At 71.9% G+C, this 55514-nt stretch carries 55 protein-coding genes and 1 pseudogene (1 of these 56 running past the window's edge); 17 read left to right on the top strand and 39 right to left on the bottom strand.

Going from position 1 to position 55514, the window contains the following annotated elements; translation table 11 throughout:
* Nucleotides 1–97 carry the 3' end of a PTS transporter subunit EIIC gene (locus ABZ659_RS03405; RefSeq protein ID WP_360212929.1) on the top strand. 1151 nt of this gene lie to the left of the window's left edge, so only the last 97 of its 1248 coding nucleotides appear in the window; its start codon lies beyond the left edge, outside the window; its stop codon occupies nucleotides 95–97.
* A 65-nt stretch (nucleotides 98–162) separates the two neighbouring features.
* Here the strand turns inward: ABZ659_RS03405 and ABZ659_RS03400 are convergent, their stop codons facing one another.
* A complete protein-coding gene (locus tag ABZ659_RS03400; protein ID WP_360212927.1) occupies nucleotides 163–915 on the bottom strand; it encodes an MBL fold metallo-hydrolase in 753 nt (250 codons plus the stop codon).
* A gap of 205 nt (nucleotides 916–1120) precedes the next feature.
* On the opposite strand from ABZ659_RS03400, the gene ABZ659_RS03395 reads away from it, so the two are divergent.
* Complete coding sequence (locus ABZ659_RS03395; protein ID WP_360212925.1) at nucleotides 1121–1621, top strand: type II toxin-antitoxin system PemK/MazF family toxin; 501 nt, start codon at nucleotides 1121–1123, stop codon at nucleotides 1619–1621.
* A gap of 15 nt (nucleotides 1622–1636) precedes the next feature.
* Here ABZ659_RS03395 and ABZ659_RS03390 read toward each other — a convergent pair whose 3' ends face one another.
* The 7 genes from ABZ659_RS03390 to clpS form a co-directional block, all read right to left on the bottom strand.
* Nucleotides 1637–2587, bottom strand: coding sequence for a cysteine synthase (locus ABZ659_RS03390; RefSeq protein ID WP_360212923.1), 951 nt, complete (start codon nucleotides 2585–2587; stop codon nucleotides 1637–1639).
* A gap of 6 nt (nucleotides 2588–2593) precedes the next feature.
* Nucleotides 2594–2872 carry a MoaD/ThiS family protein gene (locus tag ABZ659_RS03385; RefSeq protein ID WP_360212921.1) on the bottom strand — a complete coding sequence of 93 codons (279 nt, stop codon included), beginning with the start codon at nucleotides 2870–2872 and terminating at the stop codon, nucleotides 2594–2596.
* Nucleotides 2873–2969: 97 nt separating this feature from the next.
* Nucleotides 2970–3068, bottom strand: coding sequence for a putative leader peptide (locus ABZ659_RS03380; RefSeq protein ID WP_360212919.1), 99 nt, complete (start codon nucleotides 3066–3068; stop codon nucleotides 2970–2972).
* An 88-nt stretch (nucleotides 3069–3156) separates the two neighbouring features.
* A complete protein-coding gene (locus tag ABZ659_RS03375) occupies nucleotides 3157–3579 on the bottom strand; it encodes a M67 family metallopeptidase (RefSeq protein ID WP_360212917.1) in 423 nt (140 codons plus the stop codon).
* Nucleotides 3580–3660: 81 nt separating this feature from the next.
* Entirely contained in the window at nucleotides 3661–5199 is a 1539-nt protein-coding gene (locus ABZ659_RS03370; protein WP_360212915.1) for an alanine/glycine:cation symporter family protein, read from the bottom strand.
* Nucleotides 5200–5591: 392 nt separating this feature from the next.
* Entirely contained in the window at nucleotides 5592–6197 is a 606-nt protein-coding gene (locus ABZ659_RS03365) for a DUF2017 domain-containing protein (RefSeq protein ID WP_360212913.1), read from the bottom strand.
* A 31-nt stretch (nucleotides 6198–6228) separates the two neighbouring features.
* The gene (clpS, locus tag ABZ659_RS03360; RefSeq protein ID WP_360212911.1) at nucleotides 6229–6594 is read right to left on the bottom strand and encodes an ATP-dependent Clp protease adapter ClpS; all 366 of its coding nucleotides are present in this window, start codon (nucleotides 6592–6594) and stop codon (nucleotides 6229–6231) included.
* 8 nt (nucleotides 6595–6602) lie between these two features.
* On the opposite strand from clpS, the gene ABZ659_RS03355 reads away from it, so the two are divergent.
* Both ABZ659_RS03355 and ABZ659_RS03350 read left to right on the top strand, forming a co-directional pair.
* Nucleotides 6603–7949 carry a nicotinate phosphoribosyltransferase gene (locus ABZ659_RS03355; protein WP_360212909.1) on the top strand — a complete coding sequence of 449 codons (1347 nt, stop codon included), beginning with the start codon at nucleotides 6603–6605 and terminating at the stop codon, nucleotides 7947–7949.
* 165 nt (nucleotides 7950–8114) lie between these two features.
* Nucleotides 8115–8702: an isochorismatase family protein gene (locus tag ABZ659_RS03350; protein WP_360212907.1), complete on the top strand. Its 588-nt coding sequence runs from the start codon at nucleotides 8115–8117 to the stop codon at nucleotides 8700–8702.
* 12 nt (nucleotides 8703–8714) lie between these two features.
* Here the strand turns inward: ABZ659_RS03350 and ABZ659_RS03345 are convergent, their stop codons facing one another.
* Together ABZ659_RS03345 and ABZ659_RS03340 are read right to left on the bottom strand one after the other, a co-directional pair.
* Complete coding sequence (locus ABZ659_RS03345; RefSeq protein ID WP_360212905.1) at nucleotides 8715–9056, bottom strand: hypothetical protein; 342 nt, start codon at nucleotides 9054–9056, stop codon at nucleotides 8715–8717.
* Between the two features lie 121 nt (nucleotides 9057–9177).
* Nucleotides 9178–11520, bottom strand: a complete 2343-nt coding sequence (locus ABZ659_RS03340; protein ID WP_360212903.1) for an immune inhibitor A domain-containing protein — start codon at nucleotides 11518–11520, stop codon at nucleotides 9178–9180.
* 412 nt (nucleotides 11521–11932) lie between these two features.
* Between ABZ659_RS03340 and ABZ659_RS03335 the strand changes: the two genes are divergently transcribed.
* Entirely contained in the window at nucleotides 11933–12211 is a 279-nt protein-coding gene (locus ABZ659_RS03335; protein WP_360212901.1) for a hypothetical protein, read from the top strand.
* Between the two features lie 31 nt (nucleotides 12212–12242).
* Here the strand turns inward: ABZ659_RS03335 and ABZ659_RS03330 are convergent, their stop codons facing one another.
* Together ABZ659_RS03330 and ABZ659_RS03325 are read right to left on the bottom strand one after the other, a co-directional pair.
* Nucleotides 12243–12941, bottom strand: coding sequence for an RDD family protein (locus ABZ659_RS03330; protein ID WP_360212899.1), 699 nt, complete (start codon nucleotides 12939–12941; stop codon nucleotides 12243–12245).
* A gap of 89 nt (nucleotides 12942–13030) precedes the next feature.
* Complete coding sequence (locus ABZ659_RS03325; RefSeq protein WP_360212897.1) at nucleotides 13031–14428, bottom strand: RDD family protein; 1398 nt, start codon at nucleotides 14426–14428, stop codon at nucleotides 13031–13033.
* A 239-nt stretch (nucleotides 14429–14667) separates the two neighbouring features.
* Between ABZ659_RS03325 and ABZ659_RS03320 the strand changes: the two genes are divergently transcribed.
* Entirely contained in the window at nucleotides 14668–15078 is a 411-nt protein-coding gene (locus tag ABZ659_RS03320) for an SsgA family sporulation/cell division regulator (RefSeq protein ID WP_360212895.1), read from the top strand.
* 23 nt (nucleotides 15079–15101) lie between these two features.
* On the opposite strand, the gene ABZ659_RS03315 is transcribed toward ABZ659_RS03320, so the two are convergent.
* Nucleotides 15102–16508 (bottom strand): FAD-linked oxidase C-terminal domain-containing protein, encoded by a 1407-nt coding sequence (locus tag ABZ659_RS03315; protein ID WP_360212893.1) that lies wholly within the window; start codon nucleotides 16506–16508, stop codon nucleotides 15102–15104.
* Nucleotides 16509–16599: 91 nt separating this feature from the next.
* On the opposite strand from ABZ659_RS03315, the gene ABZ659_RS03310 reads away from it, so the two are divergent.
* Nucleotides 16600–18018 carry a tetratricopeptide repeat protein gene (locus ABZ659_RS03310; RefSeq protein ID WP_360212891.1) on the top strand — a complete coding sequence of 473 codons (1419 nt, stop codon included), beginning with the start codon at nucleotides 16600–16602 and terminating at the stop codon, nucleotides 18016–18018.
* A gap of 39 nt (nucleotides 18019–18057) precedes the next feature.
* Here the strand turns inward: ABZ659_RS03310 and hppD are convergent, their stop codons facing one another.
* Nucleotides 18058–19203 (bottom strand): 4-hydroxyphenylpyruvate dioxygenase, encoded by a 1146-nt coding sequence (gene hppD, locus ABZ659_RS03305; RefSeq protein ID WP_360212889.1) that lies wholly within the window; start codon nucleotides 19201–19203, stop codon nucleotides 18058–18060.
* Nucleotides 19204–19340: 137 nt separating this feature from the next.
* Here hppD and ABZ659_RS03300 point away from each other — a divergent pair, with 137 nt between their 5' ends.
* From ABZ659_RS03300 to ABZ659_RS03280, 5 genes are all read left to right on the top strand, one after another.
* Nucleotides 19341–19820: an Lrp/AsnC family transcriptional regulator gene (locus ABZ659_RS03300; protein WP_360212887.1), complete on the top strand. Its 480-nt coding sequence runs from the start codon at nucleotides 19341–19343 to the stop codon at nucleotides 19818–19820.
* 20 nt (nucleotides 19821–19840) lie between these two features.
* Nucleotides 19841–20488 (top strand): ABC transporter permease, encoded by a 648-nt coding sequence (locus ABZ659_RS03295; RefSeq protein WP_360212885.1) that lies wholly within the window; start codon nucleotides 19841–19843, stop codon nucleotides 20486–20488.
* Nucleotides 20481–21734 carry a betaine/proline/choline family ABC transporter ATP-binding protein gene (locus tag ABZ659_RS03290; protein WP_360212883.1) on the top strand — a complete coding sequence of 418 codons (1254 nt, stop codon included), beginning with the start codon at nucleotides 20481–20483 and terminating at the stop codon, nucleotides 21732–21734. Before ABZ659_RS03295 ends, ABZ659_RS03290 begins: the two co-directional genes overlap by 8 nt.
* A 29-nt stretch (nucleotides 21735–21763) precedes the next feature.
* Nucleotides 21764–22540 (top strand): ABC transporter permease, encoded by a 777-nt coding sequence (locus ABZ659_RS03285; RefSeq protein ID WP_360213370.1) that lies wholly within the window; start codon nucleotides 21764–21766, stop codon nucleotides 22538–22540.
* Nucleotides 22541–22629: 89 nt separating this feature from the next.
* Nucleotides 22630–23517 carry a glycine betaine ABC transporter substrate-binding protein gene (locus ABZ659_RS03280; protein WP_360213368.1) on the top strand — a complete coding sequence of 296 codons (888 nt, stop codon included), beginning with the start codon at nucleotides 22630–22632 and terminating at the stop codon, nucleotides 23515–23517.
* Between the two features lie 14 nt (nucleotides 23518–23531).
* On the opposite strand, the gene ABZ659_RS03275 is transcribed toward ABZ659_RS03280, so the two are convergent.
* The 16 genes and pseudogenes from ABZ659_RS03275 to ABZ659_RS03200 form a co-directional block, all read right to left on the bottom strand.
* Nucleotides 23532–24323 carry a S16 family serine protease gene (locus ABZ659_RS03275; RefSeq protein ID WP_360212881.1) on the bottom strand — a complete coding sequence of 264 codons (792 nt, stop codon included), beginning with the start codon at nucleotides 24321–24323 and terminating at the stop codon, nucleotides 23532–23534.
* Between the two features lie 148 nt (nucleotides 24324–24471).
* Entirely contained in the window at nucleotides 24472–25113 is a 642-nt protein-coding gene (locus ABZ659_RS03270) for a helix-turn-helix domain-containing protein (protein ID WP_360212879.1), read from the bottom strand.
* Between the two features lie 307 nt (nucleotides 25114–25420).
* A complete protein-coding gene (locus ABZ659_RS03265) occupies nucleotides 25421–27223 on the bottom strand; it encodes a DEAD/DEAH box helicase (protein ID WP_360212877.1) in 1803 nt (600 codons plus the stop codon).
* Nucleotides 27224–27339: 116 nt separating this feature from the next.
* Nucleotides 27340–27729, bottom strand: a complete 390-nt coding sequence (locus ABZ659_RS03260; protein WP_360212875.1) for a type II toxin-antitoxin system death-on-curing family toxin — start codon at nucleotides 27727–27729, stop codon at nucleotides 27340–27342.
* Complete coding sequence (locus ABZ659_RS03255; protein WP_360212873.1) at nucleotides 27726–27926, bottom strand: CopG family transcriptional regulator; 201 nt, start codon at nucleotides 27924–27926, stop codon at nucleotides 27726–27728. The genes ABZ659_RS03260 and ABZ659_RS03255 overlap by 4 nt, the downstream gene beginning before the upstream one ends.
* Nucleotides 27927–27968: 42 nt before the next feature.
* Entirely contained in the window at nucleotides 27969–29432 is a 1464-nt protein-coding gene (locus tag ABZ659_RS03250; protein ID WP_360212871.1) for an MFS transporter, read from the bottom strand.
* Nucleotides 29433–29532: 100 nt separating this feature from the next.
* Nucleotides 29533–30843 (bottom strand): SUKH-4 family immunity protein, encoded by a 1311-nt coding sequence (locus tag ABZ659_RS03245; protein WP_360212869.1) that lies wholly within the window; start codon nucleotides 30841–30843, stop codon nucleotides 29533–29535.
* Between the two features lie 129 nt (nucleotides 30844–30972).
* Nucleotides 30973–33282 (bottom strand): molybdopterin cofactor-binding domain-containing protein, encoded by a 2310-nt coding sequence (locus ABZ659_RS03240; RefSeq protein ID WP_360212867.1) that lies wholly within the window; start codon nucleotides 33280–33282, stop codon nucleotides 30973–30975.
* Complete coding sequence (locus ABZ659_RS03235) at nucleotides 33279–34907, bottom strand: 2Fe-2S iron-sulfur cluster-binding protein (protein WP_360213366.1); 1629 nt, start codon at nucleotides 34905–34907, stop codon at nucleotides 33279–33281. The genes ABZ659_RS03240 and ABZ659_RS03235 overlap by 4 nt, the downstream gene beginning before the upstream one ends.
* A 143-nt stretch (nucleotides 34908–35050) precedes the next feature.
* Nucleotides 35051–35944, bottom strand: coding sequence for an FAD binding domain-containing protein (locus tag ABZ659_RS03230; RefSeq protein ID WP_360212865.1), 894 nt, complete (start codon nucleotides 35942–35944; stop codon nucleotides 35051–35053).
* 283 nt (nucleotides 35945–36227) lie between these two features.
* A complete protein-coding gene (locus ABZ659_RS03225) occupies nucleotides 36228–37832 on the bottom strand; it encodes a beta-N-acetylhexosaminidase (protein WP_360213364.1) in 1605 nt (534 codons plus the stop codon).
* A 28-nt stretch (nucleotides 37833–37860) separates the two neighbouring features.
* Complete coding sequence (locus ABZ659_RS03220) at nucleotides 37861–38694, bottom strand: carbohydrate ABC transporter permease (protein ID WP_360212863.1); 834 nt, start codon at nucleotides 38692–38694, stop codon at nucleotides 37861–37863.
* A pseudogene (locus tag ABZ659_RS03215) lies at nucleotides 38691–39173 on the bottom strand (sugar ABC transporter permease); the annotation flags it as partial. The pseudogene ABZ659_RS03215 and the gene ABZ659_RS03220, both read right to left, overlap by 4 nt.
* Complete coding sequence (locus ABZ659_RS03210) at nucleotides 39059–40201, bottom strand: extracellular solute-binding protein (protein WP_360212861.1); 1143 nt, start codon at nucleotides 40199–40201, stop codon at nucleotides 39059–39061. The pseudogene ABZ659_RS03215 and the gene ABZ659_RS03210, both read right to left, overlap by 115 nt.
* 218 nt (nucleotides 40202–40419) lie before the next feature.
* Nucleotides 40420–40701 carry a DUF3039 domain-containing protein gene (locus ABZ659_RS03205; protein ID WP_360212859.1) on the bottom strand — a complete coding sequence of 94 codons (282 nt, stop codon included), beginning with the start codon at nucleotides 40699–40701 and terminating at the stop codon, nucleotides 40420–40422.
* Nucleotides 40702–40731: 30 nt separating this feature from the next.
* Nucleotides 40732–41304, bottom strand: a complete 573-nt coding sequence (locus ABZ659_RS03200) for a YqgE/AlgH family protein (RefSeq protein ID WP_360213362.1) — start codon at nucleotides 41302–41304, stop codon at nucleotides 40732–40734.
* 265 nt (nucleotides 41305–41569) lie between these two features.
* Here ABZ659_RS03200 and murA point away from each other — a divergent pair, with 265 nt between their 5' ends.
* Entirely contained in the window at nucleotides 41570–42916 is a 1347-nt protein-coding gene (murA, locus tag ABZ659_RS03195) for a UDP-N-acetylglucosamine 1-carboxyvinyltransferase (protein WP_360212857.1), read from the top strand.
* A gap of 88 nt (nucleotides 42917–43004) precedes the next feature.
* Here murA and ABZ659_RS03190 read toward each other — a convergent pair whose 3' ends face one another.
* The 9 genes from ABZ659_RS03190 to ABZ659_RS03150 all read right to left on the bottom strand — a co-directional run bounded on the left by ABZ659_RS03190 (nucleotide 43005) and on the right by ABZ659_RS03150 (nucleotide 53636).
* The gene (locus tag ABZ659_RS03190; RefSeq protein WP_360212855.1) at nucleotides 43005–43286 is read right to left on the bottom strand and encodes an HU family DNA-binding protein; all 282 of its coding nucleotides are present in this window, start codon (nucleotides 43284–43286) and stop codon (nucleotides 43005–43007) included.
* Between the two features lie 355 nt (nucleotides 43287–43641).
* Entirely contained in the window at nucleotides 43642–45066 is a 1425-nt protein-coding gene (locus tag ABZ659_RS03185) for an NAD-dependent malic enzyme (protein WP_360212853.1), read from the bottom strand.
* 357 nt (nucleotides 45067–45423) lie between these two features.
* Nucleotides 45424–47655 carry a UvrD-helicase domain-containing protein gene (locus tag ABZ659_RS03180; protein WP_360213360.1) on the bottom strand — a complete coding sequence of 744 codons (2232 nt, stop codon included), beginning with the start codon at nucleotides 47653–47655 and terminating at the stop codon, nucleotides 45424–45426.
* 201 nt (nucleotides 47656–47856) lie between these two features.
* A complete protein-coding gene (locus tag ABZ659_RS03175; RefSeq protein ID WP_360212851.1) occupies nucleotides 47857–48660 on the bottom strand; it encodes a zf-HC2 domain-containing protein in 804 nt (267 codons plus the stop codon).
* 59 nt (nucleotides 48661–48719) lie between these two features.
* Complete coding sequence (locus ABZ659_RS03170; RefSeq protein ID WP_360212849.1) at nucleotides 48720–49244, bottom strand: sigma-70 family RNA polymerase sigma factor; 525 nt, start codon at nucleotides 49242–49244, stop codon at nucleotides 48720–48722.
* Nucleotides 49245–49503: 259 nt separating this feature from the next.
* Complete coding sequence (locus tag ABZ659_RS03165) at nucleotides 49504–50085, bottom strand: CGNR zinc finger domain-containing protein (RefSeq protein WP_360213358.1); 582 nt, start codon at nucleotides 50083–50085, stop codon at nucleotides 49504–49506.
* A 183-nt stretch (nucleotides 50086–50268) separates the two neighbouring features.
* On the bottom strand, nucleotides 50269–51477 hold the full coding sequence (locus ABZ659_RS03160; RefSeq protein ID WP_360212847.1) for a uroporphyrinogen-III synthase: 1209 nt from the start codon (nucleotides 51475–51477) through the stop codon (nucleotides 50269–50271).
* A 161-nt stretch (nucleotides 51478–51638) separates the two neighbouring features.
* Nucleotides 51639–53027, bottom strand: coding sequence for a nitrate/nitrite transporter (locus tag ABZ659_RS03155; RefSeq protein WP_360212845.1), 1389 nt, complete (start codon nucleotides 53025–53027; stop codon nucleotides 51639–51641).
* A gap of 258 nt (nucleotides 53028–53285) precedes the next feature.
* A complete protein-coding gene (locus tag ABZ659_RS03150; RefSeq protein ID WP_360212843.1) occupies nucleotides 53286–53636 on the bottom strand; it encodes an ATP-binding protein in 351 nt (116 codons plus the stop codon).
* Between the two features lie 264 nt (nucleotides 53637–53900).
* On the opposite strand from ABZ659_RS03150, the gene ABZ659_RS03145 reads away from it, so the two are divergent.
* Genes ABZ659_RS03145 through ABZ659_RS03130 form a run of 4 tightly spaced genes read left to right on the top strand, consistent with a single transcriptional unit; the run spans nucleotide 53901 to nucleotide 55384 of the window.
* On the top strand, nucleotides 53901–54755 hold the full coding sequence (locus tag ABZ659_RS03145; protein WP_360212841.1) for a helix-turn-helix transcriptional regulator: 855 nt from the start codon (nucleotides 53901–53903) through the stop codon (nucleotides 54753–54755).
* 10 nt (nucleotides 54756–54765) lie between these two features.
* Nucleotides 54766–55020 (top strand): DUF397 domain-containing protein, encoded by a 255-nt coding sequence (locus tag ABZ659_RS03140; protein ID WP_360212839.1) that lies wholly within the window; start codon nucleotides 54766–54768, stop codon nucleotides 55018–55020.
* Complete coding sequence (locus ABZ659_RS03135; RefSeq protein WP_360212837.1) at nucleotides 54963–55253, top strand: DUF397 domain-containing protein; 291 nt, start codon at nucleotides 54963–54965, stop codon at nucleotides 55251–55253. The genes ABZ659_RS03140 and ABZ659_RS03135 overlap by 58 nt, the downstream gene beginning before the upstream one ends.
* A complete protein-coding gene (locus ABZ659_RS03130) occupies nucleotides 55190–55384 on the top strand; it encodes a DUF397 domain-containing protein (protein WP_360212835.1) in 195 nt (64 codons plus the stop codon). The genes ABZ659_RS03135 and ABZ659_RS03130 overlap by 64 nt, the downstream gene beginning before the upstream one ends.
* The last annotated feature ends 130 nt before the right edge of the window (nucleotides 55385–55514 follow it).

Raw genomic sequence — 55514 nt, 5'->3', positions numbered from 1 at the left:
CTACTACGCGGTCTTCCGCTTCGCCATCGTCAAGTTCAACCTCCCCACCCCGGGCCGCGAGCCCGAGGAGGAGGTCGAGGACCTCACCAAGGCGTGAGCCTCAGCCGTACGGCATGGCAGTCGAAGGCCCCGGTACCGACCAGGTACCGGGGCCTTCGCGTGTCAGATCTCGTACGACGTCCCCGCCACCGCCAGCTCCACCGGACCGTCGTACACCGCGCGGGCGTCGGTCAGGTTGATCCGGGGGTCCGTCCACGGGGGGATGTGGGTGAGGAGCAGGCGGCGGGCGCCCGCGCGGGTCGCCGTCTCGCCCGCCTCACGGCCGTTGAGGTGGAGGTCGGGGATGTCCTCCTTGCCGTGGGTGAAGGCGGCCTCGCAGAGGAACAGGTCGGTGTCCCGGGCCAGGTCGTCCAGGGCCGGGGTGACGCCCGTGTCGCCGGAGTACGTCAGGGACCTGCCAGCGTGCTCGACCCGGATGCCGTACGCCTCGACGGGGTGGGCGACGCGCTCGGTGTGCACGGTGAAGGGGCCGATGTCGAAGGTGGAGGGCTTGACCGTGTGGAAGTCGAAGACCTCGCTCATCGACGAGGCGGTGGGGGTGTCGGCGTAGGCCGTGGTCAGGCGGTGCTCCGTGCCCTCGGGGCCGTAGACCGGGATCGGAGCGCAGCGTCCGCCGTCGTGCCGGTAGTAACGCGCCACGAAGTAGGCGCACATGTCGATGCAGTGGTCGGCGTGCAGATGGCTCAGGAAGATCGCGTCGAGGTCGTAGAGACCGCAGTGGCGCTGCAACTCGCCCAGGGCACCGTTGCCCATGTCGAGAAGCAGCCGGAAGCCGTCGGCCTCGACGAGGTAGCTCGAACAGGCCGATTCCGCGGACGGGAACGACCCCGAGCAGCCGACGACGGTGAGCTTCATGAAGCAGAAACCTCCGCTGGCGGATGGAGAGAAACGGGGGTCGTGCGGTCCGTCGAGCGTAAGGCGCGAAACGTCCGGTCGCTCCTCCGCCAAGGGCTGTTGTGGGCGAACTCACCTGTGGTGTCACCGGTTCGGCTGGACGCGGGGCGCATGGGACGGAGCAAGGGGCGCGCGGGGAGAGTCGTACGCCGGTACCGTCTGCGGTATGGACACGTCCTGGTGGCTGGCGCTCGCGGCGGTGGTGCTGCTCGCGCTGGTCGCCACGCTCGTCGACGGGTGGGGGCGGGGGCACGCGCCGCGGACGGCCCGGCGGGAGCGGGTCCGGCCCACGGCGGCGGGACCCGGGCCGCGGCCCGCGGAGATCTGGTGGGCGAACGTGCCCTACGAGGACGGGCCGGAGTCAGAAGGGGCCGCGCACAGCGCGTCAGGTAGGGCGGGGGTGGGAGACGGGCGGGCCAAGGACCGGCCCTGTCTGGTGCTGAGCGTGCGCGGGCGGCACGCCACCGTCGCCAAGATCACCAGCCGGTACCACGACGACCGGGCCGGGGTGATCCCGCTGCCGCCGGGCACCGTCGGGGACGCCCGGGGGCGGCCGAGCTTCCTGGAGACGGACGAGCTGCGGAGGGTGCCGGTGGGTGACTTCCGGCGCCGGGCGGGGGTCGTGGACCCGGTCCTGTGGGACCAGGTCCGTCACCTCGCCTCGTGACCCCGTCAGGCGGCGCTACGCCCAGAGCTGGCCCTGGAGCGTCTCGATGGCCTCCTCCGTGGTGGCCGCCGTGTAGACGCCGGTGGAGAGGTACTTCCAGCCGCCGTCGGCCACGACGAAGACGATGTCGGCGCTCTCGCCCGCCTTCAGCGCCTTCCTGCCCACGCCGATCGCGGCGTGCAGCGCGGCACCCGTGGAGACGCCCGCGAAGATGCCCTCCTGCTGGAGGAGCTCCCGGGTGCGGGTGACCGCGTCGGCGGAGCCGACCGAGAAGCGGGTGGTGAGGACGGAGGCGTCGTACAGCTCGGGGACGAAGCCCTCGTCGAGGTTGCGCAGGCCGTACACCAGGTCGTCGTAGCGCGGTTCGGCGGCGACGACCTTCACGTCCGGCTTGTGCTCGCGCAGGTAGCGGCCGACGCCCATCAGGGTGCCGGTGGTGCCGAGGCCCGCGACGAAGTGGGTGATGGAGGGCAGGTCCGCGAGGATCTCGGGGCCCGTGCCGGCGTAGTGGGCGCCCGCGTTGTCGGGGTTGCCGTACTGGTAGAGCATCACCCAGTCGGGGTGCTCGGCGGACAGCTCCTTGGCCATGCGGACGGCGGTGTTGGAGCCGCCCGCCGCCGGGGAGGAGATGATCTCGGCGCCCCACATGGCGAGCAGGTCACGGCGCTCCTGCGAGGTGTTCTCCGGCATCACGCACACGATGCGGTAGCCCTTGAGCCGGGCCGCCATGGCGAGCGAGATGCCGGTGTTGCCGCTCGTCGGTTCGAGGATGGTGCAGCCCTCGGTCAGGCGGCCGTCCTTCTCCGCCTGTTCGATCATGTGCAGGGCGGGGCGGTCCTTGACCGAGCCGGTGGGGTTGCGGTCCTCCAGCTTGGCCCAGATCCGGACGTCGGCGGACGGCGACAGCCGCGGCAGGCGCACCAGGGGGGTGTTGCCGACCGCGGCCAGCGGGGAGTCGTAGCGCATCCGGGATCAGACCATGCCGCCGGCCACCGCCGGCAGGATCGTGACGTTGTCGCCGTCGGCGAGCTTGGTGTTGATGCCGTCGAGGAAGCGGACGTCCTCGTCGTTCAGGTAGACGTTGACGAAGCGGCGCAGCTCCCCGGCGTCCACGAGGCGGGCGTGGATGCCCGTGTGCCGGGACTCCAGGTCGGTGAACAGGTCGGCGAGGGTGTTTCCGGACCCCTCCACCGCCTTCTGGCCGTCGGTGTACGGGCGGAGGATGGTCGGGATGCGGACCTCGATGGCCATGTCAAAGGGCTCCTGTCGAAGGAAGGGGGTCTGGTGGGGGGCGCACGCACACACCGGCGCGCGCCGCGGCACACGGCCGTACGGCGGAAGCGCAGTTTCAACAGATGGCGCTGGCGAGCCTGCACAGATCGACGTGCAGCCGCGCCACGAGCAGCGGGGTGCCCGGCGTCTTGTCGCTCACGTCGAAGAGAACCATGGGCTCATCGTATCGATTCCCGGTCCGGGTTCTGGAATGTGATCTCGCATCGTGGATGGTTTCTGCCCGCATCGCGGGCATCCCGCCGTCAGTAAGCGTCCACGATCTTCACTTCCTCCTCCGTGACCTCTCCCTCCACGATCCGGAACGAGCGGAACTGGAAGTCGCCGAGGCCGTCGGTGTCGGCGGTGGAGACGAGGACGTAGTGCGCGCCGGGCTCGTTGGCGTAGGAGATGTCCGTGCGGGAGGGGTACGCCTCGGTCGCGGTGTGGGAGTGGTAGATGACCACCGGCTCCTCGTCGCGGTCGTCCAGCTCGCGGTAGAGCCTGAGCAGGTCCTGGGAGTCGAACTCGTAGAACGTCGGCGAGCGGGCGGCGTTCAGCATCGGGACGAAGCGCTCGGGGCGGCCCTCGCCCACCGGTCCGGCGACCACGCCGCACGCCTCGTCGGGGTGGTCCTCGCGGGCGTGGGCGACGATCCTGTCGTGCAGGTCCTGGGTGATGGTCAGCATGGTGGCCAGGATAAGCAGGAGGGCCGCCCCGTACCGAAGAGTGGTACGGGGCGGCCCGTATGCCGGACAGGGTGCCCGGGATCAGACGGTCTTGGCGGACTCCAGGTCCTCGTCGCCGCGGTCGGCGCTGACCGCGCCGGCCTTGCGGTCGCGGACCCAGTCCAGGAAGGACTTCAGCTCGCGCTTGACGACCGGGGCCAGCAGGTAGAGGCCGATGATGTTGAACACCGACAGCAGGAAGAGCGCCGAGTCGGCGAGGCTGATCAGCGAGTCCAGGGTGAGCAGCGAACCGGCGATGACGAAGACGCTCCAGGTGGCCTTGAAGACGGTCTCGCTGGTCTTGCTCTTGCCGAACAGGTACGACCACGCCTTGAGGCCGTAGTAGCCCCAGGTCAGGATCGTGGAGAAGGCGAACAGCAGCACCGCGACGGTCAGCAGGTTCGGGAACCAGGGCAGCACGGTCTCGAAGGCGTCGGAGGTGATGGTGACACCGCCGATGCTCTCACCCGCGCGGGCCTCGGCCCAGCTGGCCGGGTTGGCGATGACGATGGTCAGCGCGGTCATGGTGCAGATGAGGACCGTGTCGATGAACGGCTCCAGCAGCGCGACCAGGCCCTCGGAGGCGGGGTGCTTGGTCTTGACCGCGGAGTGCGCGATCGGCGCGGAGCCGAGACCGGCCTCGTTGGAGAACGCGGCGCGCTGGAAACCGACGATCAGGGCACCGATGACACCGCCCGCGACACCGTCCGCCTCGAAGGCGCCGGAGAGGATGGTCTGGAAGGCGTCCGGCACGGCGGTGACGTTGGTCAGGATGACGACCAGGCAGGCCACGACGTAGAGGGCGGCCATGGCGGGGACCAGGCGGCTGGTGACGGAGGCGATGGAGCGGATGCCGCCGAGCAGCACCAGGCCGACCAGCGCGGCGATGACCAGGCCGAACAGCACGGCACCGGCGGAGGAGGCCAGGAAGCCGTCCTCGCCGCCGAACTGGGAGGAGAGCTGCGCGTAGGACTGGTTGGCCTGGAGCAGGTTGCCGCCGAAGAGGCCGAAGAACAGGATCATGACCGAGGCGAGCACGGCGAGCACCTTGCCGAGCTGGGCGCCGTTCTTGCCGAACCGCTCGGCGAGGCCCTTGGGCAGGTAGTGCATCGGGCCGCCGGAGACGGTGCCGTCGGCGTGCTCCTCGCGGTACTTCACACCGAGCGTGACCTCGACGAACTTGGTGGCCATGCCGAGCAGGCCGCACAGGATCATCCAGAAGGTGGCCCCGGCGCCGCCGATGGAGACGGCGACGGCGACACCGGCGATGTTGCCGAGGCCGACGGTGCCGGAGACGGCGGCGGTGAGCGCCTGGAAGTGGCTGACCTCGCCGACGGCGCCCTCCTCGTCGTACTTGCCGCGCACGGTGTCGAAGGCGAGCTTGAACTTGCGGAACTGCAGGAGGCCGAACCAGGTGGTGAAGACCAGACCGGCGATCACCAGCCAGGCGACGATCAGCGGGAGGTCGGTGCCGTTGACGTCGACGGCGTAGAAGACGACGTCCGCGACATGGTCGGCGACGGGTTCGAAGAAGTCGCTGACGGCGTCGTCGATGGACGTGGTGACGGAATCGAGAGACATCGAGTTACCTCGGTGGCGCAGGGGACGTGCTGACGGGGTGTACGCACAGCAGCGGCGGTGTGAGCGGTCTGTGAAGCGAACGCCGTTGTCCGTTCGGCGACGGTGGAGTGTGTCCGGGCCCGCGGACCCGGGCCGGTACTCGCTCCTGTCGTGCGCGCCGGTGTGGTGACCGGCCCTCCATGACGGCGAGGGGTGGAGCCGAAAAGGAGTTGCGAATTCTTACCACGTCGTTAACTCGCGCTTACGTGGCGCAGATCACACAAAACCGCCCCCGGGGCACAAAACCCCAGGAGCGGTGACACGATCGTTATGCGGATTTGAGCGTCCGCTGAGCGAACACTTCCTGGTACAAACGGGACGTAAGGGCGTGGCTACGGCTTGGATCGCAGGACCTACGGCATGAGGGTGTTCACCAGGGTCTCCTGGAGACCGCCGAGCCACAGGTACGCCATCACCATCGGCTTGCGCGGGTCCTCGTCCGGCAGCCGGTAGAGGAGGTCGGTGTCCTCCTCGTCGGCGATGTCGAGCCGGGAGCCGATCGCCAGGCGCAGGTCGTTCAGCGCGCCGAGCCACTGCCGGGAGTCGTCGGCGGAGAGCTTGAGCACCGCCCCGCCCTCCCCGGCGGCGGCCAGCCCGTCCAGGGAGCGGATGACCGCCAGGGCGTTGTCGCGCTTGCCCGCCCTGAGGTCGTTCTCGGTGTAGCGGCGGAACTCCGAGGAGTACGACCGCAGCTCCTCCGTCCGCTCCGCCGACCCCGGGGCGCCCTCGGGGTCGTCGTAGGCGTCCGGGAAGAGCCGCCGGAGCACGGGGTCGGAGGGCGGCTCGCTCGGCCCCTCGGCGAACAGCTCGGCGAGCGGGTCGGCGGAGGCGTCCTCGGCGGGGCCCGGGCCGATGAGCTCCAGCAACTGCACGGCGAGCGAGCGGATGATGGAGATCTCGACGTCGTCGAGCGCGACGGCCGCGCCGCCGCCGGGAAGCGGTTCGAAGTGTCCGGGCATGGGTCTCTTCGTCGGTGGCGGTGGGCGCTGGCTAGGTGCGGTCGTGCTGGAGCGTGGCCCACAGGCCGTAGCCGTGCATGGCCTGGACGTCGCGCTCCATCTCCTCGCGGGTGCCGCTGGAGACGACCGCGCGGCCCTTGTGGTGCACGTCCAGCATGAGCTTGGTGGCCTTGTCCTTGGAGTAGCCGAAGTACGTCTGGAAGACGTACGTCACATAGCTCATGAGGTTGACCGGGTCGTTGTGCACGAGGGTGACCCAGGGGACGTCCGGCTCGGGCACGGCGGAGACCTCCTCCGCCGACTCGGTGCGTTCGATCTCGATGGGAGCGGCTGACGTCACATGACCATGCTGCCACGCCCTCCATAAATCGTCACACTGACGAAATGGGGGTAGCATCGCTTGCCATGAACACAGCGGACCTTGGTTTGCCGGTGGAGGTGCCCTCGACGGCCCTGTTCACCGACCAGTACGAGCTGACGATGCTCCAGGCCGCCATGAAGGCGGGCACCGCCGGACGGCGCTCCGTCTTCGAGGTCTTCACCCGCCGACTGCCCGGCGGGCGCCGCTACGGCGTCGTCGCGGGCACCGGCCGGGTGCTGGACGCCATCGAGAACTTCCGCTTCGACGCGGACGTGCTGGCCTTCCTGCGGGAGCGCGGCGTCGTCGACCCGGAGACGTGCGCGTACCTCGCCGACTACCGCTTCTCCGGTGACGTCTGGGGCTACCCCGAGGGCGAGGTGTACTTCCCGGGCTCGCCGGTCCTGCGGGTGGAGGGCAGCTTCGCCGAGTGCGTGCTGCTGGAGACGGTGATCCTGTCCATCCTCAACCACGACTCGGCGATCGCCGCCGCGGCCTCCCGGATGGCGTCCGCCGCCGGGGACCGGCCGCTGATCGAGATGGGCGCCCGGCGCACCCACGAGCTGGCCGCCGTCGCCGCCGCCCGCGCCGCCTACGTCGGCGGCTTCACCTCCACCTCCGACCTCGCCGCGGGCTTCCGCTACGGCATCCCCACCGTCGGCACCTCCGCGCACGCCTTCACCCTGCTGCACGACCACGAGCGGGACGCCTTCCGCGCCCAGGTGGAGTCCATGGGCCGGGACACCACGCTCCTGGTCGACACCTACGACGTCGCCGAGGCGGTCCGTACGGCGGTGGAGGTCGCCGGACCCGGCCTGGGCGCGGTGCGCATCGACTCCGGCGACCTGCTGCTGGTCGCGCACCGGGTACGGCAGCAGCTGGACGAGCTGGGCGCCACCGGTACGAGGATCATCGTCACCTCCGACCTCGACGAGTACGCCATCGCCTCGCTGGCCGCGGCGCCGGTGGACGCGTACGGCGTCGGCACCCAGCTGGTGACCGGCTCCGGGCACCCCACCTGCTCGATGGTCTACAAGCTGGTCGCCCGCGCCGAGTCCGCCGACCCGGCGGCGCCGCTGGTGCCGGTCGCGAAGAAGGCCACCGGCGGCAAGACGTCCATCGGCGGCCGCAAGTGGGCCGCGCGGCGGCTGGACGCCGACGGCGTCGCGGAGGCCGAGGTCATCGGAACCGGGCCGGTGCCGGACGGGCTGGCCGACCGGTCGCTGCTGGTGGAGCTGGTCAAGGGCGGCGAGGTGGTCGCCCGGGAGCCCCTGGACGCCCCCCGGGAGCGCCACGTCGCCGCCCGCGCGGGCCTGCCGCTGTCCGCCACCCAGCTCTCGCGCGGCGAACCGGTCATTCCGACGGAGTACGTCCCCGGGCCCACGGGGGGATGACCGGCGAGAACGCGGGCAGCCGGGTACCCGGGGCGCACAGCGGAGTGCGCCCTGCCGCACCCCCTCCCGCCGCCCCCCGGAAGTCTCTAGGCTCGGAGGTTCACCACCGGCCCGCACCCCACCGCCCCAGCCCCCAACCGACCCCCTGACCGAAGGACACCGACCATGCGCCGCGCCTTGATCGTCGTCGATGTGCAGAACGACTTCTGCGAGGGGGGCAGCCTCCCGGTGGCCGGGGGTGCCGACGTCGCCGCCGCGATCACCGAGCTGATCGGGCAGGCCCCCGCCGGGTACCGGCACGTCGTGGCCACCCGGGACCACCATGTCGCGCCCGGCGGCCACTTCGCCGACCGCCCCGACTTCGTCCACTCCTGGCCCGCGCACTGCGTCGCCGGGACCGAGGGGGTGGGCTTCCACCCGAACTTCGCCCCGGCGGTCGCCTCCGGCGCGGTCGACGCCGTCTTCGACAAGGGCGCCTACGCCGCCGCGTACAGCGGCTTCGAGGGCGTCGACGAGAACGGCGTGCCGCTCGCCGACTGGCTGCGGGCCCGCGGGATCGACGAGGTCGACGTGGTCGGCATCGCCACCGACCACTGCGTCCGCGCCACCGCGTTGGACGCCGCCCGCGAGGGCTTCCGCACCCACGTCCTGCTCGACCTCACCGCGGGCGTGGCCGAGGAGACCACCGACCGCGCCCTGGAGGAGCTGCGGGGAGCGGGCGTGGAACTCTCCGGCAAGCCGGTCGTCTCCTGACCCGGCGGCGCCCTACGCCGGTGCCGCCGGGCGGCGCAGCAGCGCGCGGATCGGGTGCCACAGCTCCATCGGGCCGAGGCCGCTGACACCGGGTGCCGTCCGCCATATCAGGCCGTCGGGGTGGTGCAGGACGGCGGTGATCTCGTCCGGCGTCGGCGGGGCGGCGTTGCCGCGCAGGTAGACGGCGCGGAGCCCCAGGTTGCGCAGCCTGGTCAGGGCGCGCGCCCTGTTCTGGGCGTGTACGAGGACCCGTACGCCACCCGGGGCGGTCGGGCCGTCGGCGGTGGGGCTGGGCAGGTTCAGTGCCACCACCACCGTGCCGTTCGGCAGCTTGCAGAAACCTCCTGCGGCCATGCAGTCACACCCCCGTGCGAGCCGGTGTCAATAAGTCAGTCACAGGACGCACCTAAACACGATCGGCGGCAACCCGCCAAGGGGCTGCCGCCGATACGCGTCTGACCTGCGGAAACGCTGACTACTTGGTAGCCGCTCCGACCTTGACCGTGATCGTCGAGCCGCTCAGCGGCTGGTTGACGATGACGATCTTGGTGTTGGTGTCAGTGATCTGGACACCCGCGCGCGGGTTGGACTCGTCGTAGTAGGTGTGCTTGTGGTCGTTGAAGACCGGCACGCCGCGCGACGACGGGACCCTGGTCTCCACGTCCGCCTTGTGCAGGGTCAAACCGTCCGTGCGGTACCAGCTGAACGGCGAGTCGTACGTCTGGATGCGGTTGCGCATCAGCGTGCCGTCGGACCACTTCAGCGCGGTCGGGTGCGAGTCGACCGGCAGGACCAGACCGGTGCCGGGGTGCTGGCTGGTGTTGTTGTCCTGCTGCGAGGTGTCCCACTTCCAGATCAGCAGACCGTTCTGGTAGGGGAAGTGCTCCACCCAGTCCGGACGGGTGGTCGAGAAGCCGAAGTTGTACGGGCCGACCGCGAGGGTCTTGTCGTACGACCTGTACTGGCGGTTCTCGGCGATGTAGTACTGCGCGTAGTCCTTGGTGAAGGAACCGCCCACCCGCGAGAAGCCGTTGGCGGTCCAGGCCGCGTCCGCGCTCTCCGCGTCGTCGGTGAACAGGGTCGCGCCGTCCGCGGTGAGCGTGATGCGGTCGGCGGTGAAGCCCTTCAGGGACACGCCGCCGTCGGTGGCGTAGCGGAACCGGATGTCGATCTGCTGACCGGCGTACGCGTCCAGCGGGTACGACAGCGCCTTGTGGGTGCCGGAGACACCGCTGAGGGCGGGCTGGTCGCTGCCGTCACGGTCGATCGGCTGACCGTCCGCGGTGCCGTCGATCGGCGTCCAGTTGGTGCCGCCGTCCGTCGAGACCTCGGTGTAGAGGTAGTCGTAGTCCTTCTCGATCTCCCACCAGCCGTCGAGCGTCAGCGCGGCCGACGCCTTGCCGGTCAGGTCGACGGAGCGGGCGAGCGTGGCGCGGCGGTCGTTGCTGCTGCCGCTCCACCACTGGTTGGCGCCCTCGGCCGGGGCGACGATCTCGGTGGTGACGGCCTTCTGCGGCAGCTCCACCACCAGGGCCTGCGGGTTCCTGGTGTTGTACTCGGCCACACCCAGCTTGTGCTTCGAGGCCGTCGCGGCCTTCGCCACGTCGTAGTCGAGCCAGCCCAGCTGGAGCTTGTCCCAGGCGGTCATGTCGCCGGGCATGTCACCGATGGTGTCCTGGCCGGTGCCCAGCCAGGAGCCGGACGACATCAGCGTCCAGAAGCCGGTGGAGTTCTCGCCGCCGCTGGTGTCGTAGTGGTCCGGCAGACCGAGGTCGTGGCCGTACTCGTGGGCGAAGACGCCGAGTCCGCCGTTCTCCGGCTGGATGGTGTAGTCGCCGACCCAGATGCCGCTGTCGCCGATCTGGGTGCCGCCGAGCTTGTTGCCCTCGGGGCCGGTGGCGCCGGCGTCGGTGCCGAACGCGTACCAGCGGTGCGCCCAGATGGCGTCCTCGCCCTGCGCGCCGCCGCCCGCGGACTCGTCCTCGCCGGCGTGCACGATCTGGAAGTGGTCGATGTAGCCGTCGGCCTCGTTGAAGTCGCCGTCGCCGTCGTGGTCGTAGCGGTCCCACTGGTCGTACTCGGCGAGCGCGGCGCTGATCTCGGCGGTGGTCTTCCCGGCCGCCTTCTGGTCGTCGACCCAGGCGTTGACGCCGTCCTGCACCGCGAACCAGGCGCAGTTGTCCGGGTCGCAGGCGTTGGAGCCGTAGCGGGCCTCGTTGTAAGGCACCTTGACCCAGTCGGCGACCTCGCCGTCGACGGAGTAGCGGCCCGAGGACTGCCTCTCGTAGTACGACTTCATCGAGCCGACGCCGTCACCGAAGTACAGGTCCTGGAAGTGCTCGCGGTTGTAGTCCGCCTGCCAGGCCGTGCTGTTGTCCTTGGTGCGGTCCGGCTCGGCTATCTGGTTGTGCAGCGGGCCGGGCGTGCCGCCGTAGCGCGGGTCGGTCTGGTCGCCGAACTCGACGAGGATCGTGAAGATCTTGTCGGTCTTCTCGCGGCCCAGCTCGACGTACTTGCTGTCGCCGTGGCGGCTGCGGAGTTTGACGACCTTCGAGCCGTCGCGCTCCTTGACGTCGGCCTTGCCGGATATGACCTGCTTGAGCGCCTCCTCGCGCTGGGCCTCCTGGGTCTTGGTGAGCGGCCCGTCGAAGTCGTGTTCCTTCACGGCCTTACCCGACGCCGGGTCCTGCCGGTCGACGGCGGCGGGGCTGCCCGCCGGATCCGCGTGGGCCACGGTGGCGGCCGAGAAGGTCGCGGTCGCCGCCGCGAAGGCCACCGCGGTCGCGGTCGCTCTGAACGTCCAGGGTCTACTGGTCACTTGAGATCCTCCCCCGCGTCCGCGGCGCGGTCGGGGGTCCTGGAGAGTCGAGGAAGTCCGCGCGCGCGTGGTTGACGCGTGTAGTCAAGTGACGACATTGGACTAGAGGTTGCGCGGAAAAGACAGACCTTGACTTGAACAGGTCAATGGCACTATGCGGAGTGCCCTCCTCGCTCAGCGGACGCCGTGCGGACGGGATGACTCGATGCGCCCCCCGTGCACCGGCACTGTTGGTCAGGTCACGCTTACTCTTCGTTCCACTCGGGCACACAGCCGATTAGAGTCGCGTGGCGGAACGCCCGGAAGCCGGCGGAAAGCCAGGCCGACATCCCTGTCCCACCCCCCAACCGCATCCGCACCTCCCCCACAGCGAGAGGCACGGGGGGAGGCCCACCCCGAGGACTCGATTGCCATGCCTCGTCCGACCGCCGCACAGCTCGCCTACGGTTCGTCCACCGTGCTCCTGTCGACGCTCGCCATGCTGCTGCTGTCCCAGACGAGTTCGACCGTGGTGATCGCGATCATCGCCGTGGCGGCCCTCGCGCTCGGGCTGCTGGTCGCCCTGACCCTTCCGACGCCGAAGCGGACGGTGGCGGTTCCCGCCGCCACGCCCCGCCGCGCCGTCATACGGCAACGGGTGACCGCGTCAGCGACCACCAACGAGCCGGTGCGGGAGCCCTCGGCGCCCTGAACCGGCCCCGCCCACGACCGGACCGTGGTGGTCAGCGGGTGCTGACCACCACGGTCTTCGCCGCCTTGTCGTGCAGGCCCTGCTTGTAGGGCCGGTCGAAGAAGCTCCAGCCGCCCGCGACCGCCGTCCAGAGGCAGGCGCAGCAGAACGCGAACGGGATCCACAGCACGGCCGCCCGCAGCAGGGAGGTCTGGGTGGAGGGCGTGTTGCCGTTGTCGAGGTTGGCCGTGCGGAGTTTCAGCCATTTCTTGCCGAGTGTCTGGCCCGTCCTGGCGGTCATGAAGGTGTCGTAGGCCATGTAGAGGACGGCGGCGACGATCGACTGCCCGACGGTGCTCGCGCTCTCGAACTCGTCCGTGTCCACGTTGTACTCGCCGATGCCGAGCGGCCAGGTGACCAGCCAGACGACGAGGCCGACGAGGATCATGTCGATGAGCCGGGCGAGGACGCGCCTGCCGCTGTCGGCGAGCGGCGGCATCCCGGCGAGCGGATCGGCCGGGTAGGGGCCGCCTCCGTAGGGCGGGGGCTGACCGCCGCCGTAGGGCGGGGGCTGACCGCCGCCGGGGGGCGGTTGGCTCCAGGGGCCGCCGGGGGGCGGCTGGCCGCCGGGGCCGCCGCCCGCGGGGGCGTCGTACGGCGAACCCGACCCCCGGCCGGGCGGCGGGGGCTGCTTCCTGAACGGGTCGTCGTCCGGCGGCTCTCCGGGGCCGGGAGGCGGTTCGGTACTCATGGCCCGAGTGCATCGCGAACCCCGGCGCCCCGCATCCGGCGCGCGGCCGTCCGGGGTACCGGATCATCCGGGCCGGACGACGTACCCGCTCATCCCGCCACGAACGTATGCGCGGCCTTGTCGTGCCAGCACTGCCGCCACGGCCGGTCGAACAGCCCCCATACGACGCCGATCAGCCCGAAGGCGAGCAGACCGGGCACGCTGTAGACGAGCCAGCGGCGCAGCGCCGCCCCGAACGACGGGGGTTCGTGCGCCTCGATGTCCCGCACCTCGATGCCGAGCAGCCGCTTGCCGAGCGTGCGGCCCCACCTGGCGGTGGGCAGCGCCTCGTACAGGACGCCCGCGACGAGCAGCACGCCGAGCACGATGCCCAGGTAGACCGAGGTCGTGCCGTCCAGGAGCCAGACCGTGACGGTCTCCCCGGAGAGCTTGGCCTCGTCGATCTTGTCCTGAATGTGGTCGGCGGCGCGGGCGCCGAGCGGTACGGCGGCCACGGCGGTGAGGCCGCCGACGGCCAGGGTGTCGATCAGCCGCGCGGCCAGCCGCCTGCCCACCGCGGCGGGGCGCGCCGCGGCCTGGCGCCGGGCCGCCGCCTGGAAGACGTCGTCCACCGGCGGCTTCCAGGGCGCCACCGGCGGCTCCTCGGCCGGTACGCCCGCCAGCCGGTGCACCTGCTGGGCCCAGGAGGCCTGGCCGCCCCCGGCGCCGGAGGTGACCGGCGCGGGCGCGGACGCCTGCTGCGGAACGCTCGCGGCGACACCGGGCTGCCGCTGCGGACCGGCGGGGGCGGAGGGAGCGGAAGGAGCGGAGGAGGTCGCGGGAGGTGTGGGGGTCGCCGGGGGCTGGGCCGGGGCGCGGTCGGCAGCGGCCTTGCCCGCGCCGAAGCCCGGGGACGCCTGCGCGGGACCGGCGTGCGCGGGCCCCCGCGCCGTGCCGGACGGCGGCGGGCCGAAGCCCGGGGGTACCTGGCCGGAGTCCGGAGCGGCGGGCGGTGCCGCTGCCGGCCGCTCGCCCGGCCGGGGCTTCACCGCGCGGAACGTCATCGTCCCCTCGTCGGGGCCCGGTTCCCGGGCCGCGCCCGGCGTGGGGCGGCGGAACACGAACGTGCCGTCGGGCCGCTCACCGTCGTCCGCGTTCGCGGGCGGGATCGTCGCCGTGCCGTCCGTGCGGCTGGAGGCGCCGTCCGGCGGGGTGGGGGCGTGCGGCACGCGCGGGTCGGGGCGCTGCTGCGGGGCGGCGCCCCGGGAAGCGTCGGACGGCGCCGGGTCCTCGTCGAAGAAGTGCGGGCCGGTCTCCTCGACGGACGGCGGCGCGGGCTGCGCGCCGGGCGGCGGGGCGAGCGGCTCGCCGTCGGCGGGGGCCGGGCGGCTGGTGCCCGGTACCCAGGCGGCGCCGTTCCAGTACCGGACGTAGCCGGGGATGGAGGGGTCCGGGTAATAGCCTTCGCGGGGCCTGTCGTCGCCGGGTGCCGGGGTTGGGGCGCTCATGTCCGTCGTCCCGTATCTGCTCGGGGGTGGGAGGGGGGCCTCCACATCTATCAGAACGGCAGGGAACATACCGCGCGTCCCGCCGCACCCGCCCCTTTCGGGCAGGGTTGTGACCCTCCCTGACCACGGTTGGAGAAATTCTCCCGAACCCGCGTAATGCCCGGCGCCCGGGCCCCTCTCCCCTCGTACGGGTGCGCATCAGGCGCATACGAAAGCCGCGGGGAAGAGGAACATCGGACATGCACACCGTCGTGGAACGCGAACTGGAACTGAAGCTCATCCTGTCGCCGGAGCAGAGCATCCCGGTCCCCGCCCTGCTGGGCTACCGCACGGACGACCCCTACGCCGTCCACATCACCTTCCACATCAACTCGGACCTGCCCGTGCACTGGACGTTCGCCCGGGAGCTGCTGGTGGAGGGCGTGTTCCGGCCGTGCGGCAGCGGGGACGTACGGGTGTGGCCGACGAAGGCGGAGGGGCGCGGCGTGGTGCTGATGGCGCTGAGTTCACCGGACGGGGAGGCCCTGCTGGAGGCGCCCACGGCGCAGGTGTCGGCGTGGCTGGAGCGGACGTTGCGGGTGGTGCCCCCGGGGACCGAGGGCGGGCAGCTCGGCATCGACGCCGCGCTCGACGAGCTGCTCGCCCGGTGAGCCCCCGGCCTGGTGCGGACGGGTCAGAACAGCTTGCCCGGGTTGAGGATGCCCAGCGGGTCGAAGACCTGCTTCACGGCCCGCTGCATCTCCAGGCCCACCGGGCCGATCTCGCGGGCCAGCCACTCCTTCTTCAGGACGCCGACGCCGTGTTCGCCGGTGATCGTGCCGCCGAGCTCCAGGCCGAGGGCCATGATCTCGTCGAACGACTCCCGGGCGCGCCGCGACTCCCCGGGGTCGGCGGCGTCGAAGCAGACGGTGGGGTGGGTGTTGCCGTCCCCCGCGTGGGCGACGACGCCGATGGTGAGCTGGTACTTCTCGGCGATCCCGGCCACCCCGTCGATCAGGTCGCCGAGCCGGGAGCGCGGCACGCACACGTCGTCGATCATCGTCGCGCCCCGCACGGCCTCCAGGGCGGTCAGCGAGAGCCGCCGCGCCTTGAGGAGTAGTTCGGACTCGGCGGCGTCGTCGGCGGGGACCACCTCGGTGGCGCCCGCGGCCTCACAGAGCGCGCCGAGCGCGGCGAGGTCGGCGGCCGGGTCGGGGGTGTCGAAGGCGGCGAGCAGCAGCGCCTCGGTGGTCTCCGGCAGCCCCATGTGCGCCAGGTCGTTGACGGCCCTGACGGTCGTACGGTCCATCAGCTCCAGCAGGGACGGCACGTGGCCGCCCGCCATGATCCGGCACACGGCGTCGCAGGCGGCGGCGCCGGAGGCGAACTCGGCGGCCAGCACGAGCTGCCGCGGCGGCTTGGGGCGCAGCCCGAGGACGGCCCGGACGACGACGCCGAGGGAGCCCTCGGAGCCGACGAACAGCCGGGTCAGGTCGTACCCGGCGACGCCCTTGGCGGTGCGGCGGCCGGTGGACATCAGCCGTCCGTCGGCGAGGACGACGTCGAGTCCGAGGACGTACTCGGCGGTGACGCCGTACTTGACGCAGCACAGCCCGCCGGAGGCGGTGCCGATGTTGCCGCCGATGGTGCACGTCTCCCAGCTGGACGGGTCCGGCGGGTAATAGAGGCCGTGTTCGGCGACGGCACGCGCGAGGTCGGCGTTGACGACGCCCGGTTCGACGACGGCGATCCGGTCGACGGGGCTGATCTCCAGGACGCGGTCCATCTTCGTCAGGGACAGCACCACGCAGCCGTCGGAGGCGTTGGCCGCGCCGGACAGGCCGGTGCGGGCGCCCTGCGGGACGACGGGCACGCGCAGTGCGGAGGCGGTGCGCAGGACGTGCTGGACCTGTTCGACGGTACGGGGCAGCACGACCACGGCCGGGGTGCCCGCCGGGCAGAAGCTGGCCATGTCGTGGGCGTAGGAGGCGGTGACGTCGGGGTCGGTCAGGACGGCCTCGGCGGGCAGGCCGCCAAGCAGCCGGTCGACGAGGAGGCCGGTGGTCTCGTCGTGGGAGGCTTCCATACGGCTCATGATCACAGCGTGTCACCCGGGGCCATCGGTGTGAACCCGTCTGCGGTACCCGGCCGCCGCCGGGACCTGATCGTCGTACTGACGCACAGTGATCGGCATGAGTGGCGTGAGCGGCACGGAGAACAGAGCACGGCGGGGCTGGCTGCTGGGCGGCTCGCTCGTGGGGTGCCTGGCCCTCGGCGGGACGCTGATGCTGCTGCCGCCCGAGCGGCCCGAGGGCCCGCGGCCCGCGTCGGGGCCGGCGGCGGCGCACGCGCGGGCGGCGGTCACCGGGGGCGTCCCGGCCGCGCTGGGCGACCTGGCGGCGCTGATCGACGACCGGCAGGCGTCTCTGCGCCAGCACCCCCGGGACGCCCGGGCGTGGGCGGTGCTCGGGGCGGCCTACGTCGAACAGGGCCGCCGTACCGGGGACGCCGCCGCGCACTTCCCGAAGGCCGAGGAGGCGCTGCGGACGTCGCTTGAGGTGCGGCCCCGGGGCAACGTGGCGGCGCTGGAGGGCCTGGCGGCGCTGGCGAACGCCCGCCATGACTTCCGGGCGGGGCGCAGGTGGGCGCGGGCGGCGGCCAGCGCGGCGGACGACGACCGCTGGACGTCGTACGCGCTGCTCGTCGACGCCTGTTCCGGGCTCGGGGACCACGCGGGGGCCGGGCGTGCCCTGGAGCGGATGCTGGAGCTGGACGCCTCCCCCGCCGCGCGGGCCCGGGCGGCGGGCGTGTACCGGGACCAGGGGCGCCGGGAGGACGCGGCGGCGGCGCTGGCGGACGCGGCGGCCGGGGCGCGGGCGCCCGCCGAGCGCGCGGCGTGGCTGGAGCGGGCCGGGCGGCTCGCCTGGGAGCGCGGTGACCGGGAGGGCGCGCTGCGGTACTTCCGGGAGGCGGTGCGCGTCGATCCGGACCAGCGGGCCGCGCAGGCGGGGCAGGGCAGGGCGCTGGCGGCGCTGGGGCGGACCTCGGAGGCGCTGAGCGTGTACCGGATCGCGCTGGCCAAGCAGCCGCTGCCGCGGTACGCCCTCGAACTGGGCGAGCTGTACGAGTCGCTGGGGCTGGACCACGCCGCGCGGGTCCAGTACGACCTGCTGCGCGAGCGGGTGCGGAACGCGGCGGCGGGCGGGGTGCGCGAGGACCTGGTGCTCGGGCGGTTCGAGGCGGACCACGGCGGCCGTCAGGGCGCGCGGGCCGCGGTGCGCCGGTTGCGGGGCGAGTGGCGGCGGCGGCCGAGCCCGGCGGTGGCCGACGCGCTCGGCTGGGCGCTGCACCGGACGGGGGCCCACCGGGAGGCGCTGCGGTTCGCGGCGCGGGCGACGGACCCGGAGCACGGGGGCGGGGTGCGCCCCGCGGCGTACGCCTACCACCGGGGGATGATCGAGAAGGCGCTGGGGCGGCAGGCGCCCGCGCGGCGGCACCTGCGGGAGGCGCTCAGGACCAACCCGTACTTCTCCCCGCTCGCCGTGCCGCTGGCGCGGAAGGCGCTGGCGGAGCTGGGCGAGGTGCCGGTGGACGAGGACGTGCCGGAGTGACCCGGGGGCGTGCTGCCCCGGGTCGCTCCGTGCCGGGCGTCAGAGGTTGCCGCGCTTCTCCTGCTCGCGCTCGATCGCCTCGAACAGGGCCTTGAAGTTGCCCTTGCCGAAGCCCATCGAGCCGTGGCGTTCGATGATCTCGAAGAAGACGGTCGGGCGGTCCTGGACCGGCTTGGTGAAGATCTGCAGCAGGTAGCCGTCCTCGTCGCGGTCGGCGAGGATCTTCAGCTCGCGCAGGGTGTCCACGGGGACCCGGGTGTCGCCGACCCACTCGCCGAGGGTGTCGTAGTAGGAGTCCGGGGTGTCGAGGAACTGGACCCCGGCCGCGCGCATCGTGCGGACCGTGGCGACGATGTCGTTGGTGTTGAGGGCGATGTGCTGGACGCCCGCGCCGCCGTAGAACTCCAGGTACTCGTCGATCTGGGACTTCTTCTTGGCGACGGCGGGCTCGTTGATCGGGAACTTGACCTTGAGGGTGCCGTCCGCGACCACCTTCGACATCAGCGCGCTGTACTCGGTGGCGATGTCGTCGCCCACGAACTCCTTCATGTTCGTGAAGCCCATGACCTTGTTGTAGAAGCCGACCCACTCGTTCATCCGGCCGAGTTCGACGTTGCCGACGCAGTGGTCGATCGCCTGGAAGGTGCGCTGCGCGGGCGGCTCGACGATCGGGGCGGCGGCGGTGTAGCCGGGCAGGTAGGGGCCGTCGTAGCCGGAGCGCTCGACGAGGGTGTGGCGGGTCTCGCCGTAGGTGGCGATCGCGGCGAGGACGACGGTGCCGTGCTCGTCCTTCACCTCGTACGGCTCGGCCACCGGGCGGGCGCCGTGCTCGACGGCGTAGGCGTACGCGGCGCGGGCGTCCGGGACCTCGATGGCGAGGTCGACGACGCCGTCCCCGTGCTCGGCCACGTGCTGGGCGAGGAAGTGGCCCCAGGGGGTGGCGGGCTTGATCACCGAGGTGAACACGAACCGCGCGGAGCCGTTCTCCAGCACGTAGCTCGCGGTCTCGCGGCTGCCGTTCTCCGGTCCGGAGTACGCGACGAGCCTCATGCCGAAGGCGGTGGAGTAGTAGTGCGCCGCCTGCTTGGCGTTGCCCACGGCGAAGACGACCGCGTCCATTCCCTTGACCGGGAAGGGGTCGGCCTGCCGGGCGGTGTCGGGAGTGTGATGTGTGGTCTGCGTCATACGCGCAGCGTCTCCTTCACCCGGCAAGGTGCGCAATAGTTTGCGTTTCCACTGGGCAATCTGGCCAGTGAATGACCCGTAATGGCGGAGCTTCTGTACAGGATGACCACAGGACCGCCCCCTCGGAGGTGTGCGTCATGGCGATCGACCAGCTCGACGGACGGATCATCGCGCTGCTCGCGCGGGAGCCGCGGATCGGGGTGCTGGAGATGTCCCGGCGGCTCGGGGTGGCGCGCGGGACGGCACAGGCGCGGCTCGACCGGCTTCAGTCGAACGGAGTCATCCGCGGCTTCGGTCCCGAGGTCGACCCGGCGGCCCTCGGCTACCCGGTCACCGCGTTCGCCACGCTCCAGATCAGACAGGGCCAAGGGCCCGACGTACGGGCGCACTTGGCGGGTGTGCCGGAGGTGCTGGAACTGCACACGACGACCGGCACCGGGGACATGCTGTGCCGTCTGGTGGCCCGCTCCAACGCCGATCTCCAGCGGGTGATCGACCGGGTTGTCGGTTTTGATGGCATCGTCCGGGCCGCCACCGCCATCGTGATGGAGAACCCCGTTCCGCTGCGGATCATCCCGCTCGTGGAACAGGCCGCGGAGGACCCGGAGAAGACCTGACCGTCAGGGGGTGCCCGCGCGTGAACTTCTGGGAGTACCTGGGCAGCCGCCACCAGCAACTGCTCACGGACGCCTACCAACACGCCAGCGCCGTCTTCCAGTGCATGGTCGTGGCGACGCTGATCGGCGTGCTCGTCGGTGTCGCCACCTACCGCTCGGAGTGGGCGGGGAACCTCGCCACCCTGGCGACCTCGACCATCCTGACCATCCCGTCGCTGGCCATGATCGGCCTGCTGATCCCGGTCGTCGGGCTCGGCGTGCCGCCGACGGTGATCGCGCTGACGCTGTACGGGCTGCTGCCGATCGTGCGCAACGCCATCGTCGGGCTGCGCGGCGTCGACCCGGCGCTGGTGGACGCCGCCACCGGCATCGGCATGTCCCGGGTGTCCCGGCTGCTGCGGGTGGAGCTGCCGCTGGCCTGGCCGCCGATCCTCACCGGCATCCGGGTCTCCACCCAGATGCTGATGGGCATCGCCGCCATCGCCGCCTACGCCTCCGGGCCCGGCCTCGGCAACCTGATCTTCCGCGGGATCGCCTCGCTGGGCAGCAGCAACGCGCTGAACCAGGTGCTCGCGGGGACGCTCGGCATCATCGTGCTCGCCCTGCTGTTCGACGCCGCGTACGTCCTGATCGGACGGCTCACCATTCCCAGGGGGATCCGTGTCTGAGACAGCCGCCCAGGGGTCCGGGACCGGCGCGACCATCGAGCTGGAGAACCTGAGCAAGCACTACCCGGGCACCCCGCAGCCCGCCGTCGACAACGTCTCCATGGAGATCAAGGCGGGCGAGACCGTCATCTTCGTCGGCCCGTCCGGCTGCGGCAAGTCGACGACCCTGAAGATGATCAACCGGTTGATCGAGCCGTCCGGTGGGCGGATCCGGATCAACGGCGAGGACGTCACCGACATGGACCCGGTCAAGCTGCGCCGCAAGGTCGGCTACGCCATCCAGTCGGCCGGACTGTTCCCGCACATGACCGTCGCCCAGAACATCGGCCTCGTGCCGGGGATGGTCGGCTGGTCCAGGGCCCGCGTCAAGGCGCGCGTCGAGGAACTGCTCGACCTGGTCGGCCTGGACCCCGGCGAGTTCCTGGGCCGCTACCCGCGCCAGCTGTCCGGCGGGCAGCAGCAGCGCGTCGGCGTGGCGCGGGCGCTGGCCGCCGACCCGCCGGTGCTGCTGATGGACGAGCCGTTCGGCGCCGTCGACCCGATCACCCGCGACCACCTCCAGGACGAGCTGATCCGGCTCCAGCGCGAGCTGCACAAGACCATCGTGTTCGTCACCCACGACTTCGACGAGGCGATCAAGCTGGGCGACCGCATCGCCGTGCTGCGGGAGCGCTCGCACATCGCCCAGTTCGACACCCCGGAGGCGATCCTCACCAACCCCGCCGACGACTTCGTCTCCGGGTTCGTCGGCGCCGGGGCGGCCCTCAAGCGGCTGAACCTGACGCGGGTGCGGGACGTGGAGATCACCGACTACCCGACGGTGACCGTCGACGACCCCCCGCAGGAGATCCTCAACCGGCTGCGGTCCAGCGGCACCAACGAGATCCTCCTCCTCGACAAGCGGGGCCGTCCCTACAAGTGGCTGCGCCGTGGCGACCTCATGCGGGCCCGCGGCTCCCTCGCCCGCGCGGGCACGCTGGTCAGCGACACGGTGACCCGGGACGCCACCCTGCGGGACGCGCTGGAGGCGGTCCTCACCGACAACGCGGGCCGGGTCGCGGTCACCGGCGGGCGGGGCGCGTACGAGGGCGTCGTCGACATGGAGACGCTGATGAACTCCGTCCACGAGCTGCTGGAGGCCGACCGGCTGGACGCCCTGGAAGACCAGCACGACCTGGCGGAGACCCAGTCCGTGCTGACCCACGCCGAGCAGGAGGGCGACCTGGAGGGGGTGCCGAAGGCGTGACCACCTCCGTCGAGCGCTCCGGCGAAGCGGTGGCGGACGAGGCTCCGCCGCCCCCCGAGGAGACCGGGCGCCGGGTCACCTGGCAGAAGCTGGTGTTCCTGCCCACCCTGCTGGTCGCGGTGCTGCTGGCGACCTGGCTGTGGTTCGCGCGGGCCGACCTGGACCCGCTCTCCGAGAACGCGCTGTCGGACGGCGCGGTCTCCAAGGCGCTGTGGCAGCACGTCCAGCTGACGGTGATCTCCACCTTCTTCGTGCTGATCATCGCCATCCCGCTGGGCATCCTGCTCACCCGCAAGGCGTTCCGGAAGGCGACCCCGGTGGCGATGGCCCTCGCCAACACGGGCCAGGCGACCCCGGCGATCGGTCTGCTCGCCCTGCTGGTGATCTGGCTGGGCATCGGCCGCCGGGCCGCGCTCATCGGCATCATCGCCTACGCCGTCCTGCCGGTCCTCTCCAACACCATGGCGGGCCTGCGCGCCAACGACCCCACCCTGCTGGAGGCGGCCCACGGCATCGGCATGTCCCCCCTGGGCGTGCTCACCCGCGTCGAACTCCCCCTCGCCGTCCCCCTCATCCTGGCGGGCGTGCGCACCGCGCTGGTCCTCAACGTCGGTACGGCGACCCTGGCGACCTTCGGCGGGGGCGGCGGCCTCGGCACGCTGATCACCACGGGCATCACCAGCCAGCGGATGCCGGTGCTGATGCTGGGCTCGATCCTGACCATCGCCCTCGCCCTGCTGGTCGACTGGCTGGCGTCGCTGGCGGAACTGCTGCTGCGACCCCGCGGGCTGGAGGTGGGGACGTGAGGTGGCCCACCCGTGGTCTGCTCGCCGGGGCGGTGGCGGCGTCCGCGCTGACGGCCGCCGCCGGATGCGGGCTGACCAGCGGCTCCCCCATGGTCGACGACGTCTCGCCGGGCTCGATCGGGCAGGGGCGGCCGTTGGAGGGCGCCGAGCTGACGGTCACCTCGAAGGAGTTCACCGAGCAGCTCATCCTCGGCGCGATCATGGGCATCGCCTTCCAGGCGGCCGGGGCGGAGGTGCTGGACCGCACCGGCATCCAGGGGTCCGTGGGCACCCGGGAGGCCGTCAAGAGCGGCGACGCGGACGCCAACTACGAGTACACGGGCACGGCGTGGATCACCTACCTCGGCAACAGCGAGCCCATCCCCGACCCGCAGGAGCAGTGGGAGGCCGTACGCGAGGCGGACCTCAAGGAGGGCCTGACCTGGCTCCCCCCGGCCGAGCTGAACAACACCTACGCCCTGGCGATGAACCAGTCCCACTTCAGGGAGTACGGCACCAGGACCCTCTCCGACGTGGCGGAACTGGCGGACTCCGATCCCGGCGCGGTCACCCTGTGCGTCGAGGGCGAGTTCCGCAACCGCGCGGACGGGCTGCCGGGCATGAGCGGGAAGTACGGCATGGACATCCCGGCCGCCCACATCACGCAGATGGACACCGGGATCATCTACTCCCAGGCCGCGAAGGGCGCCTGCACGTACGGGGAGGTGTTCACCACGGACGGCCGGATCAGGTCGATGAACCTGGTGGTGATGGAGGACGACAGGAAGTTCTTCCCCAACTACAACGCGGCCCCCGAGATCAACACCAGGACCCTGAAGAAGTGGCCCGCCATCGCCAACGTACTGAACCCCGTCACGGCCCGCCTCACCAACGACGTGGCGCGGGAGCTGAACGCCAAGGTGGACGTGGACGGGGAGGACCCGCACCAGGTCGCGCTGGACTGGATGGTGGACGAGGGCCTGGTGAGGAAGGACTGACCTGACCGTCGCGGTCAGCAGCCGGGTACGGAGCCCTTCCCGCTCCCCAGGGCGACGAGCGACTCGACGGCGCCCTCAAGGCTGGTCACCGGGATCAGCCGCAGCCCCTTCGGCAGCTCCGACTCGGCGTCCGAGCACTCGGCCTTCGGCACCAGGAAGACGGTCGCGCCGTCGCGCCGGGCCGCCTGCGTCTTCAGCGCCACCCCGCCGACCGGGCCGACGCTGCCGTCCGGGTCGATGGTGCCGGTCCCGGCGATGACCCGCCCGCCGGTGAGGTCGCCGCCGCTGCCGTCGCCGTCCAGCTTGTCGACGATGCCGAGCGAGAACAGCAGCCCGGCGCTGGGCCCGCCGACGTCGGCGAGCTTCAGGGTGACCTTGACGTCGTCGTCCCGGAGCTTGAGGTAGGAGAGGGCGGCCTCGGTCGCCGCGTCCTGCGACTGCCGCATCTGCGCGGTGTTGTGCCGCTCGATCTCCCGGACGCTGTCACCGCTGGGGTACACCGAGTCCTTCGGCATGACCGCCTGGTCGGTGCTCCACCACCCGTCGAGCACGTCGCCGAGCCTCACCCGGGTGTCCGGGCTCGTCGCCTCGATCGTCGTCATCCGCAGCTCACCGCGTGTGTCGCGGACGTCCGCCCCGGAGATCGTGATCACCGGCGTGCCCTTGTTCTCCCCGAGCACATCGGCGGTCATCCCCGGCTGCGCCAGCGAGAACGGCAACGGAGCGGCCAGCGCGGTCACCAACAACCCCACGACCGGCACACCACACACGACGACGGCCCAGGGCCGAGAGAGACGAGAGAACACGGGTTCAATCTAACGTGCGCGGCCCACTCGGCCGCGGGCAGTCGTGCCGCTGGGGCGGCTCCCGACCCGGCGAAGCGCCACCCCGTCACGCCGGGCCGCGCGCCCACCCCGGCCCGCACACACGCCGGGCACGCACCACCAGCCAGCGCTAGCGCAACGCCTCCGCGACCTCCCGCGCCGCGTCCACCACCCGCGGCCCCACCCGCTCCGGCACCGCGTCCGCCAACATCACGACCCCCACGCTCCCCTCCACCCCCGTCACCCCGAGCAACGGCGCCGCCGCCCCGCTCGCCCCCGCCTCCAACTCCCCGTGCGTCAGCGTGTACCCCGGGTCCCCGAACGGCTTCTGCCGGGCCGACAGGATCGCCTTCCCCGCCGCCCCCCGGTCCAACGCGTGCCGGAACCCGGCCCGGTACGCCACGTGGTAGTCGGTCCACGTCGGCTCCACGACCGCGACGGCCAGCGCGTCCGACCCGTCCACCAGCGTCAGGTGCGCGGTCGCCCCGATGTCCTCCGCCAGCGACCGCAGCGCGGGCAACGCCGCTTCCCGCACCAGGGGGTGCACCTGGCGCCCCAGCCCCAGCACCCCGAGGCCCACCCGCGCCCGCCCGCCCAGGTCACGGCGTACCAGCGCGTGCTGCTCCAGGGTGGCCAGGAGCCGGTAGACGACGGTGCGGTTCACTCCGAGTTTGTTGGACAGCTCGGTGACGGTCAGCCCATGATCCGTGTCGGCCAGCAGCTTGAGGACCCGCAGTCCTCGATCGAGCGTCTGGGAGGTCTCCGCGGTCACGACGCCCACTCCTTCAGTGGTGAGGTCGGCAGCCCCCTCTCGGCGGATGCGTCACCGAGTCCCGTGGGCGACGCGCTTCAGAGGCTGCCGATCGGCGGACGGCCCGGCCGTTCCGGGCCCAGTCGCTTCACGGCTGCGCTCCGCGGCGGCGCTGCCACGGGGCGTGTGCGTAGCGGGACATTAGCGAAGGCGGTTCGCTGAGCGGAAGGCTCCGTCCAGAATCCGGGCACTTACCCGCCCGACCCGCACCCCTTTGCCTTCCTTTTGCCCGGATACGCACAGCGCACCACGCCCGGCCGGACGCCGGTCACCGCATCCGGGTGGCCCACTCCTGCACCTTGGCGATCCGCTGCCGCAGCTGCCCCGCCGTCGCCTCCGCGCTCGGCGGCCCCCCGCAGACCCGGCGCAGCTCGGTGTGGACGACGCCGTGCGGTTTGCCGCTCTGGTGGACGTACGCGCCGACCATGGTGTTGAGCTGGCGGCGCAGCTCCATCAGCTCCTTGTGCGTGACCACCGGCCGCCGCTCGGCGGGCAGTTCGACGAGGTCGGCCTCGCTGTCGGGCTTCTTCTTGCTGTGCGCGATCTGCCGGGCCTGCCGCTTCTGGAGCAGCATCTGCACCTGGTCGGGCTCCAGCAGGCCGGGGATGCCGAGGTAGTCCTGCTCCTCCTCGCTGCCGGGGTGGGCCTGCATACCGAACTCGGCGCCGTTGTACGTCACCCGGTCGAAGACGGCGTCGGACTCCAGCGCCTCGAAGGGCAGCATGTCCTGGTCGCCGGTGTCCTCGTCCTTCTGCTGCTCGGCCTCCTTGAGGAGCTGGTCCTCCTCGGCGTACGGGTCCTCCTCGCCGCCCTTCTTGGGCTTGTCGAGGACGTGGTCCCGCTCGCGTTCCATCTCCCCGGCGAACGACAGCAGGTCGGGCACGGTCGGCAGGAACACCGACGCGGTCTCGCCGCGCCGCCGGGACCGCACGAAACGGCCGACGGCCTGCGCGAAGAACAACGGCGTGGAGATGGTGGTGGCGTAGACGCCCACCGCCAGCCGGGGCACGTCGACGCCCTCGGAGACCATGCGGACGGCGACCATCCACCGGTCGTCGCCCTCGCTGAACTCGTCGATCCGCTTCGACGCGCCGGTGTCGTCGGACAGGACGACCGTCGCCTTGTGCCCGGTGATCTCGCGGATCAGCTTGGCGTAGGCGCGGGCGGAGTCCTGGTCGGAGGCGATGACGAGGGCGCCGGCGTCCGGGATGGCCTTGCGGACCTCGGTCAGCCGCTGGTCGGCGGCGCGCAGCACGGCGGGCATCCACTCGCCGCGCGGGTCGAGGGCGGTGCGCCACGCCTGGCTGACGGCGTCCTTGGTCATGGGTTCGCCGAGCCGGGCGGCGATCTCGTCCCCGGCCTTGGTCCGCCAGCGCATGTTGCCGCTGTAGGACATGAAGATGACGGGGCGGACGACGTGGTCGGCGAGCGCGGAACCGTAGCCGTAGGTGTAGTCGGCGGCGGACCGCCGGATGCCGTCGCTCCCCTCCTCGTACGCCACGAAGGGGATGGGGTTGGTGTCGGAGCGGAACGGCGTACCGGTGAGCGCGAGGCGCCGGGTCGCGGGCTCGAACGCCTCCAGGCACGCCTCGCCCCAGGACTTGCTGTCACCGGCGTGGTGGATCTCGTCGAGGATGACGAGGGTCTTGCGCTGCTCGACGCGGTTGCGGTGCAGCATGGGGCGGACGCCGACGCCCGCGTAGGTGATGGCGACGCCGTGGTACTCCCGGCCGAGCGGCCCGGCGCTGTACTCGGGGTCCAGCCTGATCCCTATCCGGGCCGCCGCCTCCGCCCACTGCTTCTTCAGGTGCTCGGTCGGCGCGACCACGGTCACCTGCTGTACGACGTGGTGGTGCAGCAGCCAGGACGCCAGCGTCAGCGCGAACGTCGTCTTCCCGGCGCCGGGCGTGGCGACCGCGAGGAAGTCACGCGGCTGCTCCTGGAGGTACTTCTCCATCGCACCCTGCTGCCAGGCCCGCAGCTTGCTTGCGGTACCCCAGGGCGCACGTCCCGGGAAGGCGGGCGACAGGTGGTGGGAGTGCGAGGACGTCGAGTGGGCGGTGGTAGTCACGGTCTCCGTGGTGGGGTCGAACGGCGCGGCAACGTATGACAACCGGGCCACCCTACCGGCGCCCCACCACCCTCAAGCCGCCGTCCCCACCGGCCCACCGAAGGATGGGACTGACGTCACACCCGCCGCTCAACCAACTCCCGCAACGCCTCGGAAATCACCTTCACCTCGTCCACAGCACCGGTCGCGACCGCGATGACCAGGCGCTCGGCCGCATCAATGTCCGGTTGCAACTGCACGTCGTTCAGGGCCAGGAAGACAACGCAGGAAATCCAGGCCGTCCGCTTGTTTCCGTCGACGAAGGGGTGGTTGATCGCCAGCGACTGCAGCAGCGCCGCCGCCTTGTCGAACAGGTCCGGGTACGCCTCCTGTCCGAACATCGCGGCCGCGGGCCGGTGTACCGCCGACTCAAGCAGACCAGCGTCCCGCACGACGATCTTCTGATCGTCCACGGCACGGTCGGCGATGGCGAGGACGTCCTCCGCCGAAAGGTAGACGCAGGTCACTTGAGCCGCTCCAGGAGGTCGGCCCACTTGACGGTCTGCTCCAGGGCCGCCCTGCGGACCAGTGCCTCATGTGCCGACCTGGCCAGGTAGTCGTCCACCGCCCTGAGCAGTATGGCGTGCATACTGACCCCCTCCTCCTCGGCGCGCAGCTTCAGAGCCTCGGTCTGGTCCTCACGGAGACGCAGGTTCATAGCCATACCAAAACGGTACCACTGCACGGTGTCACAGTGGTACCGAAGTCACCGCCCCCGTACCCTCCCCGCCACCCACGCCCCCGCCAGTGCCACGCACGCCATCGGGAGGAAGACCGCCGCGAACGCCGTGGGGTGGGAGGTGCCGTTCGTGACCGTGGTGGCGTGGGCTACCGTGCCGCCGCCCAGGGCGGCGAAGGCCGCTCCGCCGGCCGCCAGGAGGAGGACGTTGGAGAGGCCGTCGGAGATCTGGAGGGCGGCGGAGTTGCTGCCCGCCTCCTCGGGAGCGGACAGGCTGAGGAGGAGGACGCTGGTCGAGGAGATCACCAGGCCCATGCCCAGGCAGCCGAAGGCCCAGGCGACGGCGACCGTCCAGACCGGCACGGAGTCGATCAGCACGCTCGGCGCCGCGGCGATCGCGGCGGCCACCAGCGCCATCCCGGCCACCATCAGCCGCTCCCGGTACGGTTCGAGCCGAGGCCGGGACTGCACCCAGGAGCCGAGCGCCCACGTCGCCCCGCCCGCCGCCAGCGACAGCCCGGCCAGCGTCGGCGTCAGCCCCCGCTGGGTGACCAGCATCAGCGGCACGAAGGACTCCGCCGCGATGAACGACCCGGCGGCGACCCCGCGCAGCAGCACCACGGACGGCAGCCCCCGCGCCGCCCGCCAGGTGCCGCGCGGCAGCAGCCCCCGCGCCGCGGGCACGAGCAGCGCCAGCCCGACGGCGCCGGGCACGAGGGACGCCCACCGCAGGTCCTGCGCGGCGTACTGGAGCAGCCCCGCCCCCACCGAGATGCCGAGCGCCAGCCGGATCCGGCGCCGCCGGTCCTCGGAGCCCCGCGCGGTGCCCTCGACCGGTCCCGCCGCCCGGCGCCGTATCTGCGGCAGCGCGAGCGCCAGCGGCAGCACCACCAGCACCGGGATGCCGGTGAACACCCAGCGCCAGCCGAGGTGTTCGGTCACCGTGCCCGCGGCGAGCGGACCCAGCACGGACGGCAGCACCCACGCCGCGGCGAACCCCGCCATGATCGCGGGCCGCAGCCGCTCCGGGTAGGCGCGGCTGACCACGACGTACAGCGCGACGATCACCAGCCCGCCGCCGAACCCCTGCACCGCCCGCCCGGCGATGAACTGCCACATCTCACCGGCCGTCCCGGACAGCAGCAGCCCGGCCGCGAAGGCGCCGATACCGCAGGTCAGCGGCGCGAGCGGGCCCCGCAGGTCCGACCACTGACCGGCGAGGACCATCCCGAACAGGCTGGTGGTGAAGTACGCCGAGAACGCGAAGGCGTACAGCGACACCCCGTCCAGTTCGTGGGCCGCCACCGGCAAAGCCGTCCCTACCGCCGTCGCCTCGAAGGCGATGAGCAGCACCACGGACACGATGCCGACGCTCAGCGCGCGGAAGGAGCGCCCCAGCACCGTGTCGGTCCGCGCGGGGAGGTCGCCCTCCGGGAGGTCGTCCTCCGGGAGGTGGGATACGCCGTTGTCCTGCGGCTCCAGCTTGGTCATGCCGGACAGCGTAAGGGCCACTGTGCCGTTTGACTGCTGTCAGCGGTCGGTACGCCACCGCGACCTTCGTCCTACGACTCCCCCGCCCCGGGGATCCCGGCTATGCGCACAGGCCGCCTCCCGCCTCGTCCTCGAACATCTCCGGCCAGTACCGCCAGCCGTCGTCGTCCGGGGTCCGCGGGGCCGGGTCGACGGCGAGCGGGTCGACCGCGGCCAGGGTGCGGGCCATGGCGGCGGCGAGGTGCTCGTAGGCGTCGGTCAGGTCGTACTCGGCGTCGAGGGACTTCTCCCGGTGGATCAGCCACAGGGTGAAGGCGAGCGTGGAGACGTCCGTGTTCAGCGGGCGCAGCACCGTCTCCGCCTCGCTCCAGGCGAACACCGCGCCCGTGGTGCCGTCGACGACCAGGCTGGTGTCCTCCAGGAGGTGGCCCAGGCGTATCAGCCGGTGGGCACCCTCGGGGAGTCGGTCGCGGGCGGGCACGTCGGCCGTCCGGAAGACGCTCTCCCGTTCGTCCGCGTAGTACTGGGCGAGGGTGGGCAGCGGCACGTCCGTGTCCAGGCCGAACCAGACGCCGTCCTCCGGCAGCCCCACCTCCCGCAGGAAGCGCCGGGTCGGCTCGTGGACCAGCGCGGCCGGGAAGTCGACGTCCTCGAAGCGGACCACCGCCCCGGTGCCGAACTCCTCCTCCAGCAGCCGGGGAGGCAGGTCCACCGCGAGACCCGACCGGGTGCTGGGGCCCGCGACCAGGGCCAGCGGGCGGATCACCGCCGCGATCCGCCAGAACAGCGGAGTCGTCTCCCAGCCCTCCCCGTCCGCCCCGCTGTCCTCGCCTGCCCCGCTCTCCTTGCCGGCCTCGCTCTCCCCGTGCGTTCCGGTCTCCTCGGCCGCCTCTCGTATTCCCTCCTCGAACACCGCCAGCAACTGCCGGGCCGCGTCCGCCGCCACCTGCTGGCCGTACCGGCCCGCGTAGGAGGCGAACTGGCCGCGCAGTCCCGCCAGTTCGTCCGTCGCCGCCGCGAACCGGACCAGCAGCCGCAGCGACGGCGCGAGCGGGCTGGCCTCCGTCAGGTCGGGCCGGTCGTGCAGGAAGTACGCCGTCGAGACCTCTCCCGTCGCGCCGTCGAGCAGGACCGACTCCCCCTCCAGCCCGCCGACGGCGCGGACTCCCCCTATGACCAGCTGGTCCCGCAGCTCCGCCGCCGGCCCGCCGCCGGTGTCGGCCGTCGAGTCCGCCACCGTGCGCAGTCCGTCGCGGCGCAGCGCCTCGAAGGAGAACAGGTCGCCACCGCCCGGCAGTCCGGGCCCGGTCAGCCAGCGGCGCGTCGGCGCGTGCGTGACGTACGCGGCATGACGGTCAAGGTCGGCTTCGGTGAAGGTGATCGTCGCGACACCGGCGTCAGTCGTGCTCATGGCTCCCCCGCGCATGTTCGGTCCAGCGGTCGTCCGGCGGCCGTCCCACCGCCTCGTCCCACTGCCCAGAACACTACGCGGACCCACTGACAACGGCCCCGACCTGCGAAGACAGCCGGAACCGGACCGCTAGCGGTCCGTCACCACCGCCGCCTGCGGGCGGATCGGGAGCCGGTTCACCGGGCGCCCGGTCGCCGCCCGCACCGCCGAGGCGACCGCCGCCGGGGACGCCACCACCGGCACCGCGCTGACCGCCTTGGCGCCGAACGGCGCGACCACGTCCCGCTCCTCGACCAGCTTCACGATCCTGATGTCCGGGGCGTCCAGCGCCGTCGGCAGCGCGTACCCGGTGAGGTCCGGATGCCGGATCACGCCCCGCGGCGTGCGCAGGTTCTCGGTGAGCGCGATGCCGACGCCCTGCGTGACGCCCGCCTCGATCCGCGCCGCCAGCTGCGCCGGGTTGAGCACCCGGCCCACGTCCTGGGCGACGGCCAGCTCCACCACCCGTACCGAGCCGATCTCGATGTCCACGTCCACCACGGCGCGGATCGCGCAGTACGCCATCCCGACGAAGGCGTCGCCCTGCCCGGTCGCGTCCAGCGGCTCGGTCGGGTGCGGGCGGCACTGCGCGGTCGCCCACAGCTCCTTGCCCGCCAGTTCCTCGGCGACGGTCGTCGACAGGACACCGTCGTACGAGGTGATCTTGCCGTCGGTGATCTGGAGCAGCTCGGTGGACATGCCGAACTTGTGCGCCAGGGGCTGGAGGAGCTGGGTGCGGACCATCTTCGCCGCCCGCTCCACCGCCCCGCCCGACACCCAGGTGTGGCGGCCCCGGCTGCCCGCCCCGGCCGGGGGCTGGTCGGTGTCGACGGGCGCCACGTGCACCTCGTCGACACCGAGGGTCTCCTGCACGATCTGCCGGGCCAGCGTGGTGAAGCCCTGGCCGGTCTCCACGGCCGCGCACAGCACGGTCGCCACGCCGTCCTGGACCTTCACGGTCGCCGTCGACACCTCGTCGGCGCCCTCCGCGCCGAGCATGTGCACCATCCCGACGCCGTAGCCCACGCCGCGTCGTACCGCGCCCGGGTCACCGGCGCCCTCGGGGCCGCCGGGCAGCAGCCACTCGTCCTCGGGGGTGTCCTTGGGCAGCGGCGGGAGGGGGAAGTCCCGCACCGCCTGGAGGAGTTCGGCGACCGGCGCCGGGCAGGTCACCGTCTGGCCGGTGGGCAGCAGGTCGCCCGTCGCCATGACGTTGCGCAACCGCAGCTCCGCCGGGTCGACGCCGAGCTTCTTGGCGAGCTTGTCCATCTGCGCCTCGTAGGCGGCGCAGACCTGCATCGCGCCCTCGCCGCGGACGTGGCCCGACGGCGGGTTGTTGGTGCGGACGGCCCAGCCCTCGATGAAGGCGTTCGGGACGACGTACGGGCCGCAGGCGAAGGAGACCGCGGCGGCCAGCGCGTCCGACGACGTGTCGGCGTAGGCGCCCGCGTCCAGCAGGATCTGCGCCTCCACCTTCACCAGCCTGCCCTCGGCGTCCGCGTGGTGGCGGTAGCGCAGCAGGGTCGGGTGGCGGTGGACGTGGCCGAGGAAGGACTCCTCGCGCGTGGCGGTCAGTTTCACCGGGCAGCCGGTCTTCAGCGCGAGCAGGCCGAGCGGGAGCTGGAAGCCCTGGTCCTCGCGGTCGGCGGTGGCGCCGGGCACCCCGGTGACGACGATCTTGACCCGCTCGGGTTCCAGGCCGAACGCGGCGGCGGCCGTGTCCCGGTCGGTGTGCGGGTCGGTGGAGGCCAGGTACAGCTCCACGCCGCCGTCCGGGCGGGGTACGGCCAGACCGGCCTCCGCGCCGATGGGGGCGGGGTCCTGGCGGCCGATGCGGTACAGGCCCTCGACGACGACCTCTCCGGCCGCCTCCGGGTCGCCGTGGCGCAGCGGGATGTGCCGGATCAGGTTGCCGTCCGGGTGCAGCGGTTCGGCCTCGAACGCCTGCTCGGGGTCGGTCACCGGGTCGAGCGCCTCGTACTCGACGATGACGGCGGCGGCGGCCATCCGGGCGGTGTCCGGGTGGTCGGCGGCGACGGCCGCGATGGGCTCGCCGTGGTGGCGTACGACCTCGGAGGCGAAGACGGGGCGGTCGGCCCGGCCGCGCCCGTACAGCGGGGCGCCGGGCACGTCCTCGTGGGTGACCACGGCCCGGACGCCGGGCATCTCGCGCGCGTGGGTGGTGTCGATGGACGTGATGCGCGCGTGCGGGTGCGGCGAGCGCAGTACGGCCGCCCACAGCAGGCCCTCGGCCCACAGGTCCGCCGCGTAGGGGAAGGTTCCCTCGGTCTTGGCGCGGGCGTCCGCGGGGGGCAGGGAGGCGCCGAGGCCGTGCGGGATCGGCTCCGGTGCGGGGGCGGCCTGCGCGGCGGCGGTCGCGGTGGCGGCTTCGTTGCTCACACCTGGCCTCCGTCCTGTCCGTTTCCGTACGGCTGCTGGTCATGGGGGCCGGGACCGTCCGGCGACTCGAACGCGCCCGGGTGCACGCCTCCGCCGCCCGGACCCGCCTGGTGCGGGATACGGGCTTCCTCGGCGTCGTGCCCGTCGTGCCCGTCGTGGCCCTCGTGGTGCCCGTCGGTGTCGGCCGCGTGCGCCTCCCGCTCGGCGACGACCTCCTTGACGGCGCCCAGGACGCCCCGGTAGCCCGAGCAGCGGCACAGGTTGCCGCAGAGCGCCTGCCGGGTCTCCAGCTCGGTCGGCGCCGGGTTGCCCTCCAGCAGGTCGTGCACGGTCATCGCCATGCCCGGCACGCAGAAGCCGCACTGCACGGCTCCGCACCGGGCGAGCGCCCGCTGCACGTCCGACGGCCGCCCGTCGACGGCGAGGCCCTCCACGGTGCGCACCTCGCTGCCCGCCGCGGTGACCGCGGGCACCAGGCAGGAGGCGACGAGCCGTCCGTCGACCTGGACGTTGCAGGCGCCGCACTCGCCCTGCGAGCAGCCGTCCTTGGCGCCCGCGAGGCCGAGCCGCTCCCGCAGCACGTACAGCAGCGACTCACCGATCCAGGCGTCCGCGACGGGCCGTTCGGCGCCGTTGACGTGGAGGGTGTACGAGGCGAGGGGGTGCTCGTCGTGGGGAAGCGCGGGCGGGCTGTCCTGGGCCGCGACAACGGCCCCGGAGGTCTCCTCAGGGGCATCGGCGGCATCGGCATCGGCCTCGGCGGCGTCAGGCGTCCCGGAGTCGGCGTCCCGGCCGTCGCGGCTCTCGCCGCCCGTCTCGGCCGCCTCGCTCTCCTGGTCCGCCGGGCCGCCCTCGTCGCCGTCGTCATCCGCGACCGCCGGGGTGGCCTCCGGCGCGGGCTCCGCAGGGGCCTCAGCGGCGTTCTCCGGCTCTTCCGCGCCTCCGGCGACCTCGTCAGCCCCCGCGGTCCCAGGAGCCGCCTCAGGGGCCTCCTCGGCCCCGCGAGCGGGCCCGGCGGTCGTCTCCGCCGTCCCGGTGTCCTCGGGGGCGAAGGGCTGCCCGGTCCCGTACGCGGGCTCGGTCGGCCGCTGGCCGCCGTAGGTGTCGTCCGGGTGCGCCCAGGGGGCCGCCGCGCCGCCCGGGAGGGTGGCCGGTGGGGTGCCGCCGCCCCACTGCTCGACCAGCGCGGAGGAGGTGAACTCGCCCGACTCGTCCGGCAGGTCACCGCCCGCGACGGGGATGGACCACTGCCCGGTCACGTCCTGGCCCGGCGCGGCGGCAGCGGCCTCGGCGGCCGCGGCCTCGTCGTAGTTCCACTGCCCGGTCGACGGCGGCTGGTAGGTGAACCGGTCGTTCCCGGCGTCGTAAGGGGCGGTCTCCGACTGCTCGGCGCCCGCTTCGGGCCACCGCGTGCCGCCCGCGGGCGCCCCCGGCACCGCCCAGTGGCCGGAGGCCGACGGGTCGGTGGGCGCCGCCGTGATCGGCGGGGGCACGTAGCCGTGGCCGGGTGCGGCCAGCGGGGTGTCGGAGGGGTTGGCCGCGTGGGCGGCGAGGAGCGCGTCGACGCCCCCCTCGGGGAGCTGCACGAAGGCGGTGGCGCCGTCGTCGTACTCGCCCTGGGGCAGCGGGTCCCAGCGACCGGCGCCCCCGGGGGCGCCGCCGTTCTGCCGGTCGTCCCCGTACTGGCCCTCGTACTGGCCCTCGTACTGACCGTCGTAGGGACCGTCGTACTGGTCGTCGTACTGGTCGTCTCCGTGCTGGTCGTCGGTCACGACAGTGCCCTCCCCAGTGCTCGCCGGGCCAGCGCGGCGACGGTGCGCCGCAGGTGCAGTACGGCGGGCGGCAGCGGCTCCACGGTGCCGTCCTCGGCCGGGGCCGGGTCGGGGATGCAGGCCGCGGCGACGTACTCGCCGAAGGCGCTGAGGGCGTCGGGCACGAGCGCGCGGTTGTTGTCCCAGTCGATGAGCTGGGCGACCCACTGCTCGGCGTCCAGGGGCCGCAGCGGCATCGGCGCTATGGCGCCCACCGCGCACCGCACCCCGCGCCGGGCCGGGTCGAGGACCAGCGCGACGGAGCCGACCGCGCGGCCGGGGCCGGTGCGCCCGGTGGCCTTCACGAAGACCTGCGGCGCGTGCAGCAGCGGCACGCGCACGTAGCCGATGAGTTCGCCCGCGCGGAGCATGTCCACCCCGGCGAGCAGGTGCGACACCGGGATCTCCCGGCGCACCCCGCCCGGCCCGGCGATGATCAGCGTCGCCTCCAGGGCGGCCAGCACCGGCAGCGCGTCGCCGGTGGGCGCGGCGGAGGCGATGTTGCCGCCCAGGGTGCCCGCGTTGCGGATGTGCGGGGGGCCCGCGGCGCGGGCGGCGGCGGCGAGCGCCGGGATGAGGGCGGCGAAGTCGGGGCGGCCCATCCGCGCGTGCGTGAGGCCCGCGCCGAGCAGCGCGTGTCCGTCCTGGTACTGCCAGCCGCGGATCTCGCTGATCCGGCCGAGGCCGACCAGCGCGGCCGGGCGCAGCCGCCCGGAGTTCACGGCGGTCATGAGGTCGGTGCCACCGGCCACGGGCACGGCGGCGGGCGTCGCGGTGAGCGCCGCCACGGCCTCGTCCAGCGTCGTCGGCAGCGTGACGGCCTGCGCCGCCTGCGGTGCGTGCGTGGTCAAACCGGCTGCCCCTTCCCGCTGCCCCACCTGGTCCCAGCTGGTCCCGCCTGTTGCTGCCGTACGGTACGTGCTGACAGGGCGGACGTGGCAACTCTGGCACATCTTCGTGAGCGCCGAAGACGGGGGTCCGCTAGGAGGCATTCGCCCACCTCACCCGGGAGATGGTCCGTTTTGGACGGTCATCACCGGTCCGCTCGAATTGCCCCCTCTTCGGTGACCCTGCCAGGTTTCTCCGATCTATCGGCCCCCGTGACCGCGACGCCGCGACGCGGCCCCGCCGCCGTCACCGGTTCGGCGGCGGCCCGTCGATCGGACGCCCGAGCACGCCGGGCCGCCGCTGCCACGGCCGTGGTCCGGTGGGCGGCCGGTAGGCGACGCCGAGCGCGTCAAGTCGCCGGTAGTGCGCGGCCATCCGCCGCTCGAACGCGGCGAAGTCCCGTTCCGCGGGGGCGGGCAGCACGCTCCACGCGACCTCGGCGAAGGCGGCCAGCCGGGGGAACGCCTGGTAGTCCACGCGCGCGTGGTCCTCCATCACCTCCGTCCAGAGGTTGGCCTGGGTGCCCAGCACATGGCGGGCCTGCTCCCCGTCGAGCTGCGGCGGGACGGGTTCGAAGCGGTAGACGTCCTCCAGGGTGCGCACGAAGCCGATCGGCACGGGTTCCTCGTCGCCCGGGGCCTGCCGGTGGTCGAGGTAGACCTGCTGCTCCGGGCACATCACCACGTCGTGTCCGGCCCGCGCGGCGGCGATCCCGCCCGCGTAGCCGCGCCAGGACGACACCGTGGCGCCGGGCGCGAGTCCGCCCTCCAGGATCTCGTCCCAGCCGACGAGCCGACGCCCGCGCGCGGAGAGCCACTTGTCGAAGTGGGCGATGAACCAGGACTGGAGTCCGTTCTCGTCCTCCAGGCCGAGTTCCACGATGCGCGCCCGCGCCGCGGGGGACGCCTTCCACTGGTCCTTCGGGCATTCGTCGCCGCCGACGTGGACGAACTCGGAGGGGAACAGGTCGAGCACTTCCTCGAACACCCCCTCGTAGAAGCGCAGGGTGTTGTCGGTGGGGGCCAGTACGTTGGGAGAGATCCCCCAGTTGTCCCAGACGGAGAGGGCGGTGGTGTCGATGACGTCGGTGTTGCCGAGTTCCGGATACGCGGCGATGGCGGCCTGCGAGTGCCCGGGTACGTCGATTTCCGGGACGACGGTGATATGCCGCTCGGCGGCGTAGGCCACGATCTCCCGGATGTCGTCCTGGGTGTAGTAGCCACCGTGTGGCTTCTCGTCCCACAGCGGTGAGGCCCGGTGACCGAATTTCGTCCGCGCCCGCCAGGAGCCGACCTCGGTCAGCCGGGGGTACTTCCGGATCTCGATGCGCCAGCCCTGGTCGTCGGTCAGATGGAAGTGGAAGACGTTGAGTTTGTGCGCCGCCATCAGGTCCAGGTAGCGCAGGACGCCTTCCTTCGGCATGAAGTGCCGGGCGACGTCGAGCATGAGTCCGCGCCAGCGGAAGCGCGGGGCGTCCTCGACGTGGACCAGGGGCAGCCGCCAGGGCCCCGCCGACAGCGGCGCCCGCCGGTAGGCGTGGGGGCCGAGGAGCTGCCGCAGCGTCTGGGCGCCCCAGAAGAGCCCGGCGGGGCCGCCACCGGCCAGGTCGACGCCGTCGGGGGTGACGGCGAGCCGGTAGCCCTCCTCGCCGAGGCCCTCGGTCCCGGTCGGGCGGAGGGACAGGTGGATGGCGTTCCCGCCGCGTCCGGGTGGCAGGGGCAGGCCGGTGGCCGCGCCCAACGTGCCGCGCAGCCAGCGCGCGGTCCGCTCCGTGCCCGCCGCCGCGGCCAGCCCGGTGGCGGGGCCGAGTTCGAGGAACCCGGAGCCCTCCGTCGTCACCTGACCCGGCATCGGAATGAGTTCGGTCAATGAGGTCACGTCAGTCCTTAACCGCTCCGCCCAGCCCCGACACCAGTCGTCGCTGCACGAGCACGAAGAAGATCAGTACGGGAATCGTCATCACCGTGGAGGCCGCCATGACGCCGCCCCAGTCCGGCTCGTCCGGCTGGTAGAAGACCAGCAGGGCCATCGGCAGGGTCGACTGCGAGGTGTCACTGATGATGAACGACTTGGCGAACAGGAAGTCGTTCCACGCCGAGATGAAGGAGAACACGCTGGTGGCCACCAACCCCGGGAAGACCAGCGGGAAAAGGATCTGCCAGAGGAATCTCGACCGGCTCGCCCCGTCGATGTACGCGGCCTCCTCCAGGGCCTCCGGCACGGCTTTCACGAACCCCCGCAGCATCCAGATCGCGAAGGGCAGGGAGAAGGCGATGTGCGGCAGGATCAGCGACCCCAGGGTGTTCAGCTGGCCGAAGTCCCGCATGAGGAAGAACAGGGGGATCGTCAGCGCCTCCACGGGCACCATCTGGGCCACCAGAAACATGATCAGCAGTGTGGTCCGGAAGCGGAAGCGGAATCGCGTCACGGCGGTCGCGGCGAGGAACGCGATGAGCGCGGAGGCGATCACCACGGTGCCCGCGACGATGAGGCTGTTGAGGAAGTACCGGCCGAATTCCTGCTGTCCGAAGACGCGCCGGAAGGAATCCAGGGAGGGCGCGAGCGTCCACGGCCGGGGCTCGGTCGACTCGATCTCCCCGGCCGGTTTGAAGGCACCGAGGACCATCCAGTACAGCGGGAAGGCGACCACGGCCGCGACCAGCAGCGCGGACGTCTCGGCCAGCAGCCGCCGGGGACGGCGTACGGACGTCACAGTTCCTCCCCCTGTCGGCGCAGCAGCCGCAGGTACGCCAGCGTCACCGCCAGCAGGAGCAGCAGCATCACCACGCCGATCGCCGAACCCAGGCTGTACTGCGAGGACGCGAAGGCCTTCTGGTAGGCGTAGACGTTCAGTACGAGGTTCTGGCCCGCGATGCCGCCGCCGCCCGTCATCACGTAGATCTGGGTGAAGACCTTGAAGTCCCAGATCACCGACTGGATGGTGACGACCACCAGGATCGGCCGGAGCATCGGCGCCAGCACCGACCGCCAGATCCGCCACGGTGAGGCGCCGTCGAGCGCGGCGGCCTCCAGCACCTCCGACGGGACGGCGCGGATACCGGCGTACACGGTGACCATCACGAACGGGAAGGAGCACCAGACGACTTCCAGCAGGACGAGGAGGAAGGCGCTGAGTCGGCCGTACGTCCAGGAGTGGTCGCCCAGCCCCAGCACCCGGTTGACCGGCCCGAAGGCGCCTCCTTGGACGCCAGCCGCTTCACCAGGTCGACGGCGAGGGTGCGGTGCGAGGTGCTCTTCAGCACCCCGAGGTTGTTGCCGCCCGCGAACGCCGGGGCGATCGACCCGGACTCCACTCCCGGCAGCGGTACGACGGCGTACCTGCCCCTGACCTCGCCCGCCTCCACGGCCTGGTGGCTGAAGTCGCCGCCGATCGCCATGGCCGCCTTGCCGGACGCGAACGCCGTGACGGTGTCGTTGCCGCCCCAGCCCGCGCACGTGGCGGCGGGGCAGTTGTCGTCGCCGAAGAGGGACGTGTACGCCTTGATGCCCTTCCGGGCGGCGGCGCCGTCGATGGCGGAGGCGTACGACCCGCCCTTGCCGGTGGCGAGTTCGCCGCCGTGCGCCCAGATGAACGGCAGGGCGCCGTAGGTGTAGGCGCCGCCGACCGCGAGGCCGTACAACCCGGGCTTGGCGGCCCGGATCTCCCTGGCCGTGGCGACCAGTTCGGCCTGGGACTGCGGTGGCTTGAGGCCGAGTTCGTCGAAGACGTCGGTGCGGTAGTACAGCGCGCGCACGCCGACGAAGTACGGGACGCTGTAGACCCTGCCGTCGACGGTGACGGACCGCTTCGCGGTGGGGTCGGTGTCCTTGGCGGCGTCCCAGTCGGTGAACTCGGCGGTGATGTCCGCGAGTCCGCCGTCCTTCACGTAACCGGCGGTGTCGGTGTTGCCGTACTCGATCAGGTCGGGCGCGCTCCCCGGGTCGTTGAAGGCGGCCCGGACGCGCTGGGCGCGGGTCTCGACGGGGATGTACTCGACGCTGACCTCGGCGCCGTCGTGCGCCTCCTCGAACCCGGCGAGGACGGCGTCGACGATCTTCTCCTTGGGCCGGTTGTTGACCTCCTGGAACAGCCAGACGCGCAGGGTGCCGGTCTGCTCGTCCTGGTCGGAGGCGGAGTTGTCGGAGGTCTGGGGGGCGCAGGCGGCGGCGAGCAGGACCGCCGGGGTGAGGAGGGCGGCGAGTCGGACGGACAGCTTCATGGAGTGCTCCTCCGAGCAGCGCGTTGCAACATGCGCAATGACGGTTCCGCCGTGCACAACACACCGGAGGCTATGGACTCGGTGAACACACCCACAAGAGGTCTCAACCACTCTGTGACCGGCCGACGCACTCCGTGCAACGCCAAAAACACACACAGGCCCCCAAGGCACGACGAACGTGCCTCGGGGGCCTGCGGAACGTCAGACCGGGCGGTCCGCTACTTGTCGCCGCCCTTGCCCTCGTCGCCACCGGCGCTCATGGACTCGTAGATCTCCTTGCACATGGGGCACACGGGGTACTTCTTCGGGTCACGGCCCGGCACCCAGACCTTGCCGCACAGCGCCACGACGGGCGTGCCGTCCAGCGCGCTCGCCATGATCTTGTCCTTCTGGACGTAGTGGGCGAAGCGCTCATGGTCGCCGTCGCCGTGAGAGGTCTGCGGCGTGGGTTCGACGAGGGTCCCCGTACCAGTCCCGCGCTCGGGCTCAAGAGTGCTCATAGGAACCTAGGGTACTGAAGCCCGCCCCGTTCAGTTGAGCGTTGGGTCGTCCGGGTACGTGGCCACCATCGCCAGTTCGCTGCGCTGCCTGCGCAGCACCTCCCGCCACAGCCGCTCCGGCCACGGGGAGGACACGTCGCCGGGTTCGGACTCGACGACGTACCAGGCGCCGTCCACCAGTTCGTCCTCCAGCTGGCCCGGGCCCCAGCCCGCGTACCCGGCGAAGATCCGCAGGCTGCCGACGGCCGAGGCCAGCAGCTCCGGCGGCGCCTCCAGGTCGACCAGGCCGATCGCGCCGTGCACCCGGCGCCAGCCCAGCGGCGCACGCTCCCCGGACGCCTCGCCCGGGATGACGGCGACCCCGAGGGCCGAGTCCAGCTGCACCGGGCCGCCCTGGAAGACCACGCCCGGCTCACCCGTGAGGTCCGCCCAGCCCTCCAGGATGTCGCCCACGTCCACCGGCGTCGGGCGGTTGAGGACGACACCGAGCGAGCCCTCCTTGTCGTGGTCAAGGAGCAGCACCACCGCCCGGTCGAAGTTCGGGTCCGCCAGGGCGGGCGTGGCCACGAGCAGCCGCCCTGTGAGCGACGACACCTCGGTCATGCCAGACATGATCCCGCATCTTCCCCGGGTCTGGGCTACCAATCGGGCAACGCCGGTGAACACGGTTCAGGGCGCGCGGAAGCGTCCCACCCGCACGCCCCGCGGCGGTGACCGCACGTGCCCGGCCGGGAGCGTTCCGTGCCGGGCCGCGGACTGTGACAGACCTATGACGTGGCTGGGTCTCGCTCAGGCTTACGGGAGGGGGGTCGGCGGCGATTAGTCTGTCTCTCCGGCCCCTGCCCCACTGCAACGGAACGCGAGATCCATGACCGTCAACGGCGCTGATGACGTACTGCTTGTCCACGGTGGAACCCCGCTGGAGGGCGAGATCCGGGTCCGCGGTGCGAAGAACCTCGTGCCGAAGGCCATGGTCGCCGCCCTGCTGGGCGGCGCGCCGAGCCGGCTGCGCAACGTTCCGGACATCCGTGACGTACGCGTCGTACGCGGGCTGCTCCAGCTGCACGGGGTGACGGTCCGCCCGGGTGAGGAGCCGGGCGAGCTGGTACTCGACCCGACGCACGTGGAGAGCGCGAACGTCGCCGACATCGATGCCCACGCGGGTTCCTCGCGGATCCCGATCCTGTTCTGCGGCCCGCTGCTGCACCGCCTCGGGCACGCCTTCATCCCGGGCCTCGGCGGCTGCGACATCGGCGGGCGGCCCATCGACTTCCACTTCGACGTGCTGCGGCAGTTCGGCGCGACCATCGAGAAGCGGGCCGACGGGCAGTACCTGGAGGCGCCGCAGCGGCTGCGCGGCACCAAGATCCGGCTGCCGTACCCGTCCGTCGGCGCGACCGAGCAGGTGCTGCTGACGGCGGTGCTCGCGGAGGGCGTCACGGAGCTGTCCAACGCCGCGGTGGAGCCGGAGATCGAGGACCTGATCTGCGTCCTGCAGAAGATGGGCGCCATCATCGCGATGGACACCGACCGCACCATCCGCATCACCGGTGTGGACAAGCTGGGCGGCTACACCCACCGCGCCCTCTCGGACCGCCTGGAGGCCGCCTCCTGGGCGTCCGCGGCGCTCGCGACCGAGGGTGACATCTACGTCCGGGGCGCGCAGCAGCGGTCGATGATGACGTTCCTCAACACCTACCGCAAGGTCGGCGGCGCGTTCGAGATCGAGGACGAGGGCATCCGCTTCTGGCACCCCGGCGGCCAGCTGAAGTCGATCGCGCTGGAGACGGACGTCCACCCCGGCTTCCAGACGGACTGGCAGCAGCCGCTGGTCGTGGCGCTCACCCAGGCCACGGGCCTGTCGATCATCCACGAGACGGTGTACGAGTCCCGCCTCGGCTTCACCTCCGCGCTCAACCAGATGGGCGCCCACATCCAGCTCTACCGCGAGTGCCTCGGCGGCTCCCACTGCCGTTTCGGCCAGCGCAACTTCCTGCACTCCGCCGTCGTCTCAGGACCCACCCGCCTCCAGGGCGCCGACCTGGTCATCCCCGACCTCCGCGGCGGCTTCTCCTACCTGATCGCCGCCCTCGCGGCCCAGGGCACGTCCCGCGTCCACGGCATCGACCTGATCAACCGGGGCTACGAGAACTTCATGGAGAAGCTCGTGGAACTGGGCGCGAAGGTGGAACTCCCCGGCAAGGTGCTCGGCTGAGTCCACCGGTTCCCGCAACGCAACGGGGCGGCCCCGTGCGGGGCCGCCCCATGCGGTGTCGCTGGGCCCTGACGGGGGCCCGGCGGACTCACTTGCCCTTGGCGGCTTCCTTGAGCTTGGAGCCCGCGGAGACCTTCACGCTGTAGCCGGCCGGAATCTGGATCGGCTCGCCGGTCTGCGGGTTGCGGGCGGTGCGAGCGGCACGGTGGGTGCGCTCGAAGGTCAGGAAGCCGGGGATGGTGACCTTCTCGTCGCCCTTCGCGACGACATCGCCGACGACCTCGGCGAACGCGGCCAGCACGGCGTCGGCGTCCTTGCGGGTCACCTCGGCGCGTTCGGCCAGCGCGGCCACCAGCTCACTGCGGTTCATGTTGTTACTCCCGTGTTCTTCTTGCGTTGAGGCGTGCCCCGCGGCGGAGCCGCAGTCGGGCACAGCGAAAGCCGATGCTGCCAGGGTCCTCGGACGGTCCCCGGACCCGGGTCGGTCGTCAGACGCTCGCGCCCAGGGAGGCATCCTGCCCCTACCTGCGGCGGGAAAGCCAATCCGGCACCCGTAGGAGTCGTGAGAACACCCTAGGGAGTCACACGGAGAGCACCACTGACTGGCCGCCCACCATAGATGCCGGTACACCGCCCCCGGTTCCGCGACGCGCCGGTGCGCGGGGCAACCGTGGCCATCGTCACAGCCGTGTCCACGGCCTACGACCGCCCCGCCCCGGCCGCTGTCAGGCGCCGGTCGCCGAGGCCCCCGCCGCCTTCGCGGCCTCCCGCACCGCCCCGGCGACCGCGCCCGCGACCTTGTCGTTGAAGACGCTGGGGACGATGTAGTTCGGGTTCAGCTCGTCCTCGGTGACCACGTCGGCCAGCGCCTTCGCGGCGGCGAGCATCATCTCCGTGTTGACGGTGCGCGACTGCGCGTCCAGCAGACCGCGGAAGACACCCGGGAAGACCAGCACGTTGTTGATCTGGTTGGGGAAGTCGGAGCGCCCGGTGGCCACCACCGCCGCCGTCTGCCGGGCGATCGCCGGGTCCACCTCGGGGTCCGGGTTCGCGAGCGCGAACACGATCGCCCCGTCCGCCATCGCCGCGACGTCGTCCCCGTCGAGGACGTTCGGGGCGGAGACGCCGATGAAGACGTCCGCGCCACGCACCGCCTCCTTCAGGGTGCCGGTGACGCCCTCGGGGTTGGTGTTGTCGGCGATCCAGCGCAGCGCCGAGCCGGGCGCGGCGTCGACCAGGTCGTCCCGGCCGGCGTGCACCACGCCGTGGATGTCGGCGACGACGGCGTGCTTGACGCCCGCGGCGAGCAGCAGCTTCAGGATGGCCGTACCGGCGGCGCCCGCGCCGGACATCACCACCCGCACGTCACCGGTGGCCTTGCCGACCACGCGCAGGGCGTTGGTCAGCGCGGCGAGGACGACGATGGCGGTGCCGTGCTGGTCGTCGTGGAAGACGGGGATGTCGAGGGCCTCCCGCAGCCGTGCCTCGATCTCGAAGCAGCGGGGCGCGGAGATGTCCTCCAGGTTGATCCCGGCGAAGCCCGGGGCGATCGCCTTGACGATCTCCACGATCGCGTCGGTGTCCTGGGTGTCCAGGCAGATCGGCCAGGCGTCGATGCCCGCGAACCGCTTGAACAGGGCCGCCTTGCCCTCCATCACCGGCAGCGCGGCCTTCGGCCCGATGTTGCCGAGGCCGAGCACCGCGGAGCCGTCCGTCACGACCGCGACGGAGTTGCGCTTGATGGTGAGGCGGCGGGCGTCCTCGGGGTTCTCGGCGATCGCCATGCAGACCCGGGCGACGCCGGGCGTGTAGACCATGGACAGGTCGTCGCGGTTGCGGATGGGGTGCTTGGACGCCATCTCGATCTTGCCGCCGAGGTGCATCAGGAACGTACGGTCGGAGACCTTGCCGAGGGTGACGCCCTCGATGCCGCGGAGCTTCTCGACGATCTCGTCGGCGTGCGCGGTGGAGCTGGCCGCGATGGTGACGTCGATACGGAGCTTCTCGTGGCCGGAGGCGGTGACGTCGAGGCCGGTCACCGAGCCTCCGGAGGACTCCACGGCCGTGGTGAGCTGGGAGACCGCGGTTCCGCTCGCGGGCACCTCCAGCCGGACCGTCATCGAGTAGGAGACGCTGGGCGCCGTTGCCATGGCCGACTTCCTCTTTCACCGTGTGTCGCTGGTACGCCGTCCGATCGTCGCACCTACCGCCGGGTAGGAGGGAGTCGGGTGGGATTGCGAACGTTTTGTTCACCACGTGGGACAGCCCCACGTCACGCTGTGACGTGGGGCTGTCCGGGGAAACTCAGTGGCACCGACCCGCCATGCTCGCCTCGCGGCAAGTGGTCGCTCGTAGCGACGAAGGTTGGGCCCGGGGGCTTGGATCGAGCCGGTGCCAACACCCAGGCTAACAAACGGATCCCGGAAGGCCATTCCCGTACCGGAGGCATATCCCAGGAACTCGCTGTCAGCCCCTTGGTCTCCCGCTCGATCCCACGAGTCTTCCGCTCAGTCCCGCAGCAGGTCCGGTACCCCGGCCGTGTCCGGCTGGTCCCGTTCGCCCGACACGATGGTCAGCTGCCGGGTGGCCCGGGTCAGCGCCACGTACAGCACCCGCAGTCCGGCGGGCGACTCGTCGGCGATCTCCGCGGGTGAGACGACCACGGTGGCGTCGTACTCCAGTCCCTTGGCCTCCAGGCTGCCGAGCGCCACCACCCGCTCCCCGAGCCCCGCGAGCCAGCGCGCGGCCTCCTCGCGCCGGTTCATGGCGACGACGACGCCCACGGTGCCGTCGACCTGTTCCAGCAGCCGGGCGGCCTCCTCGCGGACGGTCCGGCCCAGCGCCTCCCCCACGACCGCGAACCGCGGCCGTACGCCGGTCGACCGCACGGCAGACGGCGACTCGGCGCCGGGCAGGGCGAGGGCCAGCACCCGGGCGGCCAGCTCCGCGATCTCCGCGGGGTTGCGGTAGTTCACGGTGAGGGTGAAGCGGCGGCGCGGCCGGGTGCCGAGGGCCTCGTCGCGGGCCTCGGCGGCCTCGTCCGGCTCGGACCACGACGACTGGGCCGGGTCACCGACGACCGTCCAGGTGGCGTGCCGCCCACGGCGGCCGACCATGCGCCACTGCATCGGCGTGAGGTCCTGCGCCTCGTCGACGATGACGTGCGCGTACTCGACGCGTTCCTGCGCCAGCCGCTCGGCACGCTCGCGCCGGGACTCCTCGCGCACCGGCATCAGCTCCTCCAGGCCGGTGAGCTGGTCGAGCGGGTCGAGTTCGCGGCGCCTGCGCGGGCGGGCGGGGGCGCCGAGGACGGCCTGGAGTTCGTCGAGCAGGGCGATGTCGTGCACGGTGCGGCCGTCCCGGCGCAGCGAGCGGGCGACCTTGCGGACCTCGCCGGGGTTGAGGACGCGGCGGGCCCAGCGGCCGAGCCGTCGTTCGTCGGCCATGGCGCGCAGCACGGCGTCCGGGGTCAGCTCCGGCCACCAGGCGTCCAGGAACTCGATGAACGGGTCCTCGGCGGTGACGTCCTCGTCGAAGGAGGAGCGCAGCTCGGCGGCGAGTTCCGGGTCGGTGTGCCGGGCGGCGGCGCCCGAGCGCTCCCACAGGGCGTCCAGGAGGAGACGGCGGGCGCGGGGGCGCAGCAGGTTGACGGGGGCGGTGCCGCCGAGGGCGGTACGGCGGATGTCGGCCAGTTCGTCGGCGGTCAGCTCCAGGCGCCGCCCGAAGGCGACGACCCTCAGCACCTCGGGTGAGCCGTTCAGCTCCAGCGCGCCGCGGGCGGCCTTCCGCAGCACCTTCAGCATCCGGTACGAGCCCTTGGCGCGGGCGGTGGCCGGGGAGTCGTACAGCGTCGCCTCCACGCCGTCGACCAGGGAGCCGATGGCGCGGATGGCGACCTGGCCCTCCTCGCCGAGGGAGGGCAGCACGCCCTCGGTGTACGCCACCAGCAGCGGGGTCGGGGAGACGATCAGGATGCCGCCCGCGTACCGGCGCCGGTCCTGGTAGAGCAGATAGGCGGCGCGGTGCAGGGCGACGGCGGTCTTGCCGGTGCCGGGGCCGCCCTCGACGTACGTCACGGAGGCGGCGGGGGCGCGGATGACCTTGTCCTGCTCGGCCTGGATGGAGGAGACGATGTCCCGCATGGTGTGGCCGCGGGCCCGCCCCAGCGCGGCCATCAGGGCGCCGTCGCCGATGGCGGGCAGTTCGCGGCCGTCCAGGTAGGCCGTCAGCTCGGGTCGCATCAGGTCGTCCTCGACGCCGAGGACGCGCCGCCCCTTCGAGCGGATGACGCGGCGCCGCACCACCCTGCCCGGGTCGACCGGGGTGGCCCGGTAGAACGGCGCGGCGGCGGGCGCCCGCCAGTCGATGACCAGCGGTGTGTAGTCCTCGTCGAGGACGCCGAGGCGGCCGATGTGCAGGGTCTCGGCGATGTCGGCGGTCTGGTCGGGCCGTACCGCGCCCTCGGCCGGTTCGACGGCGGTGTAGGCGCCGTCCGGGCCCTTCTTGCCGTCCTTGCCGCGCAGCAGGTCGATACGGCCGAAGAGGAAGTCCTCGAACTCGTTGTTCAGCCTGTTCAGGTGCACGCCGGCACGGAACACCTGCGCGTCCCGCTCGGCCAGCGCGCCGGGCGTGCCGACCTGGCCGCGCTGGACGGCGTCGTGCATGAGGAACTCCGCCTCGTGGATCTTCTCCTCAAGGCGGCGGTACACCCGGTCCAGGTGGTCCTGTTCGACGGCGATCTCGCGGTCGCGTACGGAGTCCTGGTCCGGGTGGTCGTGGCTGGAGCGCCGCTTCGGTCCCCGGTACGGGTCCCGGTCCGGGTCGAGCGCGGTCTCCTGTTGAGCCTGAGCGGCCACCGGGCCCCCTTCTGACGTGCTGCGCAGCCGTCTACCGTACGCGAAGGGGGCCGGTAAGGCCACGGCGACGGATCAAGGGTCGGTCTAGGCGTCGACCTCCACCAACCGCTTCCCGTCGAAGGTCACGACCTCGAAGTGGTCGATCTCGTTCGGGGCGAAGGCGGCGCCGCCGTGGACGTAGAGCGGCTTCTTCGCCTTGTCGGTGGTGGCGTCGGGCAGGCCGTAGCCCCAGTCCGGGACGGACCAGGAGGCGACCGTCTCGCGCTCGCCGTTCTTGCCTACGGCGATCAGGGCGCACTTCTCCGGTCCCTTGACGTTCTTCAGCTCCAGGACGGTGTCGGTGCCCCAGCCCTTCGCCGCCATCCCGACGGTGGCGCTGACCTGGGTGTCCGGGTCGGTCGCGGAGAGCTTGTCGGACATGGTCGCGAAGGCTGCCTCGGCGGGCCCGGCGGTGGGTCCGGCCTCGATGCCGGGGCTCTTCTTGCCGCCACCCCCGCCCCCGCCGTCGTCGGTGGTCGCCACGGCGGCGATCGGACCGGCGACGATCAGCGCGGCGGCCGCCGCCACCAGGTAGAAGCCCTTGCGACGCTTGGCGGCGCGGCGCTCGGCGACCTCGTCGACGAGCTTCTCCGCCAGCCTGGGGCTGGGCCGCGCGGACAGCGACTCGCCGAGCGCGGGTGTGCTGCCGGTGCCGGGCAGGTCCGCGAGGGCGGCCAGCATGGGCTCCATCCCGGCCAGTTCGTCGAGTTGCTGGGCGCACCAGTCGCAGCCCGCGAGGTGCGCCTCGAAAGCGGTTGCCTCGGCGTCGTCGAGAATTCCGAGGGCGTAGGCGCCGACGGCCTCGTGCTCGTTCGGGCCCAGCGAACCGCCGCCCGGTGTCCCCTCCATGGGACCAGCCATACCCGGACCACCCGCTCCGAATCCCGAAATCCCCCCGTACCCGCTCATCACGCCGTCACCCCCCGCTCCTCCAGTGCCAGCTTCATCGAACGCAGGGCGTAGAACACCCGCGAGCGCACGGTGCCACTCGGTATGCCGAGCGTCTCGGCCGCCTCGTTGACGGTACGCCCCTTGAAGTACGTCTCGACGAGGACCTCCCGGTGGGCCGGGGTCAGGTCGTCGAGCGCGTCGGACAGTGTCATCAGCCACAGCGCCTTGTCGATCTCGTCCTCCGCGGGGATGACCTCCAGCGGCGACGGGTCGACCTCCTGCGGCCGGGCCTGCCGGCTGCGGTGGCCGTCGATGACGATGCGCCGGGCGACCGTCACCAGCCAGGGGCGTACCGATCCGGTCGCTCGGTTGAGCTGACCGGCGTTCTTCCAGGCACGGATGAGCGTCTCCTGCACCACGTCCTCGGCGCGCTGCCGGTCTCCGGCGACCAGGCGCAGCACATAGGCGAGCAGGGGCCCGGCGTGCTCCCGGTAGAGGGCGCGCATCAACTCCTCGTCGGGTTCCGAGGACGCGGACGACATGCGATGTCGGGCCCTCGCACCACGTTCATTGGCCACGACGGAATCCTTGCGCACGCCCACCTCCGATGTCCGGGGGTTCCCCCAGCCGGTCGCTCAACGTCGGGTACGGAGGCGGGGCGTGACGTGTTCAAAGAGGCGGGACGGTTTTCTGAGAGATTGGCGTGACCGGAGGGACATCGGGGCACATTCCCGCCGCAAACTCTTCACGATTCCATCACGGGGGCGGCTACTGACGGGAAGTCAGTGGTGGGGCGCGTTCTCAGGCGCTGGCGGGCTGGGCGCGCCGCCGGTGCCGGGCCACCCGCTCCCGGTTCCCGCACACCTCGCTGGAGCACCAGCGTCTGCGGTGCCCGCGCGAGGTGTCGACGTACACGATGGGGCAGTTGTCCCCCGCGCACTGCCGCAGGCTCGCGCGGGCGGCGGGGTCGGTGAGCAGTTCCACGGCGTCCCGCGCGACGGCGCCGAGCAGCGCCGCGCACTCCGGCGGCCTGGCCAGCTCCCGCACCAGCGCCCCGTCGGGGCCGCGCAGGGCGCGCGGGGCGGGCGGGGCGGCGCGGGCGAGGTCGTTGACGCGGGCGAGGGCGAGGTCGTACGCCGGTCCCGAGGGGGTGTGGCGGCCGTACACCAAAGGCCCGATCCGGCCGCGCAGTTCGCGGAAGGCGACCAGCCAGGAGGCGTCCGCGTGGGCCAGCGGGGTGCCGGGCGGGACGAGTCCGGAGCCGGTGATCCAGGCGCACAGCACCTCGACCGAGTCGAGCCGTTCGACGGGGTGGGTGGTGGCCAGCAGGTCCAGACAGACGCGCCCGGCGTCGAACCGCAACTCGTACGAGGACGAGGGCATGGAGGCCACGTGCGTCACCGCCCAGGGGTCGGTCGCCGGAGAGCAGGCAAGGCGCCGCGAGGCGCTTCTCTCACAGTGCCTGCCCGCTTGCCGGACCGGAACCCCCCGTACCGAGCGCTGATTACGGGCGGCTGTTCACACGTCGGCGTACCCGGCGCCTGACGTGTCGGCGGACGTGGCGTCTCACACGTCGGCGTACTTGGCGTCGGCGGCGGGGTCGAGGGCGAGCCGGTAGCCGCGCTTGACGACGGTCTGGATCAGCCTGGGCGCGCCGAGCGCGGTGCGCAGCCGGGCCATGGCGGTCTCCACGGCGTGCTCGTCCCGCCCGGCGCCGGGCAGCGCGCGCAGCAACTCGGCACGGGAGACCACCCACCCCGGCCGCCGGGACAGGGCCCGCAACAGGGCCATCCCCGCGGGCGGTACGGGCTTCAGCGCGCCGTCCACCAGCACCGCGTGCCCGCGGATCTCCACCTTGTGCCCGGCGACCGGCAACGCGCGTGACCGCGCGGGCAGCTCCTGGCACAGCAACTGCACCAGCGGCCCCAGCCGGTACCGCTCCGGCTGCACGGTGTCCACGCCGCGCGCCTGGAGCGGCAGCGCGGTCACCGGCCCGACGCAGGCGGGCAGCACGTCGTGGCTGAGGGCGGCGAGCAGTTCGGGCAGCAGCCCGCGCTCCTCGGCCCGGTTGAGCAGGGACGCGGCAGCGGGCGCGCTGGTGAACGTGAGAGCGTCGAGCCCGCGCGAGACGGCGGCGTCCAGCAGCCGGTCGAGCGGCGCGGGATCCTCGGGCGGCATCCACCGGTACACGGGCACCCCGACGACCTCGGCCCCACCGGCGCGCAACGACTCCACGAACCCGGGCAGGGGCTCCCCGTGCAGTTGTACGGCGATCCGCCGCCCGTCGATCCCCTCGTCGAGCAGCCGGTCGAGCACTTCCGCCATGGACTCGGACGACGGCGACCAGTGCTCGGTCAGCCCGGCGGCCCGGATGGCGCCCTTCACCTTGGGCCCGCGGGCGAGCAGCTCGACGTGCCGGAGCCGGTCGAGCAGGGCCTCGCCGAGCCCCCACCCGTCGGCGGCCTCGACCCACCCACGGAACCCGATGGCGGTGGTGGCGACCACGACATCGGGCACCTGGTCGAGCAGTTCCTTGGTGGCGGCGAGCAGCTCACCGTCGTCGGAGAGCGGCACGATCCGCAGGGCGGGGGCGTGCAGCACGGTGGCGCCGCGCCGCTGGAGCAGGGCGCCGAGTTCCTCGGCCCGGCGCGCGGCGGTGACGCCGACGGTGAACCCGGCGAGGGGGCCGTGGTCGGTCCGCGCCGGCGCTTCCCGGGGCCGCGGCTCGGCGTCGTTGGGTGAGCGTCGGTCCGGTCGCTGCTGTTCGTCGTACATAACTCTCGTCCCGCACTCCCGTTGTCTGACACGGATCGTGCTGATCGCACGGATCGTCTGACACGTCGTTTCGCCTGCCACCTACATGCGGCCGAGCCTGTCAACGGCGCGTGACAGGCTCGGTTCCGCTTGATGTCGCTGGTGTTACGGCAGGTATCGGATCACACCTCGGCGTAGCTGAGCTGCGGCTTCGCCTCCGATGTCGCCGTTGTGACCGGTACCGGCGGGGTGCTGCGGCGAAGGTATACGGCCCACGTCACCAGGAAGCAGACCGCGTAGTAGACGAGGAAGGCCACGAAGGCGCCGGTGCCGGAGCCGACCGAGAGGAAGGACTGCCGCAGCGACATGTTGATGCCCAGTCCGCCCAGCGCGCCGATCGCGCCGATGAGCGACATGGACGCCCCGGACAGCCGCCGCCCGTAGACGGCCGCCGCCTCGCCCTCAAGCCCCTTCGCCGTGGCCTTGGCCCGGAAGATGCCGGGGATCATCTTGAAGGTGGAGCCGTTGCCGATGCCGGTGAGGACGAAGAGCACGATGAACCCGGCGATGAACAGCGCCAGCGACTCCCGCACCGACGCGACGACGATCACGCCGGTCGCGGCGGCCATCAGCGCGAAGTTCCACAGGGTGACCTTCGCCCCGCCGATCCGGTCGGCCAGCCTGCCGCCCACGGGCCGGATCAGGGAGCCGAGCAGCGGGCCGATGAAGGTGAGCGAGGCGGCCTGGAGCGGCGTACGCCCGAACTGGTTCTGGAGGACGAGTCCGAAGGCGAAGCTGTAGCCGATGAAGGAGCCGAAGGTGCCGATGTAGAGGAAGGACATGATCCAGGTGTGCCGCTCCCGCAGCGCCTCCTTCGCGGCACCGGTGTCGTTGCGCACCGGCCCGAGGTTGTCCATCCGGATGGCGCTCAGCACGGTCGCCAGCACGATCAGCGGCACGTAGACCGACAGCAGCACGCGCGGGTGACCGGCTCCGACGACTCCGATGACGGCGAGACCGAGCAGCTGCACCACGGCGACACCGATGTTGCCGCCGCCCGCGTTCATGCCGAGGGCCCAGCCCTTGAGGCGCAGCGGGTAGAAGTTGTTGATGTTCGTCATGGAGGAGGCGAAGTTCGCCCCGCCCACGCCGGTGAGGACCGCCACCGCCATGAAGGTGGTGTACGAGGTGCCCGGCTCCATCACGAACAGCAGCGCCAGCGTCGGCACCAGGAGCAGGCCCGCGCTGAAGATGGTCCAGTTACGGCCGCCGAACCGGGCGACGGCGAACCCGTAGGGCACCCGCAGCACGCCGCCCACCAGCGAGGCCACGGCCACCAGGAAGAACTTCCCGGCCGGGTCGATCCCGTACTCGGGCCCCATGAACAGGGCCAGCACGGAGTACATGCTCCACACCGAGAAGCCGATGTGCTCGGAGATCACCGAGAAGGTCAGGTTGCGCCGGGCGATGCGCCTGCCCTTGGCCTCCCAGAAGACCTCGTCCTCCGGGTCCCACTCCTCGATCCATCGGGACCCCTTGTGGGGTGCGGCGGCTGTACCAGGGGCTGTCATTGCGCCTCCACTGTGCTCCGGGCTCGGTCGTCCTCTGAGGGGCTGAGTCCCGAAGGTAGGGAGGGCGCGTTTCCTGCCTGTGGCTGTGGGTGACCGGAAAGGAACGTTGCTCTCACGCTGGGTGGGGGGTGGGTGAGAGGTCGGGGGCGCGGACCGGGCGACGGCTAGCCAAAACGCGGTCAGCCTAACTGCGTTTTGGCTAGCCGGGCCGGGATGACGACCCGACCACGCAGCGTCGTACCGCCACCGCGGCTTCCGTCACCCGCTCGCCACCTCAAACCACAGCAACTTCCCGGCCCTCCGCCCCAGCGCCCCCGCCCCGAGCGACCAGCCACCCCACGAGTCCGCGTACGCCCGCACGAGCAGGAGCCCCCGCCCACCGACGGCGTCCAGCGGGGCGACCGGGGGCCACTCGCCGGGCGGCCGGTCGAAGGGTGCGGGGATATGGGGGTGGGTGTCCCACACCCCAACCCGCAGCCGCCCATCCCCGAGCCCGGTCAACCGCAGGGAGGCAGGGCCCTTGGTGTGCCGGTAGGCGTTGGCGACGAGTTCCGACGTCAACAGCTCGACGACGTCGACGGCCTCCCGCCGCTCATGCCCCGTGAGCACGGCGCGCACGGTCATACGTGCGACACGTGCGGCGCGAGGGTCATGCGGGAGTCGGAGGGCGTAGGTCCAGGGGTGGGGCGGGGCTACGGTGGCCATGGGGTACCTCCGAGAGGGCGGTTCCGGCTTGCGGGCGTGGGGAGTTGAGCGGGATGCGAACTACGATAGGGCGACAAGTTAGACACTTCTCACCGAACTTCGGGAAAGTATCCACACTTCACCCGTGTGAGGGAGACACAGCCGTCTCCCTTCGGAAAGGGAGATCCCGTGCCACCCACCACCAGCCCAACGCTGCGGCAACGGAGGCTGGGCGCTGAGCTGCGCAAGCTCCGCGAACGGGCGGGCCTCACCGCCACCGCCGCCGCACAACTGCTCAGCGTCAACCAGGCACGCATCAGCATGATCGAAACAGGCCGTACACCCATCAGCGCGGAACGCGTCCGCACAATGGCCTCCGCATACGACTGCTCCGACCACCGCCTGATCGAAGCCCTCGCCGCGATGACGGGCCGCCGCACCCGCGGCTGGTGGGAGACGTACCGCGATCACGTCCCCGCCGCTCTGGTCGACTTGGCCGAGCTGGAGCACCACGCCCTCGCCCTACGCGCGGCGCTGATCATCCACGTCCCCGCCCTGCTCCAGACGACCGACCACGCTCGTGCCCTCTTCCGAGAGGTCGTCCCGCCCATGCACCAGTACGAGATCGAGCACCGCCTCAGCCACCGCATGAAACGACAGGGCGTCCTCCACCGAGAAGACCCACCTCAGTACACGGCGACCGTCCACGAGGCGGCCCTACGCATGGGCTTCGGTGGCCCGGACGTCACCAGGGGCCAACTGAAGCACCTCCTCAACATGAGCGCACTCCCCCACGTGAGCCTCAGGGTGATCCCCTTTGGCACGGCACACTTCCCTACCACCGGGCAGTCCGTCGATTACATCCAAGGTCCCGTGCGACAACTGGACACGGTCCAACTGGACTCCCACCACGGTGCCTGCCAGTTCCTCGACGCGGAAGCCCAGCTGGACAAGTACCGTGCCGTGCTCGACAGCATGGAGACCTGCGCACTGACACCCGCCGACTCACAGGGCTTCATCCACCGCCTGCTCCAGGACATCTGAGAGGACCCTCATGCACTCCGGCCCCTGGCAGAAGTCGTCCTACAGCGGAGACGGCTCGAACTGCGTAGAGATATCCAGGTCCCGCACCGCTATCCACGTCCGCGACTCAAAGTGCAAGGATGGGCCTTACCTCACCGTTTCTTTCGCAAGCTGGCCCTGTTTCGTCCAGGCACTTCCCAACGGAACCCGCCCCCGGAAGGACTTCGGATGCCCTCCTTCGTCTGGAAAAAGTCCACGCACAGCGGCGACGCCTCCAACTGCGTAGAGATGGCGACGACGGCCACAGCCCTCCATGTCCGCGACTCGAAACGCATCGACGGACCTGTCGTCACCGTGGCCCGCACCGCTTGGAGGCCCTTTATCAAGTACGCGACGAGGGATCAGCCCGACCTGCCACACAACGGCTGTCCAACCCAGCTACGGAAGGCACGCGTATGTCCACTCAACGCTGGACCAAGTCGACGTACAGCGGCGACAGCTCGAACTGCGTCGAGATAGGCAGAGCCCCGGCCGCCATCCGCATCCGCGACTCAAAGCAAGCTGAGGGGCCTCACCTCACCATGGCACTATGTTCCTGGGCCCCGTTCATCCAGGCCCTCCCCGAGGTAGGGGAGCCAACACCCCACTGACGACGTGACCGTGAAGCCGCCCGCTTCCCAGCCAGTGAGCCTTTTCCAACCTGGTTCAGGAGTGCGGCTGTTGGGCTGACAACGTGGTGAAGCCCCTGGTAGATGGGTTTTCGACCAAGAGAACCCGCTC

The organism is Streptomyces sp. NPDC006997 (genome assembly GCF_040635175.1).
In the GTDB taxonomy this organism is placed as follows: Bacteria; Actinomycetota; Actinomycetes; order Streptomycetales; family Streptomycetaceae; genus Streptomyces.
This window is presented reverse-complemented; position numbering and strand designations above follow the sequence as displayed.

Excerpts from the sequence above, each read along its gene's own strand:
- ABZ659_RS03400 (WP_360212927.1), bottom strand. The coding sequence starts at position 915 with ATGAAGCTCACCGTCGTCGGCTGCTCGGGGTCGTTCCCGTCCGCGGAA.
- ABZ659_RS03395 (WP_360212925.1), top strand. The coding sequence starts at position 1,121 with ATGGACACGTCCTGGTGGCTGGCGCTCGCGGCGGTGGTGCTGCTCGCG.
- ABZ659_RS03390 (WP_360212923.1), bottom strand. The coding sequence starts at position 2,587 with ATGCGCTACGACTCCCCGCTGGCCGCGGTCGGCAACACCCCCCTGGTG.
- ABZ659_RS03385 (WP_360212921.1), bottom strand. The coding sequence starts at position 2,872 with ATGGCCATCGAGGTCCGCATCCCGACCATCCTCCGCCCGTACACCGAC.
- ABZ659_RS03380 (WP_360212919.1), bottom strand. The coding sequence starts at position 3,068 with ATGGTTCTCTTCGACGTGAGCGACAAGACGCCGGGCACCCCGCTGCTC.
- ABZ659_RS03375 (WP_360212917.1), bottom strand. The coding sequence starts at position 3,579 with ATGCTGACCATCACCCAGGACCTGCACGACAGGATCGTCGCCCACGCC.
- ABZ659_RS03370 (WP_360212915.1), bottom strand. The coding sequence starts at position 5,199 with ATGTCTCTCGATTCCGTCACCACGTCCATCGACGACGCCGTCAGCGAC.
- ABZ659_RS03365 (WP_360212913.1), bottom strand. The coding sequence starts at position 6,197 with ATGCCCGGACACTTCGAACCGCTTCCCGGCGGCGGCGCGGCCGTCGCG.
- clpS (WP_360212911.1), bottom strand. The coding sequence starts at position 6,594 with ATGCTACCCCCATTTCGTCAGTGTGACGATTTATGGAGGGCGTGGCAG.
- ABZ659_RS03355 (WP_360212909.1), top strand. The coding sequence starts at position 6,603 with ATGAACACAGCGGACCTTGGTTTGCCGGTGGAGGTGCCCTCGACGGCC.
- ABZ659_RS03350 (WP_360212907.1), top strand. The coding sequence starts at position 8,115 with ATGCGCCGCGCCTTGATCGTCGTCGATGTGCAGAACGACTTCTGCGAG.
- ABZ659_RS03345 (WP_360212905.1), bottom strand. The coding sequence starts at position 9,056 with ATGGCCGCAGGAGGTTTCTGCAAGCTGCCGAACGGCACGGTGGTGGTG.
- ABZ659_RS03335 (WP_360212901.1), top strand. The coding sequence starts at position 11,933 with ATGCCTCGTCCGACCGCCGCACAGCTCGCCTACGGTTCGTCCACCGTG.
- ABZ659_RS03330 (WP_360212899.1), bottom strand. The coding sequence starts at position 12,941 with ATGAGTACCGAACCGCCTCCCGGCCCCGGAGAGCCGCCGGACGACGAC.
- ABZ659_RS03325 (WP_360212897.1), bottom strand. The coding sequence starts at position 14,428 with ATGAGCGCCCCAACCCCGGCACCCGGCGACGACAGGCCCCGCGAAGGC.
- ABZ659_RS03320 (WP_360212895.1), top strand. The coding sequence starts at position 14,668 with ATGCACACCGTCGTGGAACGCGAACTGGAACTGAAGCTCATCCTGTCG.
- ABZ659_RS03310 (WP_360212891.1), top strand. The coding sequence starts at position 16,600 with ATGAGTGGCGTGAGCGGCACGGAGAACAGAGCACGGCGGGGCTGGCTG.
- hppD (WP_360212889.1), bottom strand. The coding sequence starts at position 19,203 with ATGACGCAGACCACACATCACACTCCCGACACCGCCCGGCAGGCCGAC.
- ABZ659_RS03300 (WP_360212887.1), top strand. The coding sequence starts at position 19,341 with ATGGCGATCGACCAGCTCGACGGACGGATCATCGCGCTGCTCGCGCGG.
- ABZ659_RS03280 (WP_360213368.1), top strand. The coding sequence starts at position 22,630 with ATGGTCGACGACGTCTCGCCGGGCTCGATCGGGCAGGGGCGGCCGTTG.
- ABZ659_RS03255 (WP_360212873.1), bottom strand. The coding sequence starts at position 27,926 with ATGGCTATGAACCTGCGTCTCCGTGAGGACCAGACCGAGGCTCTGAAG.
- ABZ659_RS03250 (WP_360212871.1), bottom strand. The coding sequence starts at position 29,432 with ATGACCAAGCTGGAGCCGCAGGACAACGGCGTATCCCACCTCCCGGAG.
- ABZ659_RS03245 (WP_360212869.1), bottom strand. The coding sequence starts at position 30,843 with ATGAGCACGACTGACGCCGGTGTCGCGACGATCACCTTCACCGAAGCC.
- ABZ659_RS03225 (WP_360213364.1), bottom strand. The coding sequence starts at position 37,832 with ATGCCGGGTCAGGTGACGACGGAGGGCTCCGGGTTCCTCGAACTCGGC.
- ABZ659_RS03210 (WP_360212861.1), bottom strand. The coding sequence starts at position 40,201 with ATGAAGCTGTCCGTCCGACTCGCCGCCCTCCTCACCCCGGCGGTCCTG.
- ABZ659_RS03205 (WP_360212859.1), bottom strand. The coding sequence starts at position 40,701 with ATGAGCACTCTTGAGCCCGAGCGCGGGACTGGTACGGGGACCCTCGTC.
- ABZ659_RS03200 (WP_360213362.1), bottom strand. The coding sequence starts at position 41,304 with ATGACCGAGGTGTCGTCGCTCACAGGGCGGCTGCTCGTGGCCACGCCC.
- murA (WP_360212857.1), top strand. The coding sequence starts at position 41,570 with ATGACCGTCAACGGCGCTGATGACGTACTGCTTGTCCACGGTGGAACC.
- ABZ659_RS03190 (WP_360212855.1), bottom strand. The coding sequence starts at position 43,286 with ATGAACCGCAGTGAGCTGGTGGCCGCGCTGGCCGAACGCGCCGAGGTG.
- ABZ659_RS03185 (WP_360212853.1), bottom strand. The coding sequence starts at position 45,066 with ATGGCAACGGCGCCCAGCGTCTCCTACTCGATGACGGTCCGGCTGGAG.
- ABZ659_RS03175 (WP_360212851.1), bottom strand. The coding sequence starts at position 48,660 with ATGGAGGGGACACCGGGCGGCGGTTCGCTGGGCCCGAACGAGCACGAG.
- ABZ659_RS03170 (WP_360212849.1), bottom strand. The coding sequence starts at position 49,244 with ATGTCGTCCGCGTCCTCGGAACCCGACGAGGAGTTGATGCGCGCCCTC.
- ABZ659_RS03165 (WP_360213358.1), bottom strand. The coding sequence starts at position 50,085 with ATGCCCTCGTCCTCGTACGAGTTGCGGTTCGACGCCGGGCGCGTCTGT.
- ABZ659_RS03160 (WP_360212847.1), bottom strand. The coding sequence starts at position 51,477 with ATGTACGACGAACAGCAGCGACCGGACCGACGCTCACCCAACGACGCC.
- ABZ659_RS03155 (WP_360212845.1), bottom strand. The coding sequence starts at position 53,027 with ATGACAGCCCCTGGTACAGCCGCCGCACCCCACAAGGGGTCCCGATGG.
- ABZ659_RS03140 (WP_360212839.1), top strand. The coding sequence starts at position 54,766 with ATGCACTCCGGCCCCTGGCAGAAGTCGTCCTACAGCGGAGACGGCTCG.
- ABZ659_RS03135 (WP_360212837.1), top strand. The coding sequence starts at position 54,963 with ATGCCCTCCTTCGTCTGGAAAAAGTCCACGCACAGCGGCGACGCCTCC.
- ABZ659_RS03130 (WP_360212835.1), top strand. The coding sequence starts at position 55,190 with ATGTCCACTCAACGCTGGACCAAGTCGACGTACAGCGGCGACAGCTCG.